This window comes from Cryobacterium gelidum (genome assembly GCF_004403985.1).
Lineage (GTDB): Bacteria > Actinomycetota > Actinomycetes > Actinomycetales > Microbacteriaceae > Cryobacterium > Cryobacterium gelidum.
Genome location: NZ_SOHL01000027.1, coordinates 1 through 57,671, shown reverse-complemented (window position 1 = coordinate 57,671; position 57,671 = coordinate 1). Strand labels below are relative to the sequence as shown.

At 60.8% G+C, this 57,671-nt stretch carries 52 protein-coding genes and 2 pseudogenes (1 of these 54 running past the window's edge); 32 read left to right on the top strand and 22 right to left on the bottom strand.

The features are described from left to right. Positions 1-561, top strand: partial view of a LysR family transcriptional regulator gene (locus tag E3T50_RS13410; RefSeq protein ID WP_134552573.1) — the 3' portion only. It extends 342 nt beyond the left edge of the window; 561 of the gene's 903 nt are visible here — the last part of the coding sequence; the start codon falls outside the window, past its left edge; its stop codon occupies positions 559-561. Positions 562-759: 198 nt separating this feature from the next. Further along, the gene (locus tag E3T50_RS13405) at positions 760-2,262 is read left to right on the top strand and encodes a purine-cytosine permease family protein (protein ID WP_134552571.1); all 1,503 of its coding nucleotides are present in this window, start codon (positions 760-762) and stop codon (positions 2,260-2,262) included. 13 nt (positions 2,263-2,275) lie between these two features. Here the strand turns inward: E3T50_RS13405 and E3T50_RS13400 are convergent, their stop codons facing one another. Both E3T50_RS13400 and E3T50_RS13395 read right to left on the bottom strand, forming a co-directional pair. Continuing rightward, on the bottom strand, positions 2,276-2,854 hold the full coding sequence (locus tag E3T50_RS13400; protein WP_241990920.1) for a DUF4913 domain-containing protein: 579 nt from the start codon (positions 2,852-2,854) through the stop codon (positions 2,276-2,278). A 7-nt stretch (positions 2,855-2,861) separates the two neighbouring features. Further along, positions 2,862-3,311: a single-stranded DNA-binding protein gene (locus E3T50_RS13395; protein ID WP_134552569.1), complete on the bottom strand. Its 450-nt coding sequence runs from the start codon at positions 3,309-3,311 to the stop codon at positions 2,862-2,864. 165 nt (positions 3,312-3,476) lie between these two features. On the opposite strand from E3T50_RS13395, the gene E3T50_RS13390 reads away from it, so the two are divergent. The 12 genes from E3T50_RS13390 (at position 3,477) to E3T50_RS13335 (ending at position 14,633) form a co-directional block, all read left to right on the top strand. Further along, complete coding sequence (locus E3T50_RS13390; RefSeq protein WP_134552567.1) at positions 3,477-3,752, top strand: hypothetical protein; 276 nt, start codon at positions 3,477-3,479, stop codon at positions 3,750-3,752. 76 nt (positions 3,753-3,828) lie between these two features. After that, positions 3,829-4,095, top strand: coding sequence for a hypothetical protein (locus E3T50_RS13385; RefSeq protein WP_134552565.1), 267 nt, complete (start codon positions 3,829-3,831; stop codon positions 4,093-4,095). Between the two features lie 8 nt (positions 4,096-4,103). Further along, a complete protein-coding gene (locus E3T50_RS13380) occupies positions 4,104-5,315 on the top strand; it encodes a hypothetical protein (RefSeq protein WP_134552563.1) in 1,212 nt (403 codons plus the stop codon). 286 nt (positions 5,316-5,601) lie between these two features. Continuing rightward, a complete protein-coding gene (locus tag E3T50_RS13375; protein ID WP_166784304.1) occupies positions 5,602-6,063 on the top strand; it encodes an SRPBCC domain-containing protein in 462 nt (153 codons plus the stop codon). A 183-nt stretch (positions 6,064-6,246) separates the two neighbouring features. Beyond that, on the top strand, positions 6,247-6,993 hold the full coding sequence (locus E3T50_RS13370) for a polyprenol monophosphomannose synthase (RefSeq protein ID WP_134552559.1): 747 nt from the start codon (positions 6,247-6,249) through the stop codon (positions 6,991-6,993). Between the two features lie 253 nt (positions 6,994-7,246). Next, positions 7,247-7,783, top strand: a complete 537-nt coding sequence (locus E3T50_RS13365) for a DoxX family protein (RefSeq protein WP_134552557.1) — start codon at positions 7,247-7,249, stop codon at positions 7,781-7,783. Beyond that, positions 7,780-8,175 carry an Rv1678 family membrane protein gene (locus tag E3T50_RS13360; protein ID WP_134552555.1) on the top strand — a complete coding sequence of 132 codons (396 nt, stop codon included), beginning with the start codon at positions 7,780-7,782 and terminating at the stop codon, positions 8,173-8,175. Before E3T50_RS13365 ends, E3T50_RS13360 begins: the two co-directional genes overlap by 4 nt. A gap of 6 nt (positions 8,176-8,181) precedes the next feature. Continuing rightward, positions 8,182-9,354, top strand: coding sequence for an Rv1679 family acyl-CoA dehydrogenase (gene fadE16 / locus E3T50_RS13355; RefSeq protein ID WP_134552553.1), 1,173 nt, complete (start codon positions 8,182-8,184; stop codon positions 9,352-9,354). Beyond that, positions 9,351-10,163: an Rv1680 family SBP-like protein gene (locus E3T50_RS13350; RefSeq protein WP_134552551.1), complete on the top strand. Its 813-nt coding sequence runs from the start codon at positions 9,351-9,353 to the stop codon at positions 10,161-10,163. Before fadE16 ends, E3T50_RS13350 begins: the two co-directional genes overlap by 4 nt. Then, complete coding sequence (locus E3T50_RS13345; protein ID WP_134552549.1) at positions 10,157-11,179, top strand: Rv1681 family radical SAM protein; 1,023 nt, start codon at positions 10,157-10,159, stop codon at positions 11,177-11,179. The genes E3T50_RS13350 and E3T50_RS13345 overlap by 7 nt, the downstream gene beginning before the upstream one ends. Before the next feature lie 544 nt (positions 11,180-11,723). Beyond that, on the top strand, positions 11,724-13,124 hold the full coding sequence (locus tag E3T50_RS13340) for a flavin-containing monooxygenase (protein ID WP_338145365.1): 1,401 nt from the start codon (positions 11,724-11,726) through the stop codon (positions 13,122-13,124). Positions 13,125-13,172: 48 nt separating this feature from the next. Next, positions 13,173-14,633, top strand: a complete 1,461-nt coding sequence (locus tag E3T50_RS13335) for a class I adenylate-forming enzyme family protein (RefSeq protein WP_134552545.1) — start codon at positions 13,173-13,175, stop codon at positions 14,631-14,633. Here the strand turns inward: E3T50_RS13335 and E3T50_RS13330 are convergent. After that, positions 14,626-16,680 carry a 3-hydroxyacyl-CoA dehydrogenase NAD-binding domain-containing protein gene (locus tag E3T50_RS13330; RefSeq protein ID WP_166784303.1) on the bottom strand — a complete coding sequence of 685 codons (2,055 nt, stop codon included), beginning with the start codon at positions 16,678-16,680 and terminating at the stop codon, positions 14,626-14,628. The genes E3T50_RS13335 and E3T50_RS13330 overlap by 8 nt on opposite strands. A 61-nt stretch (positions 16,681-16,741) precedes the next feature. On the opposite strand from E3T50_RS13330, the gene E3T50_RS13325 reads away from it, so the two are divergent. Further along, on the top strand, positions 16,742-17,509 hold the full coding sequence (locus E3T50_RS13325; RefSeq protein ID WP_166784302.1) for a TetR/AcrR family transcriptional regulator: 768 nt from the start codon (positions 16,742-16,744) through the stop codon (positions 17,507-17,509). A gap of 69 nt (positions 17,510-17,578) precedes the next feature. On the opposite strand, the gene E3T50_RS13320 is transcribed toward E3T50_RS13325, so the two are convergent. Genes E3T50_RS13320 through E3T50_RS13310 form a run of 3 tightly spaced genes read right to left on the bottom strand, consistent with a single transcriptional unit; the run spans position 17,579 to position 19,291 of the window. Next, the gene (locus E3T50_RS13320; protein ID WP_134552540.1) at positions 17,579-17,941 is read right to left on the bottom strand and encodes a nuclear transport factor 2 family protein; all 363 of its coding nucleotides are present in this window, start codon (positions 17,939-17,941) and stop codon (positions 17,579-17,581) included. Position 17,942: 1 nt separating this feature from the next. Continuing rightward, positions 17,943-18,602, bottom strand: coding sequence for a 3-oxoacid CoA-transferase subunit B (locus tag E3T50_RS13315; RefSeq protein WP_198415574.1), 660 nt, complete (start codon positions 18,600-18,602; stop codon positions 17,943-17,945). After that, positions 18,599-19,291, bottom strand: coding sequence for a 3-oxoacid CoA-transferase subunit A (locus E3T50_RS13310; protein ID WP_134552538.1), 693 nt, complete (start codon positions 19,289-19,291; stop codon positions 18,599-18,601). The genes E3T50_RS13315 and E3T50_RS13310 overlap by 4 nt, the downstream gene beginning before the upstream one ends. 211 nt (positions 19,292-19,502) lie before the next feature. On the opposite strand from E3T50_RS13310, the gene accB reads away from it, so the two are divergent. The 5 genes from accB to E3T50_RS13285 are packed head-to-tail and all read left to right on the top strand — an operon-like array spanning position 19,503 to position 24,680. After that, on the top strand, positions 19,503-20,012 hold the full coding sequence (accB, locus tag E3T50_RS13305; protein ID WP_158251673.1) for an acetyl-CoA carboxylase biotin carboxyl carrier protein: 510 nt from the start codon (positions 19,503-19,505) through the stop codon (positions 20,010-20,012). A gap of 4 nt (positions 20,013-20,016) precedes the next feature. Then, the gene (locus E3T50_RS13300; RefSeq protein ID WP_134552536.1) at positions 20,017-21,375 is read left to right on the top strand and encodes an acetyl-CoA carboxylase biotin carboxylase subunit; all 1,359 of its coding nucleotides are present in this window, start codon (positions 20,017-20,019) and stop codon (positions 21,373-21,375) included. 60 nt (positions 21,376-21,435) lie between these two features. Then, the gene (locus E3T50_RS13295) at positions 21,436-22,908 is read left to right on the top strand and encodes a carboxyltransferase (RefSeq protein WP_092448044.1); all 1,473 of its coding nucleotides are present in this window, start codon (positions 21,436-21,438) and stop codon (positions 22,906-22,908) included. Positions 22,909-22,912: 4 nt separating this feature from the next. Further along, positions 22,913-23,740: an enoyl-CoA hydratase-related protein gene (locus tag E3T50_RS13290; protein WP_134552534.1), complete on the top strand. Its 828-nt coding sequence runs from the start codon at positions 22,913-22,915 to the stop codon at positions 23,738-23,740. A 16-nt stretch (positions 23,741-23,756) separates the two neighbouring features. Then, on the top strand, positions 23,757-24,680 hold the full coding sequence (locus E3T50_RS13285) for a cyclase family protein (protein WP_134552532.1): 924 nt from the start codon (positions 23,757-23,759) through the stop codon (positions 24,678-24,680). A 218-nt stretch (positions 24,681-24,898) separates the two neighbouring features. Here E3T50_RS13285 and E3T50_RS13280 read toward each other — a convergent pair whose 3' ends face one another. Both E3T50_RS13280 and E3T50_RS13275 read right to left on the bottom strand, forming a co-directional pair. After that, positions 24,899-27,103: a hydantoinase B/oxoprolinase family protein gene (locus E3T50_RS13280; RefSeq protein ID WP_134552530.1), complete on the bottom strand. Its 2,205-nt coding sequence runs from the start codon at positions 27,101-27,103 to the stop codon at positions 24,899-24,901. 21 nt (positions 27,104-27,124) lie between these two features. Next, a complete protein-coding gene (locus E3T50_RS13275; RefSeq protein ID WP_134552529.1) occupies positions 27,125-29,425 on the bottom strand; it encodes a hydantoinase/oxoprolinase family protein in 2,301 nt (766 codons plus the stop codon). A gap of 172 nt (positions 29,426-29,597) precedes the next feature. Between E3T50_RS13275 and E3T50_RS13270 the strand changes: the two genes are divergently transcribed. The 3 genes from E3T50_RS13270 to E3T50_RS13260 all read left to right on the top strand — a co-directional run bounded on the left by E3T50_RS13270 (position 29,598) and on the right by E3T50_RS13260 (position 34,311). Beyond that, positions 29,598-32,309 carry a branched-chain amino acid ABC transporter permease/ATP-binding protein gene (locus E3T50_RS13270; RefSeq protein ID WP_134552527.1) on the top strand — a complete coding sequence of 904 codons (2,712 nt, stop codon included), beginning with the start codon at positions 29,598-29,600 and terminating at the stop codon, positions 32,307-32,309. Further along, the gene (locus E3T50_RS13265; RefSeq protein WP_134552525.1) at positions 32,306-32,989 is read left to right on the top strand and encodes an ABC transporter ATP-binding protein; all 684 of its coding nucleotides are present in this window, start codon (positions 32,306-32,308) and stop codon (positions 32,987-32,989) included. The genes E3T50_RS13270 and E3T50_RS13265 overlap by 4 nt, the downstream gene beginning before the upstream one ends. A 137-nt stretch (positions 32,990-33,126) precedes the next feature. Continuing rightward, entirely contained in the window at positions 33,127-34,311 is a 1,185-nt protein-coding gene (locus tag E3T50_RS13260; RefSeq protein ID WP_134552523.1) for a thiolase family protein, read from the top strand. A gap of 462 nt (positions 34,312-34,773) precedes the next feature. On the opposite strand, the gene E3T50_RS13255 is transcribed toward E3T50_RS13260, so the two are convergent. From E3T50_RS13255 to E3T50_RS13220, 8 genes are all read right to left on the bottom strand, one after another. Beyond that, positions 34,774-35,706: a cytochrome b/b6 domain-containing protein gene (locus E3T50_RS13255; protein WP_134552521.1), complete on the bottom strand. Its 933-nt coding sequence runs from the start codon at positions 35,704-35,706 to the stop codon at positions 34,774-34,776. After that, positions 35,703-36,677, bottom strand: coding sequence for an electron transfer flavoprotein subunit alpha/FixB family protein (locus E3T50_RS13250; protein WP_241990919.1), 975 nt, complete (start codon positions 36,675-36,677; stop codon positions 35,703-35,705). Before E3T50_RS13250 ends, E3T50_RS13255 begins: the two co-directional genes overlap by 4 nt. 37 nt (positions 36,678-36,714) lie before the next feature. After that, the gene (locus E3T50_RS13245) at positions 36,715-37,572 is read right to left on the bottom strand and encodes an electron transfer flavoprotein subunit beta/FixA family protein (protein WP_338145364.1); all 858 of its coding nucleotides are present in this window, start codon (positions 37,570-37,572) and stop codon (positions 36,715-36,717) included. Between the two features lie 65 nt (positions 37,573-37,637). Next, positions 37,638-38,831 (bottom strand): acetyl-CoA C-acetyltransferase, encoded by a 1,194-nt coding sequence (locus E3T50_RS13240; RefSeq protein ID WP_134552517.1) that lies wholly within the window; start codon positions 38,829-38,831, stop codon positions 37,638-37,640. Then, complete coding sequence (locus E3T50_RS13235; RefSeq protein WP_134552515.1) at positions 38,824-39,717, bottom strand: acyl-CoA dehydrogenase family protein; 894 nt, start codon at positions 39,715-39,717, stop codon at positions 38,824-38,826. Before E3T50_RS13235 ends, E3T50_RS13240 begins: the two co-directional genes overlap by 8 nt. After that, complete coding sequence (locus E3T50_RS13230; protein ID WP_198417990.1) at positions 39,714-40,865, bottom strand: acyl-CoA dehydrogenase family protein; 1,152 nt, start codon at positions 40,863-40,865, stop codon at positions 39,714-39,716. The genes E3T50_RS13235 and E3T50_RS13230 overlap by 4 nt, the downstream gene beginning before the upstream one ends. Positions 40,866-40,953: 88 nt before the next feature. After that, positions 40,954-41,784, bottom strand: a complete 831-nt coding sequence (locus E3T50_RS13225; RefSeq protein ID WP_134552513.1) for a cyclase family protein — start codon at positions 41,782-41,784, stop codon at positions 40,954-40,956. After that, positions 41,781-42,869, bottom strand: coding sequence for an MBL fold metallo-hydrolase (locus tag E3T50_RS13220; protein ID WP_166784300.1), 1,089 nt, complete (start codon positions 42,867-42,869; stop codon positions 41,781-41,783). Before E3T50_RS13220 ends, E3T50_RS13225 begins: the two co-directional genes overlap by 4 nt. A 296-nt stretch (positions 42,870-43,165) precedes the next feature. Here E3T50_RS13220 and E3T50_RS13215 point away from each other — a divergent pair, with 296 nt between their 5' ends. From E3T50_RS13215 to E3T50_RS13205, 3 genes are all read left to right on the top strand, one after another. Further along, a complete protein-coding gene (locus E3T50_RS13215; RefSeq protein ID WP_166784299.1) occupies positions 43,166-44,416 on the top strand; it encodes an ABC transporter substrate-binding protein in 1,251 nt (416 codons plus the stop codon). A gap of 158 nt (positions 44,417-44,574) precedes the next feature. Further along, positions 44,575-45,333, top strand: coding sequence for a glucose 1-dehydrogenase (locus tag E3T50_RS13210; protein ID WP_134552507.1), 759 nt, complete (start codon positions 44,575-44,577; stop codon positions 45,331-45,333). A gap of 66 nt (positions 45,334-45,399) precedes the next feature. Continuing rightward, positions 45,400-46,158: an SDR family oxidoreductase gene (locus E3T50_RS13205; protein WP_134552506.1), complete on the top strand. Its 759-nt coding sequence runs from the start codon at positions 45,400-45,402 to the stop codon at positions 46,156-46,158. Between the two features lie 329 nt (positions 46,159-46,487). On the opposite strand, the gene E3T50_RS13200 is transcribed toward E3T50_RS13205, so the two are convergent. The 3 genes and pseudogenes from E3T50_RS13200 to E3T50_RS13195 all read right to left on the bottom strand — a co-directional run bounded on the left by E3T50_RS13200 (position 46,488) and on the right by E3T50_RS13195 (position 48,654). Next, on the bottom strand, positions 46,488-46,781 hold the full coding sequence (locus E3T50_RS13200; RefSeq protein WP_134552504.1) for a hypothetical protein: 294 nt from the start codon (positions 46,779-46,781) through the stop codon (positions 46,488-46,490). Positions 46,782-47,013: 232 nt separating this feature from the next. After that, positions 47,014-47,198 (bottom strand): annotated as a pseudogene (locus tag E3T50_RS16685) (IS110 family transposase); the annotation flags it as partial. A gap of 19 nt (positions 47,199-47,217) precedes the next feature. After that, positions 47,218-48,654, bottom strand: coding sequence for an AAA-type ATPase lid domain-containing protein (locus E3T50_RS13195; RefSeq protein WP_241990918.1), 1,437 nt, complete (start codon positions 48,652-48,654; stop codon positions 47,218-47,220). Positions 48,655-48,893: 239 nt separating this feature from the next. Here E3T50_RS13195 and E3T50_RS13190 point away from each other — a divergent pair, with 239 nt between their 5' ends. The 5 genes from E3T50_RS13190 (at position 48,894) to E3T50_RS13175 (ending at position 53,088) form a co-directional block, all read left to right on the top strand. Next, positions 48,894-49,892, top strand: coding sequence for an amidohydrolase family protein (locus E3T50_RS13190; RefSeq protein ID WP_241990917.1), 999 nt, complete (start codon positions 48,894-48,896; stop codon positions 49,890-49,892). Between the two features lie 14 nt (positions 49,893-49,906). Further along, a complete protein-coding gene (locus E3T50_RS13185) occupies positions 49,907-50,716 on the top strand; it encodes an iron-sulfur cluster assembly protein (RefSeq protein ID WP_134552498.1) in 810 nt (269 codons plus the stop codon). Next, positions 50,713-51,756: an NAD(P)-dependent alcohol dehydrogenase gene (locus E3T50_RS13180; RefSeq protein ID WP_241990916.1), complete on the top strand. Its 1,044-nt coding sequence runs from the start codon at positions 50,713-50,715 to the stop codon at positions 51,754-51,756. Before E3T50_RS13185 ends, E3T50_RS13180 begins: the two co-directional genes overlap by 4 nt. A gap of 382 nt (positions 51,757-52,138) precedes the next feature. Next, complete coding sequence (locus E3T50_RS16280; RefSeq protein ID WP_166784298.1) at positions 52,139-52,297, top strand: hypothetical protein; 159 nt, start codon at positions 52,139-52,141, stop codon at positions 52,295-52,297. Between the two features lie 542 nt (positions 52,298-52,839). Then, positions 52,840-53,088, top strand: coding sequence for a helix-turn-helix transcriptional regulator (locus tag E3T50_RS13175; RefSeq protein ID WP_134552496.1), 249 nt, complete (start codon positions 52,840-52,842; stop codon positions 53,086-53,088). A 296-nt stretch (positions 53,089-53,384) separates the two neighbouring features. On the opposite strand, the gene istB is transcribed toward E3T50_RS13175, so the two are convergent. Next, positions 53,385-54,167, bottom strand: coding sequence for an IS21-like element helper ATPase IstB (gene istB / locus E3T50_RS13170; protein WP_134552495.1), 783 nt, complete (start codon positions 54,165-54,167; stop codon positions 53,385-53,387). Then, positions 54,167-55,399 (bottom strand): annotated as a pseudogene (gene istA / locus E3T50_RS13165) (IS21 family transposase). Before istA ends, istB begins: the two are co-directional and overlap by 1 nt. Positions 55,400-55,851: 452 nt before the next feature. Between istA and E3T50_RS13160 the strand changes: the two are divergent. Continuing rightward, positions 55,852-56,871 (top strand): alcohol dehydrogenase catalytic domain-containing protein, encoded by a 1,020-nt coding sequence (locus tag E3T50_RS13160; RefSeq protein WP_338145363.1) that lies wholly within the window; start codon positions 55,852-55,854, stop codon positions 56,869-56,871. 345 nt (positions 56,872-57,216) lie between these two features. Here the strand turns inward: E3T50_RS13160 and E3T50_RS17000 are convergent, their stop codons facing one another. Beyond that, a complete protein-coding gene (locus E3T50_RS17000) occupies positions 57,217-57,525 on the bottom strand; it encodes a putative quinol monooxygenase (RefSeq protein ID WP_198417989.1) in 309 nt (102 codons plus the stop codon). Positions 57,526-57,671 lie beyond the last annotated feature (146 nt).

Here is a 57,671-nt window from a genome sequence, read left to right as displayed (position 1 = left end):
CATCACGAACACCCAGGGGTTCGAACGCGCCTCGTCGGTCAAAACTCCTTTGAGGTCGCCGAGGCAGTCAGATCGGGCGAATTAGAGGCTGGTCTCGTCGTCCTACCCATACCGGATCACGATCTGGATGTAAAACCATTGATGAGAGATGAAGTGCTGTGGGCGAGCGCCGATCCGAGCCGCACGGCGATTCCGATGACAATGGAGGCTATCAATGGGGCCCCTCTTATCCTTTATGACGCCTATTACGGGTGGAACGATCCGACGAGGCGGCAACTCGCTGCCCGAGCTCAAGTGGCGGGAGTGCGTTTGGAGCCGCTGATTGAGGTCGAAAACATAGATTCGGCACTCGGCCTCGTTTCTCGCGGCGTGGGTGACACCATCGTTTCCAAGGCCGTGACGCGCCATTCGATCTTTCCTGCGAACGTCCAAACTGTGGGCTTTGCCGAGCCCATTTTCGACACAATTGCCCTGATCAACCGACAGAATGCCACGCTCTCACCAGTTACTGCCAAGCTGGCCATCATGGCAACGACCATGATGCTTTCCCCGCCCAACTGATCGATCGGGGCGCTTCCCATGACTCTGAGGACCTGAATTTGGTCGCAATAGGCCTTGCCTATGCGTTTTATAGGCTCTCCCCTGCTTGTACCGATAGCTAATGCCTCACTACTCTTACGTCAACCGTTGAGGTAGATCGTGGATGTGACGCGTGCGGCTATCCCAGCCATGGCGCATTTCGCGACTGAGGAGCACCAAATGAACGCTGTGAGCACCACAATTCCGTCGGACGTCGGTTCATCCCGCGGGGAACGCATTGAGTCGCGATCGATCGATTGGGTTCCGCTAAGCGAGCGCCGCGGCAAACCAGGGACGCTATTCCCTTTATGGTTCATGTCCAATGCGAACATCACAACCCTCGCGACGGGCATGCTCGGTGCCGCGCTGGGCGCCTCGTTAGCGACCTCCCTCTTGGCAATTGTGTTGGGAGTAGCGGTCGGCACCGTTTTCACCGCATTCCACTCGGCCCAAGGCCCACAGCTCGGCCTCCCGCAAATGATCCAGTCCCGGGCTCAATTCGGCTACCGGGGGGTCATTTTGATCTGCGCGATTGTCGTTTTCAGTCTCGTTGGATTCAACATGTTCAACCAGATGCTCGGCGCGGACATCATCAGGATGACGACCGGTGTGGATGCGAGCGGTTTGTGGTACCTGCTCATCGGCGGTCTTGCCGTAATTCTTGCTATCTTCGGCTACCACTGGATCCACGCAACGCAGAAATGGTTGACGCTCCTCTTTTTGGTCACTTTCGGACTGTTCACGATCGCCGCCGTAGCGGTTGTGCCAATCGACCCTGCTCAATTCACCTTCGCAGACTTCAACTGGACAGCATTTTTGGTTCAATTCAGTGCAGCAGCGGCCTATGCACTTGGCTGGGCTCCCTACGTATCGGACTACTCCCGCTACCTACCGCCGCAGACTAGCCCCGCCAAAGCACTCACATACACCTACGGAGGGGTGTTTGTCGGGGCGGCATGGCTCATGGCACTGGGTGCACTCGTCGCTGCGGCCTTCGCGGGAGCTTCGCCCTTAGATGGCGTCAGAGACGCGGCGGACATGATTTTGCCGGGGGCCGGTTTCTGGCTTCTGCTCGCAGCTTTGCCGGGGCTCATTAGCGTTATCACCGTCAATATCTACGCTGCATCTCTCGAACTCATCACGATCGTCGATTCGATCAAGCCGATAAAGCCGACCCGCGCGCTTCGCGTTCTTGGCTGTCTTGTTATCGCCGCTGCCGCCTACATTGGATCGCTTTTAAGTACTGGCGAATTCCTGGCGAATTTCGGAAGCTTCCTCGTCATTCTGCTTTACGTCCTCGTGCCGTGGACTGCTGTGAACCTTGTCGACTATTACTTAGTTCGACGAGGCAACTATGCAATACGCGACATATTCATTCCAAATGGTATCTACGGATCATGGGGTTGGCGGGGGCTCGTGGCATACCTTGTGGGAATTATCGCCATGATCCCGTTTGTAGTAACAACGTGGTACACCGGCCCGGTTGCTCTTTTACTTGGGGGCGCCGACCTCGCACTCTTTGTGGGTCTTACTGCGTCGGCGATCGTATACGTGGTTTTGGCTCGCAGTATTGATTTCGCGCGCGAGCGGGAAGTTGCCGCACGGGAGAGTGCAGAATTCGGCGAATCTGCCGTCGCATTCCACGGAGGTGCCAGCGCATTATCTAAAGTGTCGGAAGGCTGAGCGCGGTCGGACGCTAGGCTGCTGAACCAGTGCGCGGGGTAAGGTCGCAAAACCCCGCCTTGGCCTCGCGCCGCCTCGCAACGTCCTCCACGACGAACTGTACGAAGTCCTCGTCGCGATCGCCGATGGTCACGTCTTCGACGGTGTCGGCTGGCGGTTCTCCTGGCCATGCCGTCTGCCGCGTCGATCGGTCGCGCTCCGGCCGAGTGCCGGAGATCGCGACCCAGTCGCGGAGCCGTTGGCGGGCATCCGCGAAGTCACGGTGCCAGCCGAGCGGGGCGGAGCCGTGCTGGTCGGGGTCGTAGGCGCCAAGCCAGTGCAGGTGTAGAGCGGAGAGTTCCCAGACGAGTTCGGGGTGCCGATGCCAGAACGGCGGTACGACGGATGCTAGCAGTCCGTAGGTGCGTCGCAGCCAGTTCACCCAGCGGTTGAGATCGATCCATTCGGCCTCGGCGTCGTCTGCGCTGAGGAGGTTCCAATTGATCGGATGCGGCGGCTCTGCAGTGAGCGGCCCGTCGAGATCGTCCAACGAGCTTGCTCCGAACGCGTCGTCGTGTTCACCGGATGCCCACTCGATCAAGGACTCTGCCATCGCTGCTTCACCACCCCGAGCCGGCGGGAGCAGCTTCCGTCTCGCTGACGATTCCCGTCTGCGTTGCCGCAGCGTCCTGTTCGCTGCCCGGAGCCGAGCGATTGGTTCTCGTGATCTGATAGTTAGTGCGCGCGAGATCATGGCCAATCTTCTTGGCAACGAACTCTTCGCGTTGAATAAATTCCCCATCGCGCTCGACGTGGAAGGTGCGAACGTATCCTTCGGCGACAAAGCTGTCACCTTTGGCGAGTCGGTTAAGAGCGCGTTCGGCGGTGGCGCGGTAGGCGACGAGGTCGTGGAACGTCGGCTCGAGCGCGGTGAAGCTGCCGCTGGATTCGTGACGGAAGTGCGGCTGGCCGACGCGCACGTAGAAGCGGGTGTCGCCGTTCTCGGTGACCGACTGCTGAGGGTCGGAAGCGATGAAACCGGACAGCGATTGCTGGGTGTGAAATGTCATGGGACTTGACCTCCTGTGATTGGGACGGACTATAGTGGTCAGCGCTCACCAGGAGGTGCGCAGAACACTCCATGCCGCAGGCCTGCCGGATAGGTGAATATTTTTAACCGTCCGAGGCCTCGACAGGATGCAGCAGGTCACCGCCGCTGACAGTATCCGCTTTCGATGGCGCAGGAGCCGGGCCTCGCCGCTCCGTATGCGATCGCAGCGGCGTACTGCGCGGACCTGCTCGAAGCCGGCGGTTCCGATTGGCTGAACCTCCTCGTGCTGCTGTTGGTCTGGGACACACTCAAGTTTGTTTTGATCGGGCCAATCAGCCTGCTGAAGTTGATCGCGGCACGCGTTCGTGAAGCCGTGGCCCGCCGTCGCATGAAGCGAGCGCTGCTCTCTGACGGCGTCGAGCGCTTCGACGAGCCAGCGCTCGTGTCGCTACACTGCTGACGCCACGTCAGAGCCTGCGCACCTCCTGTTAGCGGCATGAGTGGCTCACACACGCCCGCGCAGAGGAGGCTTCACTATGACGATCCCGCAGGAGCAGTTCGACGACCTGCTCAGCCGCACCGCGCTCGCTGCGCTGTTCTACTATCCGGAGGTCGCTGTCGACGATGACGGCCGCAACCTGCAGAACGACATCGCGTATTGCTTGGAGCCCGTCGCTGGAATCGGAGACGAGGATGCCGAGCGGCTCCGCGTCGCGGTCGGGCGTGTGATCACGAATCCGACGGCGCATCGCTCTGAACTTCTGGCTCTCGTTATCGAGCTGGCCCCGCCGCCGGCTGCGTAGCAGCGATCATGAACGCCCCGTCCGGCGAGAACGCTGTGCCGGTGGACCAACCGTCTGACCGCGAGGCAGAGAAACGGCGCCAGTATGTGGCCGCGAACCGCGACCGGATCCGCGAGCTGAATCGTCTCTGGCGGGCGAACCATCTCGACCGTGCCCGGGAGCTCAATCGGGATTCGATGCGCCGGGCCGAGGCTCGCCGGGGTCGTGAGGCGGAGGTGCGTGCGCGGGGGAGGGAGCGTGCGAAACGCTGGCGAGAGGAGCACCCCGAGCGCAAACGCGAGTATGAGCAGCGGTGGGTGGCGGAGAATCGCGAGAAGGTGCGCGAGTATTACAACCGCTACTACGAGGCCCATCGTGACGAAGTCAATTCTCGGGCGGCCGCAAGGCGGGATGCTGACCCGGCGCGCACCAAGGAAATCACCAGGCAGTGGGCCGAGCGCAACAAGGAACGCCGTGCCGAGCTGCAGCGCAACCGGCGCCGTGATACCGAGGTCTACCGCGGCGAACTGGAGGCCAACGCCGCAGCAAGACGCCTCAAGCGGAGCCTGAGTCGGGCCGGTCTCCCGCCGAAGCTTCTGCACGCGACGACTGCGGCTGAGCGTCGAGCCAACGAGCGCGAGGCCGACGCGTATTTTAACGACCCATCGCGGCCCGAGCATCTGCGGCAGTTCACCGTGTTCGCCGAATCGCTGACCGAGCACATGCTCAAGAATGACGCCCGCATGCGCGAGTTCGCCGAGGCCTACGCAGAGACCAGGGCGCGCATGGGTCTCCCGCCGGTTCCGGTGGAGAACATCGTCTACGCGCGAGCTGTTGAAATAGTCGCAGAGCGGATGCGCCGGGTCGACCTGCTGACCGGCCGCGACGTCGCGGCCGCAGTGCGGAGTACGAAAGCTGAGGTGCGTCGGGAAGAGCGGCAGCAGCAGTTCAACGGCCTTGTGAAGGCCATTGTGGTGCATTTTCACCAAGACAGTGGGCGGTTGGGCGCCGAGGCGGAGATGGAGAACCGGGCGCGGGCACATCGGGGGATGCCGCGGGTGTCGGCCGAGTCTTTGGTGGTGCAGCGTGCGTTGCAGGACGTCATCGAGCGCGTGCCCACGAGCAGGTTGACCACAGCGGATGCTCGGACCGCCGTCCGCATCGCGGGCTTGCACATCGCGACCTCGCTCGAATCTCGCGACGTGGTCGACCAATCGGTTCATCGACGGGCGCTCTCGTAGTCGATGGCGACGAAAGGACCGAGCAAACTGCGCCCGTTCGAATGCCGGTGCTGGACTAGGAGGGAACCACGCCAGGCGACTTATTGAGTTCGTGAGGCGTCCATGCGTTTTGGGCTCCCAAGGACCGACATCTGATGCGTTGCCCCTCGCGTTCACGGCGCTCGCCCGGCTGTGAGCAGATACGCAATCATGGGTAGGCTCGATGAGGCGCGTTTGCAGAACTTGTTGACGTGCCGCTCGGCGGGCAATGTCCCGTCGCGCTCGGCTTGAACGTGAAGGAAACACCGTGTCTAATCACGCAAGAATCAAGGGGCACACCGTGACCCGCACCGTGCACATCGAAGCCTCGCGCGCGCGCGTCTGGAAGGCGCTGACCGACCCTGCGGTGATGGTCAAGTGGTTTGGCGACGGTGTGGGGTTCGCCGCGCTCGAGCTCGGTGCTACTGGCAGCATCGACTGGGATGACTACGGCAGCTTTCCGATCGAAATTACCGAGGTCGTGCCCGACGGGTCGTTCGGCTTTCGTTGGTCGGGAATTCCCGCCGAACAGCTCGACGAGTACTCGACGCACGTGCGCTTCACCATCGCCGATGCTGGTTCCGGGACGGATGTCACGGTGATCGAATCGGGCTTCGACACACTCCCCGGCACCACCCGCTACCGTCGCGAACGTCTTGAGCAGAACCGAGAGGGCTGGGACGTCGAACTCGACGAGCTCGCGATCCTATTCGAGGGTGTCACTGAGTAGTTCACGATTGCTGGGAAGTCGCTCGGCGAGTTGCCGGCTCAACAGGTACCGATGCTGCCCGGAAGATAAACGCGGCCTTCCACACGATGGGGTTCTTCGACACCAGCTCGCACAAAACGAATCGTTCCGTCATCGCCCTGTATGAACGCTAACGTGGTCCCGATGGGGGCCACAGAAAATCACTTGAGAACACTCGTAGTAGTACCTACGTACTGCGAGGCCGAGACGGTGGAAGCCATCATCGAACGGGTGCTTGCCGCTGGCCCACTACTGCATGTTCTCATCGTCGACGACAACAGCCCTGACGGCACCGGCGAACTGGCAAAATCGGTAGCAGCCAAAGAATCGAGACTCTTCGTCCTCGAACGCCCCGGGAAGGCTGGTTTGGGTGCCGCCTACATCGCCGGATTCGAATGGGCGTTGCAACGAGACTATGAAGTCATCGTCGAGATGGACGCTGACGGGTCCCATCAGCCGGAAGAACTTCCCCTCCTTCTCACCGCTGTCGAAGCTGGGGCTGGATTGGCAGTTGGAACCCGATGGATGCCTGGAGGTCGTGTGCTCAACTGGCCCCGTCGCAGCAAACTCATCTCCCGCGCAGGCACCCTGTATGCGCGGCTCCTGCTCGGTAGCAAGCTGCGCGATATCACCTCCGGGTTTCGTGCGTTCAGGGCCACAACGCTGTACGAGGTCCTCCGCCGTGAGATCTCTTCCCATGGCTACAGTTTTCAAATTGAGATGGCGTGGAATGTTGAACGCTCGGGCGCTTTCATCGTGGAAGTCCCGATCACATTCATTGAGCGCGCTCACGGCAACTCAAAGATGTCCTCACGCATTGTGATCGAAGCGATCGGCCGAGTCACACACTGGGGTATCACCCGACGACGAACGCGAGTCCAAGCGAACTCACTCACCGCTGACTCTCGCTGACCGAAAGTCGCGAGCACTACGGGCGATCCGTCCACACAGATTGTTGCGGTAGGGGTACCCCAAGAGACGAAGCGGTGTAGCCCTGGACATCTGGCGCACGCCGCTGGTGATTAGGCACGGGGTGCGGCACTTTCGATGAGCGAGACGGGGACGGATTTTGCCCGGACGATCAGGTTGCACTTCTTCGTTTCTCATATTCCCGTCATTGCGGTCTGGTCCCCATACCGATTGAATGCTATTAGGAAAGGCGCTCATGTCGCGAGCCAGTGCTGCCCCGGTTGTTCCGCTTCCCGTCGCCCGCGCGAACCGGATCATGATCGCGGTGCTTCGCTGCGGCGTGGCGCTCATGTGGATCCAGAATGTCGCGTGGAAGGTCCCTCTTGACTTCGGCCGGGCACAGGAGAATGGTCTTTATTTCTGGGCGAGCCAGGCGGTCGCTCATCCCGTGCTGCCGCCGTACTCCGCATTCGTCAAAGCCGTCGTGCTGCCGAATCTTGAAGTCTTCGGATGGTTCACCCTCCTTGTTGAAGGCGGACTCGGGGCTTTTCTGCTCATCGGCCTCGCCACGCGTTTCTGGGCTCTTGTCGGCATCGGCCAAACCGTAGCAATCACGCTTTCAGTGCTCTTCGCGCCGCACGAATGGCAGTGGTCCTACTACCTCATGGCACTTGCTCACCTCGCGATCTTCGCTACCGCGGCTGGGCGCAGCTATGGAGTCGACGGTGTGTTGCGACAGCGCTGGGCACAGTCCTCCGGGCGTGTAGCGCGACTGATGATGAGGGTCTCATGAGGCAAACTCCAGTCAGTTCGAGCGCCTTCGACCACGCCGGGGTCTTTCTCGGAATAGCCTCGATTGGGTTTGCCATGTTTGTGTTCGGCGCCCAGCTTCCCACTGAATTCGACTTTGTACACATCGGGGTGGCGGGCGCCATCGTGCTTGTTGTGAGCGGCGCACTCGCCGTCGCCGGTGGCCTGACGCGGCGCCCCGCGATCTATGCTGCCGCTGGCGCTCTACTGACCGTGGCCGCTCTCGTGCAACTCATAGGGCTCGCATTGTCGGTCAGGCCTCTGGGGGGCGACGCCTCGACCATGTCGGTCACGGGCGGACTTGGCATCGGGCTTCTCACGGTCGGCCTCGCTGCCCGTTCGCTTATCCGCACCCAAAATTCCGACGAGAGGTAGGCCGTAATGGACCTTCAATCACGCGTGCAGCCCGTGCTCAAAGTTGCCCGAGAACACGCCCACGCAGTAGATGCCGATGGACGCTTTCCGCAGGAGGCCGTGTCGGCCCTGCGTGCGTCCGGTTTACTCGGACTCACTCTGCCCACTGATGTCGGTGGTCTCGGAGGAGGGCCGAGCGAGCTGGTTGAGGTCGTCAGTCTGCTTGCCGGTGCGTGCGGGTCGACCTCCATGATCTATTTGATGCACGTGAGCGCCTCGATGCCCGTCGCTGCCGCACCACCGGCCGGCATGCCGAGACTGCTCGAGGATCTCGCGAGTGGTCGCAGTCTTGCCTCCCTCGCTTTCTCTGAGGCGGGTTCGCGCTCGCACTTCTGGGCTCCGCTGTCACGCGCGACCACGACGCGGGACGGAATCCATATCAATGCGAAAAAGAGTTGGGTGACCTCCGCAGGCCACGCAGATGTCTACATCATCTCCACAGGGACTGCGGATGCCGAGACCGTTGACCTCTTTGCGATCCCGGCCAAGATGTCAGGGCTCAGCGTTGACCGACCATGGAGCGGCATGGGATTGCGTGGTAATTCCTCGAGCCCGATGACCATAAATGTGGACACTTCCGAGGAGTTCCGCCTTGGTGCGGCCGGTGGCGGATTCGACCTCATGATGGGCTCTGTACTGCCGTGGTTCAATCTCGGCAACTCAGCTGTATCCATCGGGCTCAGCCGCGCGGCCGTCGACGCAGCAGTGAGCCACACTGTGGGAACCCGGCTCGAGCATCTCGATCAGAGCCTGTCCGCGCTGCCGACGATTCGGGCGCAGCTGGCGAAGATGTCGATCGATCTCGCGAATGCCAGCGCATATCTTGATCAGGCCGCGGCGCGCGTGGCTGATCCGCAGGACGATACTCCTCTCTTCGTGCTCGGAAGCAAAGCGTCGTCGAACGATGCTGCGCTTCGAATTACGGATGCCGCGATGCGCGTCTGCGGTGGTGCGGCGTTTTCGGAACACCTGCAGATAGATCGATACTTTCGCGATGCCCGCGCGGGCCACGTGATGGCTCCGACATCCGATGTGCTGTACGAGTTCTATGGTCGGGCGATAACGGGTCGCCCACTTTTCGACGCCCCGGAAGCCGCAGTTGAAACTCGTGAGACTGCTTCGACGGGGGCTGCAGCATGAACGCGCCTCTCACCATCGGCTCCGTGGCGTACTCTCCGAATGTCGTCCCCATCTGGGAAGGGATGCGAGACTATTTCGCCGAGACCTCAACGCCGATCGACTTTCTGTTGTTCTCCAATTATGCGAGCCTGGTAGACGCCCTCATCGCGGGAACGGTCGATCTCGCGTGGAATACCAATTTGGCCTGGGTTCGCACCGTTGCCCAGACTGATGGGGCATGCCGCGCGCTCGCTTCGCGGGATACGGATCTCGTGTTCCAGACAGTGTTCGTCGCTCGCACAGGCAGCGGCTTCACCGGGCTGGCGAGTCTTCGCGGGCGTCGCCTCGTCCTTGGGTCGCGCGATTCGGCGCAAGCGGCGATCCTTCCTCTGCACTTTCTGCGTGAGGCGGGACTGAACGAAACCGATGTCGCTCTCACGCGCATCAACAGCGACGTCGGGAAGCACGGTGACACCGGCAGGAGCGAACTCGACGCCCTTCGTGCGGTGCTCGATGATCGGGCGGATGCTGCGGCGATCGGCATCAATACGTGGCAGGCGATCGGGCGCGGTGAGCTCCTGCCCGGCGCGTTTGAATCCTTCTGGGCTTCCCCCGAATACAGCCACTGCACCTTCACCGCCATGCCAGCACTGTCGATCGATCGGTCGGACGAGTGGACGGCAAACCTGCTCGCGATGGACTGGGAGAACCCTCAACACAGGCCAATCCTTGAGATGGAGGGTTTGCGAGCGTGGGTGCCGCCCAAGCTTGATGGTTATGCCGGGCTGGTTGAGGCTGTGCGCGAGCAGAAAATACCGGACCGATGGTAGCCGCGATTCCGCCAGTGAGCGCTGGTCTACTTCTTGACCTCGTCGATAGCGTAAGGCGAGTGCCCACGGGACGTAGCGTCTCCATCGATTTCGGGACATGCGACCGCGACGCCGCACTCGAACTCATCTCCGCATGGTGCCTGTCGAGTGGGAACGAGATCGTCAAAACTGAGGGGTCGGCCGTCACTGTGCTCCACGGCCGTTCGCCCGACCCGCTTGCGGGCCTCGATCCTGACCAGCTCCCAGGATCCCGAGTGTGGGTATATACCAACTTCGATTGCAACCTGGCTTGCGACTACTGCTGCGTGCGGTCTTCCCCGAAGGCCGAGCGGCGAGCAATCGGAGCCGACCGACTGCGGCAGATCGCGACCGAGGCTGCAGCAGCCGAGGTGACGGAGCTCATTCTCACCGGCGGGGAGCCATTCCTGCTCAATGATCTCGACGAGTTGGTCAAGACCTGCACCGACAAACTACCCACGACGCTGCTCACAAACGGCATGCTTTTTCGCGGTAGCCGGCTCGAGCGCCTCCGCCGAATGGATCGTTCCCGTCTCACACTTCAAATCAGCCTCGACTCCGCTACCCCCGATATTCATGACAGCCATCGCGGAGCGGGGTCCTGGGTCAAGGCCGTCGCGGGCATCCGAACCGCGCACGACGAGGGGTTCAGGGTTAAGGTCGCGGCCACTTTGCCCGCCGACCAGATGCATGAGCTTGAGCCGTTTCACGGCTTTCTCGATACTCTCGGCATCGTGCGGCACGACCAGGTTATCCGCGCACTCGCCCACCGCGGAGTCGCTGAGACCGGCATCGAACTCACCGTTGATTCACTCATTCCCGAGGTGACGATCACCGCCGACGGTGTTTACTGGCACCCAGTAGCCGCTGACCACGACGACCAATTCGTGACGCGTGACATTTTCCCGCTCGCAGATGCGATCGCGGAAATCACACGACAATTCATGGAGCACCGCCGTTCGGCCAACGCAATCGCCGAATGGTTTCCCTGCGCGTGACCCCGGCCCACGCTCTTGCGCACCCTGCTCACGTCTCGTCGCGGAAGCTCGACGCCGTTAACTCGACCTGCCACGCACCATACAACTTCCAGCTCCGACGTTCGCTGCAGGATACAGAGCGGCAGTACGCCGGTTCGGGGCGCTCCCGGCGGCCTTCCATGACGTCAACGCCGCAGTCGAATTTGTTGGAACCTGTCTGAACTCGCTCTTGGGGACAGAAGAACCCACCGGTTTTTGGGATCTTGGAACCGCAACGGATCTTGGAACCGCAACGTGGGGGCATCCCAAAGGGACGCCAGACCTCCCCGTCTGACGGCGGGCGCACAATCAGGCTTCGGGCATACATCCACGTCAACGACGAAGGCGCATTGTGCACGTTTTCCCCTACTGGCCGGGCGGGCAGTGGAAGCCGATGACGAGCTCAAGCGGCTCGCACAGTGATTCCAGAACTGAGAGAAGATTGACAGGTTGAAATATCTGCACGAGGATGTGAAACATACAAACGATTGGTTTCTCTCAATGGCGAGAATATATTTCCTTCTCTTTGTTCCGGGACACCAGATACGAGGAGAAACTCATGACGTTCGCGCTGCCTGACACCTTTGCGATCGTCGGAGCGGGTCCTGCCGGCCTCGTCACCGCCCGTGCATTCCTCAACTATGGGCTCAAGGTTGAAATCCTCGAGCGTCACAGTGCTGTCGGTGGAATATGGGACAAAAGCAACCCCGGATCTCCTGTCTATGAGAGCTGTCATTTCATCTCTAGTCGCGACTACGGAGGATTCATCGGCTATCCGATGCCCTCCACATATCCTTTATACCCCAAATGGCACCAAATTCGTGACTATGTTCGAAGTTTTGCGGATGCATTCGGCCTGACCGCGTTCATCCGAACCGATTCAGACGTTGTCAGCGCTGTGCCCGTGGATACCGACGCCGGCCGATATTGGGCGGTCGCGCTAGGCTCCGGTGAGACGCGCAACTACCGAGGCGTTGTCAGCGCAACGGGAGGTCAATGGGTTCCTGTCATTCCCAAGTTCGCCGGTTCCGAACGGTTCACCGGGATCATCATTCACAGCTCGGAGTACGACAACATAGATGTCTTCCGGGGTAAGAACGTGCTGGTCGTCGGTGCCGGCAATAGCGGCGTTGACATCGCAGCGGACGCGGCGTTCATGGCCGAGAAAGCTGTTCTCTCCACTCGTCGGGGATACTGGTTCCTCCCTAAGCTCGCCTACGGCGTGCCGGTGGGAGACCTCTTGCAGGGAAACATCCCCGATGAGAAACTGCCTGCTGAACTCGTCGGGCTGGATTCCGCAGGAATCATCCAGAAAGTGCTGGACGCCGTCGTCGGTGACGTCACAAACTACGGTCTGCCCGCGCCGGATCACCCATTGGGCGCGACGCACCCCATCACCAACTTCCAAGTGCTGCACGCTCTGGCGCACGGCTTGCTCTCCTATCGCCCCAATATTCGAGAGATCACTCCAACTGGGGTGATCTTCGAGGACGACAGCTTCGAAGCGATCGACGTCATCGTCCTTTCAACCGGATACGACAACAGCATTCCCTGGCTGCCCGAAGGGACGCTCGAGTATGAAGAGGGGCAGCCAAAGTTTCTGCTTGGGGCACTGGTCGACAACGTGGAGGGGCTGTACGGCGCTGGCGTGCTGCACTTCGCGGGCAACACGTACCCGGTCTTCGACCAACTCGTTCAGCTTGCGGCCGCAGACGCGAAGGCACTGGTTTCTGGCGAGAATAGATCTCGTCTCAAGGAATTACGGGCGTCGTATCGGCCCAGCTTTAAACACAACGGCACGTTCCTGGACGTGCGGCGCAACGCGAATCATGTTGACATCGCGGCGGTGAACGGCTATCTCAAGGAATTGGAAGAGGACTTCGGGGTTCCCGTCCCGTACTTCAACACTCCTGAATTCTATGTGTGAGTTCAACGGATGGCCCGTCGAGCGTGACCTCTCGAAGGCGGCACGCGCATGAACCGGGCTCTACCGATTCTTGACTGGGCTTTCTCGCAACCGGAGAAGGCGTGTCTGGTCACCGATGAACGTTCCTACAGCTACCGCGAAGTCAGCTTGGCGATCCAACAGGTGGCGGCCAGCCTCACGAGCGCTGTCGGCATCGGAACGCGTGTAGGCCTGTTCATCGACAGCACGCCAAACTTCATCGTCTATCAACACGCCGTTTTCTACCTTGGTGGAATCGTGATGCCTCTGAACCGGGCGCTGACAGAGCAAGAAGTTGTCGAAGTCGTGACACTCGTCGGCCTGACGCTCGTCGTCAGCGATACGTCGCTAGGGCTTCCTGACGGCGTAATGAACATCGTCGTCACGGGGGAGTTCGATGTGCCGCCGCCGGGGGCCGCGATCCCCGCCCCCGCCGTACTTTCCCCTGAGGCCGGCGCCTGTCTTCTGCAGACATCGGGGTCGACCGGGCATCCCAAGGGTGTGCTGCTATCCATGGGAAACCTCAGTTCTAACTATGACGCGACCTACCGTTGGATAGGTATCGGCAAGGCAGACCGCATTCTGCTCACCCTTCCGGTCTTCAACACCTATGCGCTGAACCAGGGCATAAATATGATGGCGATGACCGGTGCCACGTTGCGCTTGGTTCGTCGTTTTTCACCCGAGCGACTGCAAGAAATAATGAATGAATTCCAGCCCACATTCATCCCTCTCGTCCCCACCATGGTGACGCGCCTGCACCAAGCCGGCGTGCGCTTTGGTGGTGAGGTGCGGGTGGGTATCGGCGCCGCGGCGTCGCCCTCTCAAATCTCAGCCGATGCATGGGCGGTGTTTCCCAGAGCGCATATTTACTTCGGCTATGGACTGACGGAGGCCACCGCGATCGTCAGTACGAACCACGTAGGCACGAAGGAGAACAACACCGGGGACTATCTCTCAGCGGGCGAAGTCGTTCCCGGCATGCGGGTCACGATCCGGGACCCATCGGGTGAAGACGCCCGCGGCGAAGTTCTGGTTTGGGGTGGAGCCGTGTTTAGCGACTACGTGGGCACTGCAGAGCCGCGCCCCGTCGAAGATGGATGGTTGCTCACGGGTGATATCGGTCTTTTCGATAAGAAAAGACGCTTGCACATCGTCGACCGAAAGCGGGAGTTGATCATTCGCGGTGGGCAGAACATCTACCCCGGGGAGATCGAGCGCGTCCTGTCATCACATCCAGCCGTGAGTGAGGCCGCTGCAGTCGCCCGCGTCGATGCCGACTTCGGCGAAGTCCCTGTTGTGTTTGTCGTGCTGCGACGCGGGGAGAACGTCTCCGGTGCTGAACTCCTGACGTGGGCCGCGACCCAGCTGGCAGGGTTCAAGGTCCCGCAGGATGTCTTTGTTATCGATGTGATGCCGAAGACTCCCACCGGCAAGATTCGCAAATTGGATCTGCGCCGAGGCTTGGAAGTGCAGAACGCCCTCAGCTGAGGGGCGAGCCCACTGCGGTTAGCAGGGCGACAACTTCTGCGGGCATGACGCCCGTGGTCGCAGGTCGAGCCAAGGCGAAGGTCAACGGGCAGGACTGGTGAGATGCTGTCAGCCCCTCCATCAGCCAGGTGGGGGACTGCGCGGCTGCGAAACGGATGGGGCCGCCCAACGCCTTTGGAAATGCGAAACCCGCCGTCATCACGACGTCGATGTCGCTGGCGCGCTGGGCAACGCCGCTCGCGAGAACTTCTGCGGCTCCGACCAGCATGGAGCAGATGATGCGCTGTTGGATCTCGGCCGAGGTGAAAAGGCGAGGCGTGATGGACTGGGCGGCACGGCTTTCCGCGATGATCTTCGCGGTGTTCTCGCTGGGTATTCCCCGTTTGGCTCCATCGGGATAGGCGTACCACCCCTCGCCTGTCTTGGTGCCCAGGTGGCCTTGCTCGCAGAGGGTGTCGGCGATGGTCACGTAACGTTCAAGTGGGTTTCGAGAGCCGCTCAGACGTTTCCTTCGCGCCCACGCGATGTCGAGACCGGACATGTCGGACACGGCGAAAACGCCGATGGGGAGGCCGAGGGCGACCATGGCGGCGTCGACGTCGTGAGGTGCGGCGCCCTCTTCGACGAGGAATTCTGCCTGCGCTCGGTAGTCCGTGTAGATGCGGTTGCCGATGAAGCCTTCACCGACCCGCGCCGGGACGCCGGTTTTCCCCAGCGTTCGAACGAGAGCCGCCAGCGTGGAGGCAGTGGCGTCATCGGTGAAGCGCGTGCGGATGACTTCGACGAGCGGATTCTTGTCTGCAGGGTTGAAGAAGTGGAATCCGGCCAGGCGCTCCGGACGGCGAAGGCCCTGGGAGATTTCATCCAGATTGAGGTAGGACGTATTGCTGGCCAGAACGACGGTGGACGAAACAACGGACTCAAGAAGCCCCAGAAGATCCTTCTTCACCTGCATGTCCTCAAAAACGGCATCGATGATGACGTCTACGGTGGCCAGATCCTGAGCATTCAACGTCATGGTCATGGCGCCGTCGGTTGCTTGCTCCGGGCGGGCTTGTGCCAGAGATATCGTTGCGCGCTCAAGAACTGCGGGATTGGAGTCAAAGAGCGTCACCGCGAAGCCCGCCGTTCGGCACACCTGAGCGATCGAGGAGCCCATTGTTCCCGCGCCGGCGATCCCGATGTGTGACAGCCGGGCACCTGTCGCAGCCGTGCGGAGGCCTTTTGCGGCGGCTTTTGTGGCGAAGAACAGGTACCGGAGATTGATCGCTTCGGTGCTGGACCGCAGCTCGTCAAACGCCTGGCGCTCGAGTACCAAAGCGTCGGCCGGATCGCAGGTGACCGAGCCGACGATGAGCCCGACGGCGCGGGTGACATTGGGGCGGGCGCGACCCCGGCCGGCGGCCTTTTCAATGGCGCGCTCAATTCGAGCGGGAGGGTCAACGGGGGGAATCAGATCGAGTGTCCGCCGCTTGGACGCCAGGGCCCGTGCAGCGGAAATGGCTGAATCGAGAAGAGTATCCGGGGGAACGACGCTGTCGACAAGCCCCAGGCGGAGCGCCTCTTCCGCCGTGATGTGGCGCCCGGACGAGATGAGGTCGATCGCCGCAGCGACCCCCACGAGGCGAGGCAGCCGGACGGTACCGCCGGCGCCGGGAAGGATTCCCAAAGTTACCTCCGGAAGACCCATCATCGCTGTGGAGTCGGCGATTCTGGCGTCGCAGCCGAGGGTCACCTCAAGGCCGCCACCGAGAACGAAACCCGTGAGGGCTGCAACGACGGGGCAGGGGAGGGCTTCCAACGCTGCGATGACGGCAGGGAGTCGGGGCGCCTCGACGGGGTGATCGAATTCCTTGATGTCGGATCCGGCATAGAAGTCAGGGAGCCCACTGGCGAGGACGACCGCGCGCACCTCGGGCATGGTCGCAACGATTTCCACAGCGGCGAGCAGCTCTCTCCGCAAGGTGCTGTTGCCAATGTTTACGGGGGGACTGTCCAGAGTGATGATCGCCACGCCAGAGCGTACGAGCGTTGTGACGACTGCCATAGCGTGATGCCTCATCCTTGATCTGCTTTCAAACCACCCGATCTGCGTCGGCATGCAACCTATGCTATCAAACAATCATTTGGTTGTCAGAGCCAAAAAAACCCGTTGGAAATGCCGACAAAATACCAAACAATTGGTAGTATTTTATAAAGACATTAGAGGCACCGCGGCGCAGTCCACCCTGGCTGAGAAATGGGTAATCATGAAAGCGAAATCATCTGAACGCCCCTCGGTGGAGGGCCGGAACAGAGACGGAAGCGTCATCGCCGCAGCAATCTCCGTCATGTCGGAAAAAGGCTACTCCGGCACCTCAATTCAAGAGGTCGCCGATCGCGTGGGTGTGCTCAAGGGCAGCCTCTACCACTATTTCTCTTCCAAAGAAGAGCTCCTGTTTCGCATCCTCGATGAATCGCACTCGGAGTCCATGGTCATTGCCGACGCGGTTGCCGCCTTGGGCCTGGATCCGATCGACGAGTTGCTGGAATACGTGACGCGACAGAGCTTGTGGTACCTGGCCAACGTTGAACGCGCCAACATCTTCTTCACGGAGTCACGGAACCTCACGGGGGAGAGGAAGGCGCTGACGAAAGACCGCGGCCTGCAGTTTGAACGGCATGTGCGTGATCTGATCACCGCGGCGCAGGAAAGCGGACAGATTCGCAGTCAGCTGGATGCCAGGCTCCTGACACGCTTTGTGATCGGCGCGATGAACAACGTTCGTTTCTGGCCATCGCGAAGTGCGGGGAGCTTCTCGGACGAACAGCTCGTTTCCGCCCTTGTCGAGCTGACGTTCAACGGGCTGGAAGCCCAACCGGCCGCGCACGATTAGGGATCGGCCGCCGGAGGAAGGGCTGCCTCACTCTGGCCAGGGCGCCGCGTTTGCCTGACGTAACCCGGCTCAGGCGGAGGTGAGTTCCGCCGTGTCATAGAACGACCGGACGGCGGCGAACTTGCCGCCGATCACCGTCATGCAGTTGATGCCCCGAAGCGGGTATCTGATGCCTGCCGACGTGATGAGGACGGACTGCCACTCACATGCGGACTCGGCACCCGATGTGGTTTCGTGCACGATAGCGACCTCAAGGCCCGGATAGAGGTCGCTCGCGTTTGCATAGAAGCCACGAATGGCGTCGTGACCTTGGAGGTTCCAACCCGGTGCCACAAAAGTTGCATCGTCTCGGTAGGAGGCCATTATGGCATCGAGATCTCGCGTGATTTCGGCATCCCAGTAGGCACGGGCTATGTCGAAGTTCGTTGGCATGTCAGTTCCTTACGGTTGCGGACGTTGTCGCGTCGATGAGGGTGAATCCCACCAGCGTCGAGAGCTGACCCGCATCCAGATCATCGAAGATTTCGAGAATCCGAACGCCGGCAGGAATGACGTCGAACACGGCCACGTCCGTGTATATCCGTTCCACGCACTCGGCACCGGTGAGCGGGTAGCTGCAGTTCTGCACGAGTTTGCTCTCGCCGGTCTTAGAAAAGAGGTCCATCACGACGTAGACGTGTTTCGCTCCCGCTGCCAGGTCCATCGCCCCGCCAACGCCGGGAATGGACGTGGTCGAGTTCGTGCGCCAGTTGGCAAGGTCGCCCCGCGCCGAAACCTGGTAGGCACCCATGACGCAGAAGTCGATGTGTCCTCCACGCATCATCGCGAAGGAATCGGCATGATGGAAATACGACGCGCCGATCTCTTCGGTGACGTAGACCTTTCCCGCGTTGGTCAGGTCCGCATCTTCTTGTCCCGGGAGCGCGGCGCCACCCATTCCCAGCATCCCGTTCTCTGTGTGGAGAATGATCTCCCTGTCCTCGGGTAGATAATCCGCCACGAGTGTCGGTACGCCGATACCGAGGTTCACATAGGCGCCGTCGGGGATGTCTTTCGCCACTCGTGCCGCAATTTGGTGGCGAGAAAGCCTCATGATGTCACTTTCGGGTTGGTCGGGGCGTAGCCCGTGCTTATGAACCGGTCCACATAGATTCCGGGGGTCACGATGATCTCGGGATCCAGTTCGCCGAGTGCCACCACGTGATCGACTTCGGCAATGGTTACCTTGGCTGCGGCAGCCATCACGGGGCCGAAATTTCTCGCCGTCTTGCGGTAGACGAGGTTGCCCCAGCGATCTGCACGTGATGCCCGGATTAGGGCGAAATCTGCATGCAGGGGTGTCTCGAACACGTAGTGTTCCCCGTCGATGAGGCGCACTTCCTTGTCCGCGGCCAGCTCTGTGCCGTAACCGGTCTTGGTGAAGAAACCTCCGATTCCGGCACCCGCAGCACGGATGCGTTCGGCGAGGTTGCCTTGAGGGACGAGCTCGAGCTCAATCTTGCCGGCGAGAAAAAGTTCATCGAAAACAGTGGAGCCGATTGCTTTGGGGAAGGAACAGATCACTTTGCGAACGCGGCCGGCTCCAAAAAGTCGGGAGATGGCGTCCCCGCCCGCCCCGGCATTGTTGTTGATGACCACGAGGTCGCTGACCCCGCGGTTCAGGAGTGCCTCTATCAGCGCGACGGGCTGGCCGGGAGGGCCGAACCCGCCGATCATGATCGTGGCGCCGTTTTCGATTCCCGAAACGGCTTCTCCCGCGTCGTGGACTTCTTTGTCAATCACCGGACACCTTCACTTCGTGTTCTTGGCTGGGTCTTGAGCTAGTCAACCATACGTCTGTTCGATAAACCAGAATCAGTTTGTTGAACTTCGTATTGACAACAAAGCTTGACCGCCTCGTTGTGGTGACCATATACTAAAACTGCCAACCGATTGTTTGATTTAAACATGTCGGTCATAATCTGGCAGACCGAGAATGGCAAAGGAGCCCACAGTGAGTCTTTCGTCCGCTGATATCAATAGCATTGTCGCAGCCCTGCACGAATCGGACTGGGATGAGGCCGTCGTGAGCGTCGGCGACGTAAAGATTTCCGTTGCTCGTAACGGCGCCCACCTTCCCGGCGGATCAACCGCGATGACGACTCCTGCACCGGTCGCGGAGCCGGTCGTCGCCCCTGTTGCGGCCCCCGCAGTGGCGGTTTCCGCTCCGATTCCGTCCTCGCCGGCAGCAACGGCACACGCTCCGGCCAATGCCACGGACTTCGCCATCACGGCACCCAGCATTGGGGTTCTGTGGCGTTCCCCCGAACCCGGCGCCACTCCCTTCATTGAGGTCGGTCAGCGCGTTGAGGTCGGGGACACGGTGTGCATCGTTGAAATCATGAAGCTGATGAACAACGTTGCCTCCACGGTCACCGGGATCGTGACGGCTGTGCATGCCGAAAACGGGGCGACCGTTGAATATGGAACACCCCTGTTCAGCGTTGACGTCACCGCGAACTGACCCCGTGCGCAGCATTCTGATTGCCAATCGCGGTGAAATCGCCGTTCGTATCATCAAGGCTTGCTTCGACGAAAATATCGAGAGTGTCCTCGCCGTCTCGGCCGCCGACGTTGATTCGCTCGGGGCCAAACTCGCAGATCGAATCGTCGTCATCGGGCCGGCAGCAGCGGGGGAAAGCTACCTCTCCGTTGAACGGGTCGTGGCAGCGGCGCGTCACGCGAACTGCGATGCACTCCACCCCGGCTATGGGTTTCTTTCCGAGCGGCCGACTCTTGTTGACGCCTGTGAAGAAAACGGGATCACGTTCATCGGGCCTCCGGCTGAGGTCATGCGTCGCGCGGGCGACAAGCTTCAGGCACGCGCGGTGGCGGAGTCCATTGGTATTCCCACGGGCAAGGGATCTCCGGGGCTGACCAGCGTCGAAGACGCGATCCGGACGGCCGAGCACTTGAACGCATACCCTCTCCTGCTCAAAGCGTCGGCCGGCGGTGGTGGACGTGGAATGACCGTCGTGAGGAATCCCGATGACCTCAGCCAGGGTTTTGTCCGGTCGAGCACCGAGGCACTGCGTGCCTTCGGTGACGGAACCCTCTATCTCGAGCCCTACATCGAGAAGGCTCGACACATTGAGATTCAGATCCTCGCCGACTCCCAGGGAACCGTCTGCCACCTCGGCGAACGTGACTGCTCAGCGCAGCGTCGATACCAGAAGATCATCGAGGAAGCACCCAGTGTCGGTCTTCCGGACGACCTCATCGTCCGGATCAGGCAGGCTGCAGTTGACCTGGCGACAGCCCTCAACTATGTCGGGGCAGCAACAGCCGAGTTCCTGGTTGACGTAGAAAGAAACGCCTTCGTCTTTCTGGAGGTGAATGCCCGAGTTCAGGTTGAGCATCCCGTCACTGAGGCAGTATCGGGAATCGACATCGTGCGCGAACAGATTCGTATCGCCCAAGGCTTGCCCCTGTCGTTTTCGCAAGAGGATGTTTCTATCACCGGGCATGCCATCGAGTGCCGGATTAACGCCGAGAATTCTCGCAATAATTTTCTGCCCAACCCCGGACTGATCGAGGAGTGGACGATGCCTCAGGGCACGGGCATTCGCGTGGATACCTACGCACACAACGGAGCTCACGTGCCCCCTTACTATGACTCGCTCATCGCGAAGATAATCGTTCATGCGCCCGACCGGCAGCAGGCAGTTGACCTGATGGCCCGCGCGCTGGCCAAAGCGACCGTTCGCGGCGTCGACACGACAATCGACCTTCAGCTCGACATTATGCGTAACGAGACTTTCCGCACCCAACCCATCACCACCAAATGGCTCGAAGAATCATTTCTTCCGGCCCGGCCCGCTGCCTAAGCACGTTCCCTTGTCACCGCTCACTATGTGTGCATGCCCCGACGCTTCGAAGGAAAAAGCATGAATGTCGAATTTGTAGACCAGACCCTGCGCGATGGAACTCAGAGCCTCTGGGGATTGCGGATGCGCGCCTACGATGCCGCAGATGCCCTGCCGTACCTGGCCAAGACGGGATTCGAGACCATTGATCTCACGGGCCCAGGTGTCTTCACCGTCCTCGTTCGGGAGTTCAACGACGATCCATGGGACACGATGGACTTCCTCGTCAAGGGCCTGCCGGGCAACAAAACGCGCTGCGGAATGCGCACCCACAGCGTGATGGGATTCGCCCGCGCCCCTGAATCAATCATCGACCTGTGGGTCCAAACGCTGATCAAGCACGGCGTTGAGAATTTTTGGATTTACGACTGTGCTTTCGACCTCCCGGTGATGAAGCGCTTGGTCGATGTGATTGCCGCGGCTGGCGGGGAGGCGCTCCCGTCGATCATGTACGGCTTGACCTCGATTCACGACGACGCGTTCTTCGCCGCCCAAGCAAAGGAAATGGCATCGTGGGCAGGAGTGCGTTCCATCTATGTAGAGGATGCGCCCGGCATTCTGAAACCGGAACGCGCAAAGACCCTGTTGCCGGCAATCCGCGCGGCGGCCGGCGATATGCCTCTTGAGCTTCACTGCCATAACAACGCCGGGATGGCCCAGCACAACTACATGGTGGGGATTGAGAGCGGTTTTAACCGTATCCACACCGCGTCACGCCCTCTCGCCAATGGGGCATCTCTTCCGTCGACAGAGAGCATGGTCGACATCGTCGAATACATGGGCCACACCCATTCGCTCGACCGGAACATGTTTGCGCCCGTTGCCGAGAATTTCATTCGAGCAGCCAAGGCCGGAAACCACTTACTTGGAGTGCCTGCCGAGTTCGACCCCCGGATCTACGATCACCAGCTTCCCGGTGGCATGACGGGCACGCTCATCAACCAGCTCGGCAAGCATGGGATGGCTCACCGGCTGAATGAGGTCCTGAACGCGATCCCTCAGGTTCGTTTGGATTTCGGCGAACCGATCATGGCTACTCCGTTCTCCCAGTTCGTCGGAATACAAGCGGTGCTCAATATTGTCACGGGCGACCCCTACAGCCTGGTTCCTGACGAGGTCATCCATTACCTTCTCGGTCACTATGGGCCCATTCACGGCACCGTGAACCAGAACGTGCGCGACCGCGTTCTCTCCAGTGCGCGCGCCAAGCAAATTGCCCAGTGGGAGCGCCCCGAGCCCAGCCTGAAGGAGATTCGTTCGCGCTTTGCCGCCGGGATCTCGGACGAGGAGCTGCTGCTTCGCTACATGAACTCCGAAGATGAGGTGAACAAGACCCTCGCGGCGGGACCTGTGCGCAAGGACCCTCGCCGGAGTGCAAACAGGATCGTCGAGAACATCGTCGACTTGGTTGGAGAGAAGAGCACGGCCACAGCCTTCTCGGTGTCATCTCCTGACTTCAGCGTTCACCTCAGCAAATTGACCGGAAGCAAGTAAGGCCATGACCGCAGACTACGAAGCCATCACCCTCCTCGAGGAAGACAACGTCGCCTGGATCACGTTCAACCGGCCTGATCGGCTCAATGCCCTGAATGATCAGCTCTTGGAAGAACTAGGCCACGCGTTGGATTTCCTGGCAACGTCAGACAGCAGAGTCATCGTCATCAGGGGCAGCGGCCGAGCATTTTCGGCGGGCTATGACGTCGGTTCGGACTCTAACGAAATTGGCTACGCGCACGAGCGAAGCCCGGTTGAAGACCGTGACCGTCAGCTCGCCAACATCGACCTGTTTCTGAAAGTGTGGCGCCACCCGCTTCCTGTCATTACCTCCGTTCACGGCTTCTGCATGGCCGGAGCGACGCAGCTTTGTGTGTTCTCCGACATCACCATCGTCGCTGAAGATGCCGTCATTGCCGCGTCCCCGGCTGTTCCTATCGGGGGTGGGTTCATCTCCCCGTTGTGGGCAACCATCGTCGGTCCCAAGCGCGCAAAGCTCATGAGCTTCGACGCCGGCCATCGCATTAGCGGCGTGACCGCTGTCGAATGGGGCTGGGCCACAGAGGCTGTCCCCGCAGATGCTCTGGATGAACACGTTCGAGCGCTTGCGCTCTCCATCGCTCGTACGCCGACGGCGATTCTGAAGCTAAAGAAGGAGGCCATTAATCGGGTTTCCGAACTTCAGGGCCTCGTCACGATTGGGCGGATGGGTGCCGAAACAGATGCGCTCCTGCATCTCACGCCTGAGGTCCAACTCCTGCAGAACCTCATCAAGGAACGTGGGCTCAAGGGCGCCATTGCACACTTCAACTCCGGCGAAATGAAATTTTAGCCACGAATGGATCCCCATGATTCCCGCATTTGATGACCTCCCTGAAATCGGCACTATCGGCATCAAGCACTCGTGGGGCGTGCTCCCGGTGTCGTTGGGAACGCTCGCGTTTCTGAGCCCGGCGGCGACGCTGGAGGCCAGCCATGCTGTTCGTACGGGGGAGACGATTTCTCTCAACGTTCCCTTCGACGACTTCGCGCCGCCCCTCTTCGACCGCCCCAGCCTGGGGCACCTCATGACGGAGACCGGGAAGAACACGTTCGAAGACACCTTGAACGATTTCAATCCTCAGTCCTCATCACAATGGGACGGCCTGACGCACATCCGGGCCCGCGAATTCGGATTCTACGGTGGAATCACCGACGGCGACGAAGCCCGGGCAACACTGGGAATGCACCACTGGGCCCAGCGCGGCATCGTCGGTCGCGGATTGCTCGTCGATATCGTTCGGTATCGAGCCGCGCACAACATCGCGTGGGACCCGTTCGTGGAGGACGCCGTCGAAGCGTCTGAAATCGCCGACATCATCGCATTCCAAGGACAGCGCCTGCAGCCCGGAGACATCCTCTGTGTTCGCACCGGGTGGATGGGCGAATATCGACGTCGAGCTTCCACCGGCGGAGATGTCTCCCGCGTTGGGGACCAGTTTGCTGGAATAGCCTCTACCGAGGCAATGGCTCGATTCCTTTGGGACAATAAGGTTGCTGCCGTCGCGTCGGACAACCCCGCTGTGGAGAGCGCTCCTGGCGATCCTCGCAATGGTTCGCTTCACCGTCGGCTGATCCCCGGGTTGGGCTTCGCCCTGGCAGAGCTACTCGATCTGGATGCCCTCGCTGACAGGTGCTTCGAGCTCAACGCCTACGACTTCCTCTTTTCCGCCGCACCGCTTCCCCTGACCGGGGGAGCGAGCTCAACGGCAAACGCGCTAGCCATTCTCTAGGCGTACGACCGCTGCTATGGCTGCTCTGGCTGCTCGGCGCGGTCGTTTGGCGCGCCTGATCGTCTCCTCGATCGCGAACGTGGCCGCCCATCGGGGTGTTGCCGCGAGCCGGTTCTGATCCGGCATCCGCTCGTGAACCGCACACACCGTTCGCAGGCCGACCACGCAAACAGCCCCGGACCTTCAGGTCCGGGGCTGTTGTGCGTGGTGTACGTTCGCTAAATTGCCGCGGGGAACCGCTCGAAGACACCGGGACGACTGGACTGAACCAGGGGGTGTCCGTCGAGGGTGACGTCGACCACGAGCGAACTTGCGCAGCCCGGGCAGCTGTTTTCTCGAAGAACAACCTCTTCGAACTGCACGCGCTTGCGAACGTTCGACTTGAGCTCCGCGAAACGGCCGGAAATTTCTTGTTCTTTCGTCACCGCCTGTGTGCGCCAGTTGCCCGTGCTGGCGCCTAGGTCCTCGCCGCACATGTTGCAGGCCCAGCGCTCATTGACGATACCCAGAGGCGCGAAGGTCGGCGCGTTGCTCAGGATCGGACGCTTCACTTTGCCCCCGATTCGTGCTTCACGGATCGACTCACGAAGAGCCATGGTTCCGACCTCATCAACGCTGCCATTTTCGGCAAGCTCGACACCGTACACATCGTGAGCGACTCCAGCGGAGACGTAGCCGTCAGAGACGTCCGCACTCACACGGTGCGTTTCCCGCAGGAGCGGGTCACCGGCGCCGCCGCCGCCGCCGTGGATGACGGTGTAGACGTCACCTCGGTTGAGCGTGAGTGACGCGGATTGCGTAGGACCGGGGATGGAGTGTCCCTGAAGCGATTCTTCGGTGGGGTATATTCCCGTCTCCAGGAGGTCAAGAATGTTTGTGTCGCGAAGGAGCTTCCACGTGCCGGCCGAACCGGCGAATCCGCCGGCAACGCCACGAGGAGGAACATAGGCGCTGTTCGTGTAGGCGCCGGCATTCATCCGGTCGCAGTGCAGAATGGCGAGACAGGTGTTGACACCGTTACCGCCTCGGAACACTCCGGCGCCACCGGTGTCAGGTTCCACGCGGCGCCAGAGGATCATTCCGGGCTGGCTCATCTCTTCAGCCTCAACGTCGGGCATATCGCACCCGGCCATCGCCTGCGCGGCATAGATTTCCATGCCGTCGCCAACGCTTTGTCCCGCTCCGCCCGAGGACATACCCACGGACATCGAGAACGAAACAGTGGGGTTCCCCGTCCGGCGATCAACGCCGAAGGCGGTGAAATAGGTTTGATTCTGGGCAGGCTGTCCGGCAACACGAGCGCCGATGACGGGATTCTTGCTAAAGGAGCAGGCCTGGGAGAACACGTCGATGAGCAACTTGTTGACGCGCATTCCCGTTTGGATGTGTGACATCGTGACGGGAGCCGGGGCCACCGCGTTGACAATGGAACCCTTGGGTCCCAGATCGAAGTGGACCGGACGCCAAATTCCGGCATTGATGGGGATGTCATAGGCCAGCTGCGCCAAGATCGTCGTCCACGACTGGCCGAGAACCGACGGTTCGACACCGTTGACGAATGAATCCGTCTGAGGTCCACCGCGGAATTGCAGTGTTATCTCATCATCTTCCACGATGAGGCGGCAGTGAATCTCGTGGAGTTCTTCAATGCCGCGGGCGTCGAATTCGACCCAGTCGCTGCTGTCATACGTGCCATCCGGCATTGACGTGATGATGGCACGCAGGCCGATCTCAGAGAGCCGCTTGCTCTCTTCGTTCAACGTTGTGAAGCGGTCAAGGCCGATTTCAGCCAATGTCGCTTCGAGACGGCGTTGGCCGGCATTGTTGGCGGCGATCATGCTGCGAATGTCGTTGAGGACTGTTCCCGCCATGCGTACGTTATTAGCGATGAAACCTTCCCACTCAGGATCGATGGCGCCATCACGAGCAATTCGCGTTCCGGGGAACGCGAGGGATTCTGAGAAGGAGTCCACGGCACCCAGCGCGAAACCGGAAATGGCAGAACCGCCAATGTCGAGGACGTGTTCGTTCACATAGCCCCAGGCCACGAGCTTGTCCTCGAAGAAGAAAGGCATAACGATACCCACGTCGCCCTGGTGCACGGCGCCGGACGTGTGCGGGTCGTTGCAGGCGAAGGCGTCGCCGGGCCGAAGATTCGCGGGGTCGACTCGGCGCATCACGGCCTGAACGCCCAGGAGAGCGGTGCTGACGTGGAACGAGACGAATCCCGAGAACGCGAGCTGCTCACCGTTTGCATCCAGGATGCAGGTGCTGAAGTCTTTGGCGTCGGTGACGACCGGGGAACCCGATGTCCGCATCAGGGTGATGGCCATTTCGTTGGCAATGTTGCGAATCGACTTCTGGTGAACCTCGACATCGATCAGATCGTATTCGAGGGTCCCCTGCGTCTTTGCAGAATTCATGACTGTCTTCTCTCTGGTTCTTTACGCGGTGAGCGTGAAATTGAAGTACTGGTCACGGCCACATTCGGAGCCTTCGGGTACGTAGATTGTCGTATCTCCGACGTCAACGATGCAGGGGCCGTTGACCACGGCGCCGGGGATGAGGTCTGCTTCGGCGTAGATGGGGAGCACTGCGTCGCGTCGCTCGCTGGGTAGGAAGACGGAGCGTTCGCCGACAGGCTGCGGCGTGGGGACTCCGACGACAACCGCCTGCTGACGCTCAGTCGGCTTCGGGCGGTGGTGGATGACACGGGTCGAGAGGGTCATGAGAACAACAGGTGAGCCCTTCCATGCTGTTCCTTCGCCGTAGTTGCGCTCGTAGACGCGGGGGAAATCGTCCGCGAGGCGAGCAGCGTCGGCTGGAACGAAATCCACGTCTTGCAAAGGAACGGTCACTTCATATGTCTGTCCGAGGAAACGGAAATCACCGCTTCGCTCAACCGAGAGATCCCCTGGAGCAATCCCCTCGAGACCAGCGTCGTGCTTGGCCTGGCTGAGCATGACCGCCATGGCCTCGTTGATCCGATCGGCCTGGCTCGGATCGCTGAGATCCCAGTTGACTGTTTGCTCGTACTGACGCACGTAGTCCGCGATCAGAACGCCATACGCGGAAAACGCCGAGGAATTATCGGGGATGACGATACTCGGGCAGCCCAATCGGCGGCAGATTTCCACGGCAAACAAGCCGAGCCCTCCGCCGTACGAGAAGAACGTGAAATCACGAGGGTGATGTCCTCGTTCGATGCTGACAACACGTAAGGCGTTGGCCATTTCGATGACGGCAAGGTCATATATGCCTGCTGCGGCCTGCTTGACATCCCAGCCCAGCGGATCCCCAATTCGGTTCTTCACAGCTGCTGACGCATCCGCGACGCTGAGCTGGTGGCGACCATTGAGGTAGTTTCCTGGATCGATCAACCCCAGGATGACGTTCGCATCGGTAACCGTCGGTTCTGTTCCGCCGCGTCCGTAGCAGGCGGGGCCGGGCTCGGAACCCGCGCTGTGCGGGCCCACCTGGGGAACGCCTCGTCCGTCGAGCCATGCCACGCTGCCGCCGCCGGCGCCGACTGAGACGATGTCCAACATGTTGATTCCGGTGTGGAACGGTCCGAATGTCGCCTGCTTGGCGATGGACGGCTCGAGGTTGGGGAGAACCGCCGTGTCGAAACTCGTTCCACCCATGTCACCGACGAAGATATTCGTCAGTCCGAGTCGGGCGGCAGCGTGCCGGGCACCCATCACGCCGCCCGCCGGGCCGGATTGCATCAGAGTGACAGGCTTGGCCTGAACGGCCTCGGCGCCGACGGATCCACCGATTCCCTGAAAGAACGTGAGAGTACCGGTGAAACCCGCGTTGCCGAGCTGCGTCTGCAGGCCTTCGACATATCGTGTCGTAGCCCGGTGTGACAGGCAGTTGAAAACGGCGGTCATGAATCGCGGATACTCGCCGACGACGGGGTGAACCTCAGAAGAGAGAGTGATGAAAATGCCGGGGATCTCTTCGAGAACAATCTCGCGGGTTCGCTTCTCGTTCGTGCCGTCGCTGAACGACCACAGGTAGCAAATTGCAATAGCTTCAACACCATTGTCGCGAAGCCGACGGACGGCGGCACGGACTTCGACTTCATCGAGGGGAACAGCGATCTCGCCATTGCTCATCACGCGTTCACTGATTTCCTCAATGCAGTCCCGCGCAACGACGTCCGGCGGGGGAGTCTGGAGATGGTCGTCGTATTCAACGCGGCGGGCGCCGCTGGCCAGGCGAAACGTGTCCTTGAATCCGCGTGTGATGAGCACGCCTACTTTGGCACCACGCAACTCGGTGATGGCGTTGGTGACAATAGTTGAACCGTTGATGAACGCATGGCATTGGGCAAGAACTTCATCGCGTTCCTGGCCGAGCTGGTTCGCTGCAAGCTCAAGGGCATTGAAGATGCCAACACTGTAATCACCATGTGTCGTGAACGACTTACTGCGTACGAGACCATTGGGCCCCGAGAGGACGAGGTCGGTATGGGTCCCCCCGACGTCGACTCCAACGGCATAGTCGTTTTTTTCAACCAGCTGCGATTTCATAGTCCTTGTGTTCTCCATTTCATTGCAACGCCCCGTTGCGTCATGATCACATTTGCCCTGTTGCGCTCTGACCGCTTGCGCGGAAACGACGGATCCGTGAGCTCTCGATAAGTGTCGCAAAGGCGAGATAAATCTGTCAAGCGTTTGTTTGAATTGGTGTTTGTTTCTAGAGCGCTGCCGGCCAGAGAATTCGGGCGTGATCGACAAAAAAGCAATAGTTGACTTTCCACCAGACGATTGGTAGAAATATCAGGTACCTGCGGGATGGCGCAGCAGGTCGAGCATTTGCCCCTGTCCAACCCCGATCAATGAGGATCGAAAGGAGCTTCATGCCCTTCCGGACCTTTGTTGAATCCGAATTTGATGGAAGAAGAACCTGATGGAAGAAGTTCTGCGGTTTGCACTGATCGGCCTTGGCCTGGGTGCAATGTACTCACTTGCCTCGCAAGGTCTTGTTCTCATCTACCGAGGCTCGGGTGTTCTCAATTTTGCTCAGGGTGCCGTCGGAATGCTCGGGGCCTACGTCTATTACGAGGCTCGCACGACGTTCGAGCTTCCCTTCCTGGTATCGGCCTTGATCGGCGTCGTCGCCTCAGGAATTGTCGGTGTTCTCGTGCAGGTCATCATCATGCGCCGGCTCAAGAACGCCTCGCCGCTGGCGCGAATCGTGGCGACCCTCGGGATCCTGCTCACCCTGCAGTCCCTCGCGGTCTTGAAATACGGCGGCCGAACGACATTCGTGACGCCCGAGTTGCCTCAAGGCGTCATTCCCCTATCCGGATCGATAGTCCTTCCTTGGGACCGACTCATCATGGTCGTCATCGCCGTGGTCTTGACGGTCGTCCTCTGGGCTGTCTACAAGTACTCACGATTCGGACTCGGCACCTCAGCGGTGGCTGAAAATGAATTGGCGGCCTCGACCCTGGGCTGGTCGTCTGATCGCATTGCCATGATCAATTGGGCCGTTGGTTCCGCACTGGCCGGTATTGCGGCAATCCTCGTTTCGCCCATCATCACCCTTCAGGTCTCGGTGATGACGAACCTCGTACTTGCGGCTATGGCGACGGCGCTGATTGCCGGCTTCCGTTCGTTCCCGATCGCATTGGTGGCGGGGCTCGTCATCGGCATGATGCAGACCGCTGTGGGACGCTTCTCAGCGGACATCCCGGGGCTGGCGGACTCGCTTCCCCTTGTCGCCATCGTCATCATCCTGCTGGTGCGGGGCAAGTCTCTTCCGCTCCGGGATTACATCTTCCAGAAGCTTCCCCTGGTTGGCTCGGGACGCATCCGCTGGAGAATCGTCGTTCCTATTCTCGTTGCTGTCGCAATCCTGATCATCGCCGTTCCGCCTCGCTGGCAGGATGCCTTGACCATCACCATTGCCGCGGCCATGATCACGCTGTCCATCGTGCTTCTTACCGGCTATGCCGGACAGATTTCGCTGGCCCAATTTGCGATGGCAGGTTTTGGCGCATTCATCGCCGGTCGAATGGTTTCCATTTGGCATGTCTCCTTCGAAGTTGCTCTCATCTCCGGCATCTTGGCTACCATTCCGGTCGGGATTCTCATCGCGCTTCCCGCGGTGCGAACCCGGGGGATCACCTTGGCCGTTGTCACTCTCGGGTTGGGCACGACTCTCGAGTTCATGGTCTTCAACAGCGACTTCCTGACGGGAGGCTTCTTCGGGACCCAAATCGGGCAACCCCTGCTTTTCGGCCTCAACATAAGTGCCATCGTTCATCCCGAGCGATATGGACTCGTGGCTCTGGGACTCCTGCTCCTGATGACCCTGGTCGTGGGCAACATCCGTCGCGGACGAAGCGGCCGCAAGCTCATTGCGGTGCGAACGAATGAACGAGCCGCCGCCGCACTTGGAATCAGCATCACGTCAGCCAAGCTGTACGCCTTCGGTGTCGCTGCCGGCATAGCGGCGTGCGGCGGTATCATCCTCGCGTTCCGTAGCGAATCGATCGTCTTCGGTTCGACCTTCACGAGCTTCAACTCGATTTCGGCTGTGGGCTGGGCGATGATCGGCGGAATCGGTTTCCTCCTCGGCCCGCTCTTTGGCGCAACGCTGGCTCCCGGATCGATTGGTGCCGCTCTCCTGAACGCAATCCCGGGAGAGTTCAGCACGTTCCTGCCTCTCGTCAGCGGTGTGCTGATCATCTTCTTCGTGATCCAGAACCAGAACGGTGTTGCCAAGGAAATGTCGACTCTGTTCAAGGGACTTCTGCCCAAGCTGGCCCGTGATTCCAAGGCGCATTCCTCCAGGGAGCTGATGGTTCCCAACGCAGCTCCGGTGCGCGTCAGCCAGAAGGTATTGGAAGTCAGGAACCTGACCGTTCGATACGGCGGAACGGTCGCCGTGGAAGGCGTGACCCTGACGGTCCGCCCTGGCCAGGTACTCGGCTTGATCGGGCCCAACGGTGCCGGAAAGACCTCCATCATCGATGCGATCACCGGTTTCGCCCCGCAGACCGAGGGCGATGTCATCCTCGATGGAGTCAAGATGAATGATCTCTCGGCCATGCGGCGAGCACGGGCAGGAGTCAGCCGTTCATTCCAGTCTCTTGAGCTTTTCGAAGACTGTACCGTTCTCGACAACCTGCTTACGGCTGCCGATCCATTCGAGTCGGGTTCATACTTCCTGGAGATCTTTCGGCCGAGCAAACCGCGACTCTCCCCGGCCACAATCGAAGCGATCCGTGAGTTCGACCTCGCTGATGAACTCGACACGGTGGTTGAGAATCTGCCCTACGGCAAGCGTCGACTCGTCGCTCTCGCCCGCGCTGTTGCTATCGAACCCAGCATTTTGCTGCTGGACGAGCCCGCAGCCGGATTGGGCGATGTCGAATCGGCGGAGCTCGCAGAAATGGTTCGAAAACTTGCAAAGAACTGGGGCATAGGAGTCCTGCTCGTGGAGCATGACATGAACTTCGTCATGGGTCTGTGCGACGAGATCGTTGTTGTCGACTTCGGAAAGAAGATCGCCGAAGGAAGCCCCGCTGAAGTTCGCGGGGACAGCCTTGTTCTCGAGGCCTACCTCGGAGCTCCCTCGTCGGAAGAAATCACGGAAGGAATGAATCGATGAGCGCACTTGACGTTATCGGGATGAGCGCTGGATACGGCACCCAACCCGTTGTGGAAAACATCAACCTGACCGTTGAATCGGGCACCGTCACCGCTCTCTTCGGGGCAAATGGTGCGGGAAAGTCAACCACGCTGAAGGCCATCAGCGGGGCCATCGGCGTCTTGGCGGGAAGTGTGGCGATTAACGGCAGCGCAACCACAGCCCCTTTGTACCAGCGTGCACGCAATGGGCTCTCGTATGTCACGGAAGAACGGTCCGTTTTCAAGGGTCTGACCGTTGAGGAAAACCTCCGAGTCGGCGGTGTAGACATTCCCACCGTGCTCGCGCTCTTCCCAGAACTTGAAAAACGTCTGCGTATTAAGGCCGGACTCATCTCGGGAGGCGAGCAGCAGATGCTCTCGCTCGGCCGGGCCATGGTGCGAGGACCCAACCTGATTCTGGCCGACGAACTGTCACTCGGTCTCGCCCCGCTCGTCGTGACACGCCTCTTCAAGGCGTTGCGCACTGCGGCGTCGGAGACAGGGTTGGGTGTTCTCCTCGTTGAACAACACGTTCGGAAGGCACTCGACTACGTCGACCACGTCTACGTTATGAGGCGCGGGCGAGTCGAACTAGACCTGCCAATTGCCAAGGCGAAGAACCGCATTGAAGACATTGAGAACGCCTATCTCTCGGCCTGATGAGCGACCGGCCCGGCCGTTGGACTGGGGACCGAGAACCATCCCGTCAGCTTGCTGACACACGCTGATATTCTCAGCCGGGTCAAACAGACTGCCACCGCACAGACCCCATAATTACATCGTCGTCAGGAGAGAACATGGCAGAGGCCTACCTCGTTGGAGGAGCACGAACGCCCGTCGGTCGTTATGGTGGGGTGCTGGCGGGGGTGCGTCCGGATGACCTCGCGGCGATCGTGGTGGCGGAGGCGGTGCGTCGTGCCGGGATCGATCCGGCCCTGATTGACGACATCATTTTCGGCGCTGCCACGCAGGCCGGGGAGGACAACCGTAATGTGGCGCGGATGGCGGCTCTCCTGGCCGGTCTGCCCGATCATGTGCCGGGGATCACGGTCAATCGCCTGTGTGCGTCGGGTTTGTCGGCGATCACGATGGCGGCGCAGGCCATTCGCGCCGGCGATGCCGACCTGATGGTGGCCGGCGGTGTGGAGTCGATGACGCGGGCGCCCTGGGTTCAGGGTAAGCCGGACCGGGCGTGGGCGAAGCCCGGTGCGCAGTTCGATACGTCCATCGGGTGGCGTTTCATCAACCCGAAGTTGGCGGCGCGGGATAAGGCCACGTTTTCGATGTCGGAAACGGCGGAGGAGGTCGCTCGCATCGACGGCATCACCCGTGATGAGGCGGATGCCTTCGCCCTGCGCAGTCAGCAGCGCGCGGCGGCGGCGATTGATGCCGGTCATTTCGTGGACGAGATCGTCGGCGTGCCGATGAAGGCCGGCGAGGTGCTCGTGGATGAGGGACCGCGGCGGGATACGAGCCTGGAGGGGCTCGCCGGGCTGCGCACGATCGTCCGTGGCGGTTCTGTCGTGACGGCCGGGAATGCCAGTTCGCTCAATGACGGGGCTTCGGCGGTCGTGGTGGCGAGCGGCGAGGCGGTGAAGCGTTATGGCCTCATTCCTCGCGCCCGCATCGTGTTCGGCGCCAGCGTGGGTCTCGCGCCGGAGATCATGGGGCTGGGTCCGGTTGCGGCTACCCAGAAGGTGCTCGCTCGCACGGGACTGCGGGTGGAGGACCTGGGCGCGATCGAGCTGAACGAGGCCTTCGCTACCCAGTCGCTGGCGTGCATCCGGCGCCTCGGCCTTGACGACGAGATCGTGAACCGCGACGGCGGCGCGATAGCCCTCGGGCATCCGCTCGGATCGAGTGGGGCGCGACTCGTCGTTACCCTCCTCGGACGCATGGAACGTGAAAACGCCCGGCATGGCCTCGCCACGATGTGTGTGGGCGTCGGCCAGGGCTCGGCCTTGATCCTGGAGCGTGTCTGATGACCACAATCGGACTCGGACTCGCCGCGACGAGAACCTTCAGTTCTCCAGAGGTTTGGCTACAGTAACTCCGCTTCTGAGGCGGAAGCCCGACGCAAGGGCCGGCTGTCTTCGAGGCCGGCCTGAATTGCCTCAACAGCATCTCCCACGTCACCTCAGACGCTAACTGACTGGCATCTTTGGGTTTCTTCCCTCCGATGGTGGGATTCTGCGTTCTGGCGGTTCGCCCGAGGCGGGTAGCCGCATCGTGAACTGTGCAGGGTTCGGCGGCCTTCATGAGGTGGTCGCCGGCCTGTCCCTCTGTCGTTCCCAATCCGTCGCACTCCTGACGCATTCCGCGACCGGTTCGCCATAAGTAAGTCGTTGGATTGATGAACATAACCGCGCTGCTGACCGACTGCGTTCGCAGGTCGGGCTCGCCGTGATCGGTCACTTCGCCCAGGCAAGCCCGGAAAATTGCTGCTAGCGAGAAACTGTTCCGGTCCATGCGGCAACGGAGCGCAGCACGAGAGGTGTCGCTGCGAACCAAGCCGCAATCATGACCACCAGTGATCCTGCGAAAATCCAGAACCCCAACCACGTTGTGTTGTCCTGTGAGGCATACATGTGATTGAGGTTGCGCAGCGCACCTGTTGCGAGCACGAGTGTCACGTGAAGGATCGTGAACCCGGCGAACCAGAGCATGACGGGAAAATGAATTGCTCTGGCCATCGCCAGGGGGAACGCGGCGTTGATTCTTCGGGCACGTTGTGGCCAGGCTGAAGACATCCGGAGCCCGGTTGCGATCGCCAGGGGCGCGGCGACGAAGATTGTCGCCGAGTAGCTCAGAAGCTGAAGACTGTTGTAATTGACCCAGCCGTTGTCAGTGGGCCAATTCAGCGATAAATACTGAATGCCCACGGAAACAGCGTTCGGAAAGACGTCCCAACCCAGGGGGACAACTCTCATCCATTGGCCGGTGACGACGAGCAAAACAATGAAGACAATACCGTTGAGAATCCAGAGGAAGTCCAGGCTGAGGTGTAGCCACAGCATGATGCTGACTCTTTGCGGTGCCGATTTCGTGCGGAAGATACCGGAATTGCGTCTGGTCCAATAGGCCGCGGGTCGACGCTCGGTGCGTACCTGCCATCCCGATCGAATGATCAGCAGGATGAAGAAGGCATTGAAGAAATGTTGCCACCCCAACCAGACCGGCAGGCCCACCGGAGCGTTGGCGGGTAAGGCGGAATGCCCGGGGTAAGTCTGCATGAAAGAACGCACCTCGGGTACGTCGCGCACGGCCTGGGCACCGAGAACTGCTGCGAGTAGAAGGAGGACGCCCAGCAGCGCTGACCCGGCGACCTTGACCCATCGGCGGCGTACCGGCTCCCGCACCTTCAGGGAGGAGCTCAATGCCGGAACCGATGCAGGGCTTCAATGGTCTGCGGAATGACCGTGAAGATATCACCCACGATGCCGAAGTCGGTGAAGTCGAAAATGGGGGCGTCGGGATCTTTGTTCACGGCCACGATGACCTTGGCCGTTTGCATTCCGGCCAGATGCTGAATTGCTCCGGAGATGCCCAGGGCGATGTAGAGCTGGGGTGACACGATGGTTCCGGTCTGGCCCACCTGCAGAGAATGCGTGATGTACCCGGCATCCACTGCGGCGCGTGAGGCGCCCACGGCTGCTCCGAGAGCGTCGGCGAGTTGCTCAACGAGGAGGAAGTCTTCCTTCGAGCCGACACCGCGTCCGCCGGAAACCACGGTTGCGGCCCCACGAAGGTCGGGCCGGCCCGAGTCGGTGGGTGCTTCCGTTCGGGATGTGATCGTGGCGGCGGCAACGCTTGTGAGGGACAAGGTGATGGTGATCAGATCGGGAGTGTGGGCCGTGACCTCCTCGTCGATCGAGCCCTGTCGGAGCGTTATGACAGCCGGCCCGCCGTGGATGGACGACTCGACGTCGAAGGCTCCTCCGAAAACGGAGTTGCGGGCGACCACTCTGTCGTTGACGAGCGTGATGTCTATGGCATCGATTGTGAGGCCTCCACCGATTCTGACCGCGAGTCTTCCCGCAATCTCACGGCCTTCGACGGAGTTCGTCACGAGCACAGCGGCTGAGGTCTCGAAGTGGGAGAACGCTGCCGCGAGGGACTCCACTGCAGGAGTCGCCAACAGGGAATCGGTCTGGGTCGACTCCGCGATGAAGACATGGTGAGCTCCGAGATCGCCAAGCTGTTTCACGTGTTCGCTGTGGTCGCCCGGCGTGGTGCTGAGGACGGCGACGGGAGTTCCGAGTCGCGTCGCGGCGGCAAGCAGCATCTTCGCGCTTCCGCGAATCTCTCCCGACGGGGACACTTCAATCAAGGTCAGTGCAGTCGACACGGTGTCATTCCTTATGTTTGATCGAGGTTTGGCGGGGTTAGACGAAGCGCCCGGCGGCAAGGAACTCTGCCAGTTCGACGCCGGCATTTCCCGAGTCGACAATCTTGATGCCAGCGGTGCGTGCGGGGCGACGCGTGACGGTCGTTATCGTCGATCGGCCGGTTGATCCGAATGAGGTTTCCGGGTTGATGCTCAAGTCTGAGAGGGAGAGGGTTGCCAAGGGCTTCTTCTTCGCCTTCAGGAGGCCCTTGAAACTGGGAAAGCGAGCGTCAGGGGATTGTTCCGTCACCGAGACGATGGCAGGAAGCCGTGCTGTCACGGTGAGGGTCCCGTAATCGGTTTCGCGTGAGCCGTTGACGACGTCAACGGCTATGTGGACCTCGGACAGCGATGTCAGGTGAGGCACCGATAAATGCTCTGCAACCATGGCAGGGATTACGCCCCCGCGGCCGTCGGTTGACTCGTTTCCTGCAATCACCATGTCGAAGCCCTCATGGGTGATGGCAGCAGCAAGCACGCTTGACGTCCATGTCACATCGGCACCGGCGAGGGCGTCGTCCAAAACGTGAACCGCCGAATCCGCGCCCATCGCAAGGCAGTGGCGCAGCGCAACCGCGGCGGAGGCGGGGCCCATGGTGAGAACGATGACTTCTGCGCCGGTCTCATCTTTGTGGCGGAGGGCAACCTCCAGGGACCGATCACTGATCTCGTCGATGATGTTGTCGGGTGCGGAACGATCCAGCGCCCCGGTCGCCGAATCGAGGGATCGTTCGCCCCAGGTGTCGGGAACCTGCTTCACGAGCACAATGATCTTCACGGGGCACTCTTCCTGCTGTTTGGAGGACGGATGATGATGAGATGCTCGTTGTTCAGGGACAAGAAGCTTGTTCTCCATTGAACACCACGTATGTCGAGAAATCAATCAATCGTTTGTTTTGTTCTCACGCTTTTGAAAAGTTGTCAGGACAGCCGCTCGATGACCATGGCCATGCCCTGGCCGCCCGCAACGCACATCGTCTCCAGACCGAATTGCTTGTCATGCCACTGCAATGAGTGGATGAGCGTGGTCGTGATCCGCGCGCCGGTCATCCCGTAGGGATGACCGATGGCGATGGCCCCACCGTTAACGTTCACCTTTTCGAGCGGGATGTCCAGCTCTCGGTAGGAAGGGATGACCTGCGCGGCGAAGGCTTCGTTGATCTCTACGAGATCCAGGTCCTGGGCGCTGAGTCCAGCGAGGGCCAACGCTTTCTTGCTCGCCTCGACGGGGCCGAGGCCCATGATCTCGGGGGAAAGCGCGGAGACGGCCGTTGAGACTATCCGCGCGAGGGGCGTCAGGTTCAGTTCTTTTGCCCGCTGAGCACTCATGATGACGAGGGCCGCCGCCCCGTCGTTCAGACCGCAGCAATTACCAGCCGTGACAGATCCACCCTCGCGGAAGACGGGTTCCAACCCGGCTAGTTTCTCCATCGTCGTGCCGGGACGCGGTCCGTCGTCGCGGCTGACGACGGTGCCGTTCGGAAGCGTGATGGGTGTGATGTCGAGGTCCCAGAAGCCAGATAGACGCGCCTGCTCTGTCAGCGCCTGGCTCCGAAAGGCGTACTCGTCCATTTCCCGGCGCGAAACGCCTCGAATGCCCGCGATGTTCTCGGCTGTCGTTCCCATGTCGACAAATGCATTGGGCATGTCCCCGGTGATCCTGGGGTCAACCCAATCTCCGGACTGCGGTGTTCCGGAGGTGAAGGCACTGTTGCCGTACTGAGGGTCGTCTGGGTTTCCGTCGCGGATGCGGGAGACCATCTCGACGCCGGCGGAGATGAGCACATTGGCTTCACCCGCTTTGATGGCGTGCATGGCCATGCGCGTCGTTTGCAGGCTGGACGCGCAGAACCTATTGACCGTCGTGCCGGGGATGTCATCGTAGCCCATCAAAAGCGGAACAATTCGGCCGAGGTTGGCGCCCTGTTCCCCACCGGGGAGGCCGCAGCCGAGGAGGAAATCCTCGACGGTGGCAGGGTCGAGCTCGGGGATCTGGGCCAGAGCGGCGATCGTGATCTGCGCGGTGAGGTCATCGCCGCGGATCTCGGTCAGCGATCCCTTGAAGGCGCGACCAATCGGCGATCGAGCCGTGGCGACGATGACGGCTTCAGGCATGGTCACCGAGCCCCGTGACCATTTCTCGCAGGGTGATGAGGTGGCGCAAATAGAAGTGAAGACCCATCTCCCAGGTGAATCCGATGCCTCCGTGAACTTGAATCGCCAGCTCGACAGCGCGGATGCTGAGGTCGAGCGAGTAGACAGCACTGCGATGAGCGTTGGTGGGGTCCAGGCTGCCCCAGACGGCGGCGGTTTCCGCCTGTTCGGCGTCCATGTGGGCATTCGACAGGTGGTGTTTGACGGCCTGGAACGAGCCGATGGGCTTACCGAACTGCATGCGCTGCTTGGCGTACGTCACGGCATCGGCCACGGCGCGTTTGGCGATACCGCTGCCCTCCGCAGCCCACACGACAGATATTTCACGGGCGGCTTCCGCAGTGAACGTTGTGATGTGCGATGAGTGGGCGGCTCGCAGACTGGGAGCGAAAATGTCACTGGTGAGGCTCTGCACGGCAACGAGGGAGCTCGTGTCGGAGGTGAAATCGGCGACCATGTGCATGTGCGCGATATGGCCGAAAGGCACCATTCCGGTGCCGGCCGCGAGAGCCTGTGTGGGGATGCTGAAGGTGACGGGACCATCGTGCTCGGCTGCGCGGGCGGAGTGGCGCTTCGCCATGATCGTGGTCAGCAGAGGGAGCTGAACGGTGATTTCTCCCCAGGCCTTGGCGATTTCCACAAGGTCGCGAAGGGTCGCGGACTCGTCGTCCTCGGTGACGCCGACAAGGTCCCAGCCGGCATCAGAAATGTCGCTCCAGGCGAGGGGAGACTGCCCTTCGATATAAGAGGAGATGTTCGCCTGGTCCGTGGCCTTGACGAGGGCTGAACGGATCGCCCCGGCGGCAAGCAGACCGATCTCGCCCGGACGCGTGGTGAGAAGTGTCATCGTGGCAACCCCAATACTCGTTCGCTGATAATGTTTCGCTGGATTTCATTGCTTCCCGAATAGATTGAGGAGGCGCGGGTTTCGAGATACTGCAGACGCCAGTGATCCGATGTTTCGGGGGTCATGTTCTCGAGTCCGAGAATGGAGGTTTCTTGCCACAGCTCGCTCCACAGCAGCTTCAAAATGGATGTCGCCCGGAAGAAATCCGGTGAGTCGAGCTCAAGGTCAACCGCTTTGGAGACCTGCCAGTGGACCAGTTCGACCCGAATGTCCAACTCGTCGAGTTGCTTTCGCAGGTCTGGCCGGTCACCGAGCGTCGCGAGCAGGAGATCCATGTCGGAGCGAATCTCGACATAGCGGCTTGTCGCTTCGACGCCTCCGCGTTCATTCATCAGGGTCGTCATGGCGACTTTCCACCCTGACCCTTCCGTGGAGACCCGGTCGGCGTCGGAGACAAAGACGTCATCGAACTGGACCTCGGCAAAGTGTGTCAGTCCGGAGGCTTGTTTGATCGGGCTGATGTTCACGCCGGGCTGCTTCATGTCCAGCAGGAACATGGTGAGATTCTTGTGGCGGGGCGCGCTCGGATCCGTCTGGGCCAGAAGGAGGCAACGATGGGCCATCTTGGCGAAGCTGGTCCAGGTCTTCCGGCCCGAGATGAGATATCCGCCGTCGACTTTGACGGCTCGGCAAGATACGCCGGCGAGGTCTGATCCGGCATTGGGCTCGGAGAATCCCTGGCACCAGATTTCATCCCCGTTGAGGATCTTCGGCAGGAAGCGCGCAAGTTGCTCATCCGTTCCGTGGCCGATCAGGCTGGGTGCCGTCAGGATGCGGCCGATGCGGGCCAGCCCGTCGGGAGCCTGAGCCTGGGCGGCGAGATCGTGAAAGATGACCTCTTCAACCATGGAGAGCCCCTGGCCACCGAATTCCTTAGGCAGGGAGAGTCCGGCAAACCCGCCGCGGTGAAGCTGACGGTCCCACTCGTGTCGGATTTCGTCTGTTTCCTTCTCGCTCAGGCTGCCTCTGTTTTCCCTCCAACGCGCGGGGACGTTCTCTTGGAGCCACACGCGGGCGGCGCTGGTGAACACTTCCCTCGCATTGCGCTCTTGTGTGGTGGGCATTTGCACTCCTTTTAATTCAGCCAAACGATTGTTTGAATATTACACCCGGATTTTCCCCCGTGCCTAGTGCTGCGGAGAAACCTGGGAAATTGTTCGGCCCTGACGGTTATGGTTATTGCGGAACAATCGCGAGAGGCCGAATGGGGGAGCCGGTTCCTCCGCCGATGCGCAGTGGTGTTGCGATGAATGTGAATTCAGAAACGCCTGCCTTGCCCAGTTCTTCGAGGTCCATGGACTCCATGATGGGAATTCCCATTTCAACCAGGTTGTGAACGTGCACGGGCAGGTTGATGATGGCGGAAGAAGGCTTGTGCTCGTAGTTCATGGTGTCGGATCCCGTTGCGAGAATGCTTTTCGCACTGAGCCATTGAGCGCCCTCGAGGGTTACTCCGGGCAGTCCCGTTGAAAGCCCGATGTAGCGTTCGGAATCCGCCCAGTACTTCATCCAACCCGTGCGGATGAGCACGATTGATCCGGGGGCGGGGATCGTGCGACCGGTGAACCACTGCTCCAGTTCCCTGGGGCCGAAGCTGTCGGCCGGGGTGAGGTCGCGACCAAAGAGCTCAGGGCCGTTGACAAGGTAGCCCGGCCCAATGATTGGTGGCATCTCCTCGATGCTGCCGGCGTCGAGGCCGCCCAGCCCTTCGGCGCCCATGAGCACGTCGCGACACCCAAAGGTCATGCCGTCTTTCGACACATGACCGAGGGCGTCAATGTGCGTGCCGACGTGTGCGCCCATGGCGATCATCTCCATCGCGGCAGAGACGCCGTCACGATATCCGTGCCCGCCATGCGTTTTGGCCATGGCGAAAGAGTAGGGCGGATGGTGAGGGTGTCGAGCCATACCGTTTTCCAGACGTACCGCAAGGTCGAAGACGCGAACTCGTCCTTTCAGCGTGATGTCGAGTTCGGTATCGAGAAATGATCCGGACCAGTGGGTCATGGGGTGGTCTCCGTTTCGGTAGTAGGGAGGAAACGAGAGATCTCGATTTCCTCGGTGAGAGTGGTCGTGAAATATATTCTTCCGTCGGTGACAACCCGACTCAAGTGTCCCCAGGCCAGCAGGAGATGGGCGTAGGCAACGACGCGCGACACAACGAATCCGAACCAAGTCGAACCGGGGTCGGATCGGCTCAGCTGGGGAACCAGTTCCCCGGCGGACTGAGGTTCGTGGGCCGCCTTCAGTAATCGGTTGCAGACCTCGGTGTGTTTCGTCGCCTGTCTGGCGAGCGCGGCGGCAACGCCCCTGAAGGGCTCCTCGTGTCCGGGGAGGATGAGGGTGTCTTCGGGGATGGACCGTCGGATGAGGTTCATGGATGCAATGAACCCAGCGTAGGGATTTGCGTCGGGCTGGTCGGACATGACGGCGACGGGCGGCACGAGCCGGTCCGACAGTTGATCTCCACAGATGAATATGTGGTCTTCGGAGCAGTGCAGGCCAGATGCAAGAGGGGAGTGCCCGGATAGCGGGAGGATTTGAAACGTCCGTTTCCCCACTTTCACCGGATCACGAGGTCCGATCGGAATATAGGTTTCGGGAAGGGGGGAGATCAGGGACATGTTCTGAAAGCCTTCAGCAAGCCATCGGTCAAGCACCGGGAGGGCGGCGCCATGGGCCAGCAGGTAACTCCGCTCCCGGGCGTCGCGAGCTTGCCGTGGCTGATCCGCCTGACTCGCTCCGCGCTGGTGCTCCTCGTCACTGATTAGCAGAGTTGCTCCGGTGCGGCGAGCGAGCCAGCCGGCCATTCCGAGGTGATCGTTGTGCCAGTGCGTGACAAGAATACGAGTGATCGGCTTGGACGCCAGCGGTCCGGAGATGAGGGAAAGCCAACTCTCTCGGCTGGCCGTGCTGTCGACTCCGGTGTCGACAACGAGCCAAGCGTCACCGTCGTCAAGAACATAGATGTTGACGTGGTGAGGGGCGTAGTGAAGGGGAAGGCGCCCCCAAAAGATCCCGGGAGCGATCTGGGTGAGTTCGCCGTCGCGGGGCACAGCAAAGATGTTGGGCGCAGATTCTGTGTCATGCACGGATCCTCCTGAAGTGATGGCGTGAGAGATAGCTTGACCCAGCGATGCACTATCCGTCAATCGTTTGTTTGATTAAGTGCTGAGTCTGCCGGTTCGCCTGGCCCGAGATTACCGGAAAAGAATTTTCTTGACTCCTATAGAAGGGGGTGGTAGAAAATTAATCGACCAATCGTTTGCTTGAGCGAATGGATGGTTGTCGCTTCACCCACAGCATCCCCACCCGTAGGGAAATGAGCGACGTGACTCAAGCCTCGCGGTTCTGCCCGCACCACATTTCAGCTCAAGGAGGAGCTCAATTGATCAATTTCCGTATATCCACCCAGAAGCTGGGGGTCGTGGCTGCTGTCGCCGTTGCCGCCCTCATGCTGTCCGCTTGTAGCTCCGGTTCCGCCGCCGATGGCAGCGCGTCCGTGGCTGGCGCAGCGGCCGGCACCCCCATCAAGACCGTTACGGTGGCTGCCGCCGACTGGAACGGCCCGACGTACGAGAACATCTTCGTGGCCGCGAAGGCATACGAAAAATGGATCAACGACCAGGGTGGTATCGCCGGACACCCGCTCGAAGTCACTGTGTGCGATGACAAGGGTGACCCTACGCTCACCGCCGCTTGTGCGCGTGACGCAATCGCCGCGGGTGCAATCGCTGATGTGGGTTCATTCAGCTACAACGCATACGTCAACGTCCCTATCTATAGTGCCGCGAGCATGGCCATCCTAGGCGCGTGCTGCAACCTTGCCGCCGCTGAATACACGAGTCCGAATACATTTCAGATGGGCAACAACCCGGTGCTGAACCCCGCCGGTGTTGCTCGTGCGGTTCAGGACGGGTGCGAGGACATCGCGGTTCTTGAGCTAGACATCCCGGGCGTCACCGACGACACGAACATCATTTTCAGCAATATCGCCAAGGCGTACGGCTACGAGAAGGAACTCAAATTCATTCGCGTTCCCCTCACCGCCACGGACTACAGTTCCGTTGTCGCCCAGGCCACTGACGGCACTGACTGCATCAGTATGTTCCTCGGAGAGAACAACATCTCGGGCATGATGGCGCCGTTCGCTCAGTCCGGCGGAACGCAGACTCTGTACGGAGCACAGGGAAACCTCAACGCCGTTTCGACCAAAGGATATGAAGAGCTTGCCGGCGTCAAGAACAGCGTTGTCACCGGCGCTTACATGCCTTTGAACGACGCCGTCTGGGATGACTTCCGTGGAGCACTCAAGGCCAACGACGCCCCCGACACGTTCGACTACAGCTCGCTGGGAGCCTTGTCAGCTTGGTCTGGATACAGCGCCTTCACACAGATCGCCGAGTCGATCACAGGGGACATCACGCCGGAGAGCTTCCTCGCCGCCGCTTCGACAACCGTTGTAGACAACGGCGGCATGACCCCTGTCATCGACTTCTCCAAGACTTGGGATGCCTTCGACGGCCAGTACGCACGGGCCTTCAGCCGGCAGGTTACTTACATGAAGCTCGACGGCACTCCTGTTGACGGTGGCGGATGGATTGACCTTTCCGCGCCCATGCAGGGACTGGCACCGTAACGCGCCGGACATCGTTTGCCGATGAACCGGCGAACGACAAGTTTTAACGAAACATAGCCACGGGGCCTTCGCTCGGAGTCGATTAGTCAGAAATGACTACTTCTCCGAATCAGCGAGGGCCCTCCGTGCATCAGCCCTCAACGATAGGAAGTAGTGAAATGAATCGTCTACAAGGCAAAGTCGCACTCATTACCGGGGCAGCTCGAGGCATGGGAGCGGAGCATGCACGCCTCTTTAGCGAGGAAGGCGCACGCATTGTCATCGGCGACATCCTTGACGCTGAGGGGCAGGCCCTCTCTGCCGAACTGGGAGACAACGTTGTCTACGTTCATCTGGACGTGACGAAACCGGACGACTGGATCCACGCGGTCGACACGGCCGTCCAGCGATTCGGCGGCCTTGACATCCTCGTGAACAACGCGGGCATCGCAGAGTTCGCGCCTATCGCGGAGACCTCCATGGCCTTGTGGGATCGAACCCTCGCGGTGAACCTCACGGGCCCGTTCCGCGGAGTCATGGCAGCCCTGTCCGAACTGAAGAAATCGGGACGTGCGTCCATCATCAACCTGTCCTCGACGGCAGGCTTTGTCGGCTACGAAGGGCTCAGCGTCTACAACGCCTCCAAATTCGGAGTCCGTGGACTGACGAAATCCATGGCCCTGGACCTGGCGAAGCACGGCATCCGCGTGAACTCGGTACATCCTGGAGTCATCAAGACCCCGCTGTCGGAGGGACTCTGTGAGAGCCCCAGCCATGTGGCCATGCGCCGCATGGGCGAGCCACGAGAGGTCTCCTATCTGGTGCTCTTTCTTGCCAGCGATGAGGCTTCGTTTTGCACGGGCGCTGAATACCTTGCTGACGGTGGGGAAATCGCCGGCCTAGCCAACAACGCCATCTTGTCGCGCCACACCGTCTGACGGCCGCACGCGCGTGCGCTCAAGCCAGACAAATTCGAAAAACACGAATGTTGAAGGAGCAGAACCATGGCACGTTTAGCTGGAAAAGTTGCACTGATCAGTGGGGCCGCACAGGGAATGGGCGCAGCGCACGCGCGCACCATGATTCGGGAAGGAGCCCGTGTCGTGCTCGGAGACATCGGAGATGCCCAGGGTGAAGCGCTCGCCGATGAGCTCGGAGAAAATGCCAGATACGTTCATTTGGACGTCACTGACTCTGAGGACTGGGACCGGGCCGTTGCAGTCGCGGTTGAGAGCTTCGGGGGACTGGACATTCTGGTGAACAACGCAGGAATCGCAGAATTCGTGAGCCTGGAAGACACCACGATGGAGCTGTGGGACAGGACGATCGCCATCAACCTCACCGGCGCTTTTCGAGGGATCCAAGCGGCCCTGCCCGCGCTGAAGCAAGCCGAGCACGCATCCATAATCAACATCTCTTCGATCGCCGGATTCGTCGGGTTTGAGGGATTGGGCGTCTATAACGCTTCGAAGTTCGCCCTGCGCGGGCTGACCAAGTCGGTGGCCCTTGACCTCGCGGCCGATGGTATCCGAGTGAACTCGGTGCACCCCGGTGGTGTGAGAACCCCGATGACGGTAGGGCTGAGCGTGAACCCGAGCAACACGGCTATGCACCGCCTGGGTGAGCCTGAAGAAGTGTCGAACCTCGTTCTATTCCTTGCCAGCGATGAATCCTCGTACTGTACGGGAGCTGAGTACCTTGCCGATGGCGGCGAAGCAGCGGGACTTTCTAACCTGATTCCGCTGTCGCGTGTTGTCGTCTAATCTGGCTCGTTAGCCACGGGACCTGCTGGCTGGACTTCCCAAGGCAAAGTCGACGCGCGCCGCTCATCTCCGATCCGGTCACGGTACCCGAGGTAATAGTGATCTGAGCGGCGATCGCGGAGGCGATGCTGGGCACCTCGGCTGGGATCGGCGAGGTGCCCGCCGTCCGTGCCGGGATATCGACATCGCCTATGTCACTCGATACATCCGCTTGACCGGCACGATCGTGGAATGTAACGCCGAGCAAGCCTTTCGGATAGGAAGCCAATTCCCAGCAAGGTCTCAAATTCGTCCGTATACGATTTCAACATATCGAAACCGCTGAACAATCAGGTCGTCGGCGGCCTCAGCCCGGTTGGACCGGAGAAGCCCAAGAACAAGTCAGTTATTGGCGACGTATGGCGTTGGCATTGGAAGGGCGGCTTCCTCGCGGACCCGGTGAGAGAAACGTAGTCGATGTCCGCGCGCAGGAGCCACTTTCTCAGGGTGTCCGCGGGAATTCCAAGTTGCTGGGCGATGCGGGCAGACGCTCCGCGGGCACCGCCGGCATCCTCGCGAGCGGCAAGCAGGAGGCGCACCGCTCGTTCCTTCAACTCCGGCGGATATTTCTTCAGTGCTGGCATGATTCTCAACCTTTCCGGGTGATCAAGAACCTCCGTTGAACCCGGGGCTTGACATCGACGTCCGTGTCGATGCCGGCCAAATGGCGGTTCCGGAGCCATTTTTCTCAACCCCGGTATGACGGGAGGATAAGGACGATTGAGTTCCGAGTGATGGCGACTATCTCAACCTGATATGGGTACCGCGCATTGTTGCAGTCCCGCGGTTTCGTCAAGTCGGGGGTGTGGTCCTGATTCAGACGATTGTGCCGTTTCGGATCATGGTAAGGAAGACGTCGCAGCGGCGGCGGGCTACGGAATGAAGGCCTGGCTGCGATGTTTGCTTTGGGCGATCTTGCTGGTGCAGCAATTGCGTGAAACTGGTGCGTTGAGCGCGGCGAATGCGGCGAGAAACAGCGCGCGTTTAAGGATTTCGTTGCCTCATCTTGAGGAATGTCAGTCAGTCGCGGCCGGGCAGTTGGATTCCGTACTGCGCGAGTTTGCGGTACACCGTGGCGCGGCTCATTCCTAACTCGGTCGCCGCACCTTCTGAGGTGGCGCCGGGTCTACTGAGCACGCGCACGATCTCGTCCCGCTCAAAAGCCTTGATGCGCGAAAGGTGCTGGCTGCGGGACAGTATTTGTGGCGGAAGGTGGCGCACGTCGACTAAGTCGGTGCGGCTCGCGGCCTCTCTGACGGCCTGAGCGAGTTCCTCGACGTTTCCCGGCCAGGCGTAGTCGGTGAGCGCGCGTGAAGCGGCGGCGGTGAAATCGACCTCGCGGCGGCGTGCCCGCCAGGCTAGATGGTTGGCGAGGGGCAGGATGTCGGCCGCCCGCTCACGAAGCGGAGGCACCTGCACCACCGTTTCGACAAGGGTGCGAAGTGGCATCGGGATGGCATCGAAATGCTCCGCGGACACTGGGCAGGCCGTCGCGTCGGAGGTGCGCTCGCCGACCAGCATCGTGCGCAGGTGCTCGGCGGCGGGAGAGGAGAGATCATCGACGTCGCACAGCACGAACCCGGTGTTGGGACGGCTGAGCTCGGGCGTCCAGACCGAGAACCACGAATCTGTGTCGCGCGGCGCTGGGGCACGTACGGCAAACAACCGGTCGTGGGGATGCACCTGCCGAACGGCCTGGGCCAACAGCGTAGCTCGTCCCGAACCTCGCTCGCCCACGGCTGCAACCATCCGGCCCGCGGTGAGGGCTTCGACGGTGCGCGTGACGGCATCGTTCCAGGCGTCCGACAGGTAGCGCAGTGGAGCGTTCCCCGACTGCTCCCGCAGACCCTCGATGCGAAAGACCTGGCCGCGCGATACCCGCCGCGGGTGGTGGCCCTGCGATCGAGCGAGCATGAGGTTCGCGGTCGACCTGGCAGCCGTCTGCGCCAGCGCGAGCAGCAGGTCAGAGCCTTTCTCCGACCAGGTCGTCAGGTTCACCGCCCCCTCGAGGCGACCGCTCACCGGGTCGAAAACCGGGGCAGCGGCACAGCTGTACAGGCGCAGGCTCAACGAGTAATGGTCTTCCGCGCGCACGAGGGTGGGTACTCGATCGGCGAGGGCGAGGCCGAGCCCGTTAGTGCCCGCTTGCCGCTCGGAGTACGAGAACCCTGGTGCCAGGTGCACATCGTCGAGCGCGTGCAGCAGCTGGCGGTCTCCGCTGAGTCGGTTGAGCACGAGTCCGTCGGCATCGGTGAGCATGAGTCCGACCGGTTCGGACGAGAGGGTGTCGTGCAGTTCTGTCAGGACCTCACGCCCACACTCGACGAACAGCGACTCGTCGACGTAGGTGCCCGAGAACATGGGCTGAACGTCGTCAAGGGAGACGCCGTAGTCTTCGCTGCGCCGCCACGAAGCGAGAAGGCGAGGGGAGATCGCCGCCATCGGTGCGTTATGCACGTGTACACGGGAAGGAAGATAGTGAGCGTCCATCAGCACCTTTGCGGTAGTCGGTCACAGACAGCTTAGATGTTCCCGCCACTGAGGTGTCCCGACCGATCTCAGAATGAGACGGCGCCGCCACTCCGCTCCGGCAGGCGTCCATTAGCGTGACGTAGGTAATCACGATTCCCGCATGCAGCAAAGGAGCAGGTATGTATCAAAAGGATGGCGAGAGCTACTTTATTGTCGACGCCCATGTGGCGCTCTGGGACGCGCGCCCTGAGAATCAGCGCAACATCCACGGCAAGCAGTTCATCGACTGCTTCTACGATTACCACGCCAACCTGTCCCCAGCTTCGGAGAAGTGGCCCTACGAGGAGTACCTCTATCAGGGCGGCGAACGTTTCATCAAGGACATTTTCACCGACGGCTACGTCGACCACGCCATTTTTCAGCCTGCCCATCTCGGCGAGTTCTACAAGACTGGCTTCGGGCAGACCGAAGAGGCGTTCGCGCTCACCCAGGAGAACCCTGGACGGCTCACCTACAATCACAATTTCGACCCACGCAACGGCGAGGCTGGCCTGGACCAGCTGCGCGCCGACGCCGAGCGCTTCAACTTGAAGGGTGTGAAACTTTACACCGCCGAGTGGCACGGCGACTCCCGGGGCTACAAGCTCAACGACCCCTGGACCTACCGTTACTTCGAGTTGTGCCGCGAGCTCGGCATCCGTAACATCCATGTGCACAAGGGGCCGACAATCCGGCCACTCGATCGAGATGCCTTCGACGTGGCCGATGTCGACCACGCAGCGACCGACTTCACCGACCTCAATTTCATCGTCGAGCATGTGGGCCTGCCCCGCCTCGAAGATTTCTGCTGGATAGCCACGCAGGAGCCTAATGTGCACGGTGGGCTTGCAGTAGCGATGCCGTTCATCCACACGCGCCCGCGCTACTTCGCCCAGATCATGGGGGAGTTGATCTATTGGATCGGCGAAGACCGCATCCAGTTCTCCTCCGACTACGCGCTGTGGACCCCGCGCTGGCTTATCGAAGCCTTCGTGGACTTTCAGATCCCGGAGGACATGACGGAGTACGCCCCCATCACGATCGAGCAGAAGCGAAAGATCCTCGGGCTTAACGCGGCGAAGATGTACGACATTCCGGTGCCGGTCGAACTGCAGTTGCCGAGTGCAGATGAGACGGCGACGGGGCCGCGCCAGCCCGAACGGGCCGATCTGGCTGCAGTGTGATGGGTACCACGACGATGCCAGCCGCAGTGGCGGCCACTCTGCACTGGGAGGCAGTAACACCAGAGCCGCTCACGGAGGGCGACGTACTGCGGGCTTTGGATTCGGTCATCGACCCTGAGCTCGACGAGCCCATCACCGACCTCGGATTCGTGCGCTCGGTGACGCTGACGGGTGCGAGCGTTGAGGTTCATCTGCGTCTGCCCACGTCATTCTGCGCACCGAACTTCGCCTATTTGATGGCGTCGGACGCCAAGGACGTGCTCACAGCACTCCGCAATGTCGGGGTGGTGACGGTCGAGCTCGACGACCACCATGACTCCGACATCATCAACAGCGGACTGGCAGCGGATGCTGGCTACAAAGGAACGTTCCTGCACGAGGCAGAGAGCGATCTCGATGAATTGCGGGCCACGTTTCAGCGCAAGGCCCACACCGCGGCGATGGAACGCTCGCTCACCGCGTTCCTGCGCGCTCGGCCAGAACTCGCCGAAACGGCGGTCGCAAACGTGGTGTTGGGCGATTTGCCCGACGACTCGGCGAAGGCCGCCTTGCTGAAGCGGCGGGCGACGATCGGCCTGAGTACCGTCGACTCCGCATCGGTGCTGGTTGACGACAGCGGATCACCGTACCCTGCAGCATCCGTTGCTCTCGCCCTTCGCCGGGCTCGCTCGACTCGTATCTCGATCGACGGCAACGCTCATTTCTGCCGGGGTCTGCTCGCAACGCGGTATCCGGGCTCCGAGGTCGACCAACTCCCCAGGACAGAAGAGAATTTCTTGCCCCTGTCTTCAGTCATCCGCACGCACAGAAGGAAAATTGCATGAGCACCATGAGCACCATGAGAGCCGTTCAGGTCATCGACTACCACCAGAAACTTGTCATGACCGAGGTCCCAAAACCTCAGATCACCGGTCCGTTCGACGTGATCGTGAGGATCGGAGGCGCAGGGGTGTGCCGCACGGACCTGCACATCCTCGAGGGACAATGGGAGCAGAAGTCAGGAATCACGCTCCCCTACACGATCGGCCACGAGAATGCGGGATGGGTCGATGAGGTCGGAAGCGCGGTGACGAATGTGGCTATCGGCGACAAAGTGATCGTGCATCCGCTCATCACCTGCGGGTTTTGCCGTGCGTGCCGATCCGGTGACGACGTACATTGCACCGCGAGCGCTTTTCCGGGGATCGACACCCACGGCGGCTACGCCGAGTACCTGAAGACCTCGGCCCGCAGTATCGTGCGCATCGCAGATTCGCTCGAACCGGCGGATGTTGCGGCGCTCGCAGACGCGGGGCTCACCGCCTACCACGCCGCAGCCAAGGCTGCCCGACACCTGCGCCCTGCCGATCGCTGCGTCATCATTGGAGCCGGCGGACTCGGGCACATCGGCATTCAGGTGCTGCGGGCGCTCACGGCGTCGGAGCTGATCGTCGTCGACCGCAACCCGGCCGCACTTGAACTGGCGATGTCGCTCGGTGCCGACCGCGGCGTGATCGCCGATGGGTCGCACGTCGACCGCATTCTCGAACTCACTGATGGGGTCGGGGCCGAGGCCGTGATCGACTTCGTCGGCGAGGGCGGGTCGACGGCAGAGGGAATTCGGATGCTGCGCCAAGCCGGAAACTACTATGTGGTGGGCTACGGCGAGAACATCGACGTCCCAACGATCGATATTATTTCGAGCGAGATCAATTTCATCGGCAACCTCGTGGGCACCTACACCGATCTCACCGAGCTGATGGTGCTTGCCGCACGAGGCCAGGTCACGCTGCATACGACGGCCTACACGCTCGATGACTTTCAGCAAGCGGTCGACGATCTCGGAGCTGGCCGAGTGCGCGGTCGCGCCATCCTCATCCCTTGAAACTGGCTGCGCCGCGCCGAGCGCGGCCGCTCCAAATCATCAAGTGATTGCGAGCAGTCGCTATCGGCCGTCGCAGGCCAGGTTGCACGTTTCAAAGGGATGAGATGTTCCAGATGGGCGGCTGTCACGGACAGAGCGACCCTCCAGGCTCTCGCAGCCGCGTGGCCGGGTAAGTCGCTCCGTCATTTGCCACGGGCTGAGTCCGCGGGCACTGCTCCAGTGACCGAGAGCAGTTCCTCGGCTCGGTCGACGTAATGGTCACGCAGCGAGGTATTGCGTGAGCCCGACGAAACGGTACTCGTACGCCGGGTACGCCTCGTACCCATCCCACGACCGCTTGAGATCGGCGACCAGCGGCACCGCCGAATCGCGGAGGTCAACGATGTGCTCGCGTGCACGAGGAATTCAGCAGATCGAGCTCGCCAACGCGGCCAGCATCGCGATCAGCACGCAGGTCCGTGCGTCCTGCTCCATCCTCCGCATCGACGTCACCGAACGGCCCCTCGAATTCGCATCGAGCCCCGTGTACGTTGCCTCGTGAAGACGTTGGGAATCGCACAATACTCTGGTCTCTGATGACCCAACTGCTTTTTTTTTCGTTTTGGGGTGAGGAACGGGTTCCTTGCAGGGGCGTCGCGACGCTCCTGCGAGGGAAAGGCTTCGCGACAGTGTGGGCGTTGAGTTGGTGGGTGGTGGGCATTTGATGCGCGCACGTATATTCAATGTTTATTGCCTCGAGGCCCACCGAGAAGGGACGAGACGTTGAGATGATAGTCACGACATCCCACACAAGAAGCTCCTGATCAGATCGAGATAAGTCGAGATCAACCGAGGCATCAGTTCGCACTTGGTCTGGTCCGAAAAACCCTTGGCGCAAACCGTCGGTCCCGGGTTCAAGTCCCGGCCGCCCTACTATAAATTATATCTGATCAGGGTTTCTTGTCTGTACCGAAAGGGCAAGACTTGATACATTATCCGTTTATTAACCGTTTATTCAAAAATTTCCGCCTTCTCCGGGTGTTCGTAGAGAAGGTGCACGACCCAGTTCGAGTCGTCTGGAGTGACCACGATTACCTACGGGTTATGGACAGCGAACGACATTGTGGGCTCGACCTGGAGCCAGTCTTAACGACAAGTGAGCTTGCCGAATATCTCGGCGTGCAGGCTCAGGCGATCTACGATATGCGCACCGACGGCCGTGGGCCCTCCGGCATTCGAGTCGGCCGGAAGATCCGCTACCGCGTTTCCGACGTGGTGCGGTGGCTGGACGGGCTCCTCTCGGACGTATCGCCACAAGATTCACTGACTGAATTACTAGGTGCCAGGGTCTGAGGAGGATTGGTACGTAAATCCGCCCGCCACGGCCACCGAGTTCCAGAGGAGGAAGGACCGGTTGACCGTCCCCTGCTGAAGGAGCAAAAGAACTCCTCGGCGTCCCGGTCACGAACGTTCGCGAGATTCGACAGGCACATATCCGTTGAGAAAATCATTGAAGTTCCTTCGAAAGTCAGGCGACCCAGGCGGGGCAGCAGGAAGACACACGGCTGACCGTGGTGTGGCGACGTGTCGACGACGGTTGAAAATTGAGCCACTATCGACGGTGAAAGCTGAGCCACTTGTTGTGTGTTCTATTGTGCCGCGTTCTCGGCGCGGACTGAAGGTAGAGATTCGATTCCGGTGTTGTGCAGCCGGTAGCTGGCGCCTTTGAGGGTGATGACGTCGGCGTGGTGGACGATGCGGCCGATCATGGCTGCAGCGACGATCTGATCGCCGAACACGTCGCCCCAGCGGGCGAAGGCCAAATTCGACGTCAAAATCAGTGAGGCGTGTTCGTAACGGGACGAGACGGGTTGGAAGAACAGATTCGCCGCGTCTTGTTCGAAGGGGATGTAGCCGACTTCGTCCACGATGATCAGCCCGTAACGACGCAGTTTCACGAGCTCTTGCGGGAGCCGGCCGAGTTGGTGCGCGGTTTGCAGCCGGGCCACCCATTCGACTGCGGTCGCGAACAGCACCCGGTGGCCGGCGTGGGCGGCTTTGAGCCCGAGACCGATCGCAAGATGCGTTTTTCCGGTGCCGGGAGGACCGAGCAACACGACGTTTTGCGCTTCGGCCAGGAATGATCCGGTCGCCAGGTGGGCGATGGTGTCGCGGCGCAACGCGGGCTGATGGTCGAAATTGAAGTCTTCCAAAGAATTCCGGGCCGGGAACCCGGCAGCTCGGATACGGATCTCCGCCCCGGAGGCTTCTCGCGCGGATACTTCCCGGGAGAGGACCGCGGCGAGGTATTCCTCGTGAGTCCAGGCGGCCTGCCGGGCTTGCTCGGCCAGCCGGGTGGCGGCGTCGCGAATGCGCGGTGCTTTGAGCGCTCGAGCGAGATACTCGATCTCGCTGCTGGTCGTGTCGCCCATTACACGGCCTCCTCGTCCAGACCTTGGACGTCGAAGTTGACGCCGAACCCGGTGTCGTAGTCGGCCAGATCCCGCAGCAAGTCCGTGTCCGTCGGCGTGGGCGGATGTTGAAAAGCGCGGTGCAACCGGCCGGCCTGAACCACATGGGTGGGATCGGTGATGGTCTTTGCGGTCGACCACACCCGGTCATGACAGGCCACCACACGCTCGTCCAACCGCACCGTCACCTGAGACAAAGTCGCGGTGACGTCGACCAGCCGGCCGATCGCGGTCGGGTCCACCGAGTAATCGTTGCTGGCGACACGCACGCAGTAGTCCCGCGGCAGCCGCACCCGGGCGGTGAAGCCGACCAGCGGTGCCAGCGGCGGCACGGGCAGCATCGCCGCCCGGTCCTGACCGATGAACTCGATCGGTTTGCCGCCCAACCGGCGGACAGTCCTGGCGTTGGCCGTGGGGAGCCAGTCGGCTAGCTGCCGGTTGGAATCGTCAGGGCTGGTGAAGCTGCGCCCGGGCAAGAACGACGTCTCCAAGTACTGGTTGGCGCGTTCGACGATTCCCTTGGATTCCGGATCGAACGGTTTGAGCTGCACAATCCTGGTCGCCAACATTCCGGTGAATGCGCTAACCCCGGCGGCGAAATGGTTGCCACGGCCGATGCCGGCCTCGTTGTCCCAGATCAGGCGGCGCCGCACTGCCAGTAGCTGGGTCGAGATCAGCTGCCACATCCCGGCCAGCAAATCCGGCGTCGTTCGCGAGGGCAGCATCACCGCCGTGATGAAGCGGGAGAATCCAGACACCATCACCAGCACTGGCGGTGAGCCCGTCTGGCCGGCTCACAACGGGATCTTCACCGGCGGAAACCACAAGTCGCACTGGGTTTGATCCCCGGCCGCGTAGTTCAACCGGTCGGCCGGATCCGCCGGCGCGTACTCCGGCCGCAACCGCGCAACGGTTTCACGAAACCAAGTAATCGACCCGGTCCACGCCAACCGCTCGGCCAACACCGTCGCTGGCATCCGCGCGTTCTGCGACAACAATTCCCGAATCCGCGGTTCCAGAGACCGCATCCCCGACGACCGATCGACGCCCTCATATTTGGGCGGTTTCTCTGACTTGATCGCCTTCGCGATCGTGTTCCGCGCGATGCCCAACCGCTTCGCGATCTCCCGCTGCGACACGCCCTCATTTACATGAAGGCGACGAACCAAAGCCCACTCTTCCACCGTAATCACCCATCAATCGTGCTCGGGTGGCTCAGTTTTCACCGTCGATTCTGGCTCAATTTCTAACCGTCGCTGACACGCAGGCCACCGCTGAGCGGTCACGTCGTGTGGGGCCGATCCCGACCGGCACGTTCAGCAGGAGTAGCCGTTTGCCGGCTTATCTGCCCGGTGATCCACGATGGCCTGAACAACGGTCGCCGGGGAATCCTCAGCGGGGATGTCTGCGCAAGAGTACCCTCACTAGCGCGTAAGGAACTGATGTCGGTTCGCAGACAGCGCAGTTGCTCTTGTCTGGGTTAAGCGTAAGGTGCTTTTGAGGACGTCACCTACTCCAATGTTTCATTCTGGACTAGCGCCCTCCGTCCTTTGAAAGGTCTCCCGGAATACCGGCGATGGCATCCGTTCGTCAGGAAGGGCCGACAGACTGCGTTTGAACAAAGGCGTTTGCCCCAACGGTAATCATGAAAGGATTCGTCATTATGAAAGTTGTACGATTTTCTGCACCCAATACTGCCTTGGAGTTCGCCGAGTACGATCTTCCCGACGTTCTGCCCGGACACGTGCTCGTGAAGGTCGCGGCCAGTGGTGTGTGCCACAGCGATGTCATGCCCGCCACAGGCATGGCCTCCTCTTATCCCCGTGTTCCCGGACATGAGGTTGCCGGGACCGTCGAGACCCTTGGGGAGGGCGTCTCGCAGTGGTCAGCGGGCCAGCGTGTGGGAGTGGGATGGTTTGGCGGAGCCTGCTTCACATGCACCCCATGCAGGCGCGGGGATTTTGTTTCATGTGTGGTGGGAAAGGTCACCGGGCTGACCACGGACGGCGGCTACGCTGAGTATCTGCTCGCCCCCGCCGATGCCCTCGCGGCCATACCTGACGCTCTCGCATTCACGGATGCGGCTCCGCTGATGTGCGCCGGAGTGACCACGTTCAATGCTCTGCGTAACAGTGGTGCTCGGGCCGGGGATGTCGTCGCTGTCCTTGGACTGGGCGGTCTGGGTCACCTCGGGGTCCAGTTCGCGGCCAAGATGGGCTTCGAGACGGTTGCGATCGCACGCGGCGCCGAGAAGGAAGCATTCGCCCGCGACCTTGGTGCCCACCACTACATCGACAGCACCATCAACGATGTCGCGGCGGAACTGAAGAAGCTTGGCGGCGCGCGCGTCGTCCTGGCCACCGTTACCGATGCCCACGCCATGTCTGTAACTGTCCCCGGCCTCGAACCTAGGGGACAACTAATCGTCGTCGGCGTCCCACAGGAGCCCCTTGCTGTGAGCGCTGTGGACTTGGTGATCGGTAGTCGTTCCGTAGCCGGGCATGCCTCGGGAACAGCGAAGGATTCAGAGGACACTCTCCGTTTTGCCGCCCTGACCGGCGTTCGTCCGATGATCGAGACCTATCCGCTTGGAAAGGCAGCTGAAGGCTATGACCGCATGATGTCCGGTGACGCCCGATTCCGCGTGGTCCTAACCGCAGATTGACGAACTGGCAGCCGCTTATGCCGTCAGCCTCAGTGAGGCGGCACCGGCGTTTTTTTGGCGATACCCGGGCTTGACTAATCAAAAGTGAAATGGCCGTTGCTGTCGGCGATGGATATGGGTGGCTTGTGAATTCGCAGAATATCCGGCGCTGAGGTTGGGGGACTTATGAAGTCGTCAAATATCTGGCACTAAGAGTTTGTGGCGGGTGGCGTTCGGCAACGATGATTCGCCGAACATTCGGGGACAGTTTCAGCAATCCTGGAAACATGCAGCACCTCTTAACCGGGAACGTACACAGCGCACGCCCGAGAACATGAACATGACCTCGGGTGTCCGCCGTAGTGCTCAGTCAGATGTCGTTGGCAGTTTCAAACATTGAGACCTGGGGGGCGCTAGCTTGCAATGACCCCAGGTCGGCCGCACCCGCANCGCACCCGCACCCGAGCGCCACTCACGGTAGGCCGCTTCAGCGTCGGCCGACGCCCATCTCTCCAGCACGATCATGTGGGCGGGATCTTCACAATCAAGCAACACGTCGACGCCCAGACATCCGTCAAATGCTCGGGTCCCGGCGAGGATGTCTCGCAGCATGGCTGGCGCACCGAGAACGGCGTCCGGTTTCAGGCGAAGGTCAAGAAGAACTGTCAGGGCCATGGGAACTCCACTTCGTATCAGGGGGCAAGGGTCGGGCGTGGTGCTTAGAAGTTGAGGATCTGGTAGCCCTCGACGGCGAGAGAACGGATACTTGCTTCGCCCTTGTACTCCGTGAGCAGCGGCCACCCGCCGGCCTCGACAGCGTC

What these genes read in the sequence shown, in the direction of transcription:
- E3T50_RS13395 (WP_134552569.1), bottom strand. Translation starts at nt 3,311, where the DNA reads ATGACATTTCACACCCAGCAATCGCTGTCCGGTTTCATCGCTTCCGAC.
- E3T50_RS13330 (WP_166784303.1), bottom strand. Translation starts at nt 16,680, where the DNA reads ATGGCAGTCGTCACAACGCTCGTACGCTCTGGCGTGGCGATCATCACT.
- E3T50_RS13405 (WP_134552571.1), top strand. Translation starts at nt 760, where the DNA reads ATGAACGCTGTGAGCACCACAATTCCGTCGGACGTCGGTTCATCCCGC.
- E3T50_RS13210 (WP_134552507.1), top strand. Translation starts at nt 44,575, where the DNA reads ATGAATCGTCTACAAGGCAAAGTCGCACTCATTACCGGGGCAGCTCGA.
- E3T50_RS13260 (WP_134552523.1), top strand. Translation starts at nt 33,127, where the DNA reads ATGGCAGAGGCCTACCTCGTTGGAGGAGCACGAACGCCCGTCGGTCGT.
- E3T50_RS13245 (WP_338145364.1), bottom strand. Translation starts at nt 37,572, where the DNA reads ATGGAGAACAAGCTTCTTGTCCCTGAACAACGAGCATCTCATCATCAT.
- E3T50_RS13225 (WP_134552513.1), bottom strand. Translation starts at nt 41,784, where the DNA reads ATGACCCACTGGTCCGGATCATTTCTCGATACCGAACTCGACATCACG.
- E3T50_RS13345 (WP_134552549.1), top strand. Translation starts at nt 10,157, where the DNA reads ATGGTAGCCGCGATTCCGCCAGTGAGCGCTGGTCTACTTCTTGACCTC.
- E3T50_RS13335 (WP_134552545.1), top strand. Translation starts at nt 13,173, where the DNA reads ATGAACCGGGCTCTACCGATTCTTGACTGGGCTTTCTCGCAACCGGAG.
- fadE16 (WP_134552553.1), top strand. Translation starts at nt 8,182, where the DNA reads ATGGACCTTCAATCACGCGTGCAGCCCGTGCTCAAAGTTGCCCGAGAA.
- E3T50_RS13240 (WP_134552517.1), bottom strand. Translation starts at nt 38,831, where the DNA reads ATGCCTGAAGCCGTCATCGTCGCCACGGCTCGATCGCCGATTGGTCGC.
- E3T50_RS13285 (WP_134552532.1), top strand. Translation starts at nt 23,757, where the DNA reads ATGATTCCCGCATTTGATGACCTCCCTGAAATCGGCACTATCGGCATC.
- E3T50_RS13280 (WP_134552530.1), bottom strand. Translation starts at nt 27,103, where the DNA reads ATGAATTCTGCAAAGACGCAGGGGACCCTCGAATACGATCTGATCGAT.
- E3T50_RS13360 (WP_134552555.1), top strand. Translation starts at nt 7,780, where the DNA reads ATGAGGCAAACTCCAGTCAGTTCGAGCGCCTTCGACCACGCCGGGGTC.
- E3T50_RS13290 (WP_134552534.1), top strand. Translation starts at nt 22,913, where the DNA reads ATGACCGCAGACTACGAAGCCATCACCCTCCTCGAGGAAGACAACGTC.
- E3T50_RS13265 (WP_134552525.1), top strand. Translation starts at nt 32,306, where the DNA reads ATGAGCGCACTTGACGTTATCGGGATGAGCGCTGGATACGGCACCCAA.
- E3T50_RS13400 (WP_241990920.1), bottom strand. Translation starts at nt 2,854, where the DNA reads ATGGCAGAGTCCTTGATCGAGTGGGCATCCGGTGAACACGACGACGCG.
- E3T50_RS13180 (WP_241990916.1), top strand. Translation starts at nt 50,713, where the DNA reads ATGAGCACCATGAGCACCATGAGAGCCGTTCAGGTCATCGACTACCAC.
- E3T50_RS13325 (WP_166784302.1), top strand. Translation starts at nt 16,742, where the DNA reads ATGCTATCAAACAATCATTTGGTTGTCAGAGCCAAAAAAACCCGTTGG.
- istB (WP_134552495.1), bottom strand. Translation starts at nt 54,167, where the DNA reads ATGGGCGACACGACCAGCAGCGAGATCGAGTATCTCGCTCGAGCGCTC.
- E3T50_RS13205 (WP_134552506.1), top strand. Translation starts at nt 45,400, where the DNA reads ATGGCACGTTTAGCTGGAAAAGTTGCACTGATCAGTGGGGCCGCACAG.
- E3T50_RS16280 (WP_166784298.1), top strand. Translation starts at nt 52,139, where the DNA reads ATGTGCTCGCGTGCACGAGGAATTCAGCAGATCGAGCTCGCCAACGCG.
- E3T50_RS13295 (WP_092448044.1), top strand. Translation starts at nt 21,436, where the DNA reads ATGAATGTCGAATTTGTAGACCAGACCCTGCGCGATGGAACTCAGAGC.
- E3T50_RS13160 (WP_338145363.1), top strand. Translation starts at nt 55,852, where the DNA reads ATGAAAGGATTCGTCATTATGAAAGTTGTACGATTTTCTGCACCCAAT.
- E3T50_RS13270 (WP_134552527.1), top strand. Translation starts at nt 29,598, where the DNA reads ATGGAAGAAGTTCTGCGGTTTGCACTGATCGGCCTTGGCCTGGGTGCA.
- E3T50_RS13235 (WP_134552515.1), bottom strand. Translation starts at nt 39,717, where the DNA reads ATGACACTTCTCACCACGCGTCCGGGCGAGATCGGTCTGCTTGCCGCC.
- E3T50_RS13385 (WP_134552565.1), top strand. Translation starts at nt 3,829, where the DNA reads ATGACGATCCCGCAGGAGCAGTTCGACGACCTGCTCAGCCGCACCGCG.
- E3T50_RS13390 (WP_134552567.1), top strand. Translation starts at nt 3,477, where the DNA reads ATGGCGCAGGAGCCGGGCCTCGCCGCTCCGTATGCGATCGCAGCGGCG.
- E3T50_RS13350 (WP_134552551.1), top strand. Translation starts at nt 9,351, where the DNA reads ATGAACGCGCCTCTCACCATCGGCTCCGTGGCGTACTCTCCGAATGTC.
- E3T50_RS13365 (WP_134552557.1), top strand. Translation starts at nt 7,247, where the DNA reads ATGTCGCGAGCCAGTGCTGCCCCGGTTGTTCCGCTTCCCGTCGCCCGC.
- E3T50_RS13380 (WP_134552563.1), top strand. Translation starts at nt 4,104, where the DNA reads ATGAACGCCCCGTCCGGCGAGAACGCTGTGCCGGTGGACCAACCGTCT.
- E3T50_RS13200 (WP_134552504.1), bottom strand. Translation starts at nt 46,781, where the DNA reads ATGCCAGCACTGAAGAAATATCCGCCGGAGTTGAAGGAACGAGCGGTG.
- E3T50_RS13320 (WP_134552540.1), bottom strand. Translation starts at nt 17,941, where the DNA reads ATGCCAACGAACTTCGACATAGCCCGTGCCTACTGGGATGCCGAAATC.
- E3T50_RS13315 (WP_198415574.1), bottom strand. Translation starts at nt 18,602, where the DNA reads ATGAGGCTTTCTCGCCACCAAATTGCGGCACGAGTGGCGAAAGACATC.
- E3T50_RS13185 (WP_134552498.1), top strand. Translation starts at nt 49,907, where the DNA reads ATGCCAGCCGCAGTGGCGGCCACTCTGCACTGGGAGGCAGTAACACCA.
- E3T50_RS13175 (WP_134552496.1), top strand. Translation starts at nt 52,840, where the DNA reads ATGGACAGCGAACGACATTGTGGGCTCGACCTGGAGCCAGTCTTAACG.